Below are 54433 nucleotides of genomic sequence, written 5' to 3'. Positions count from 1 at the left end.
GGCAGCCTCTTCCAGGAAAAGGCGCAACTCTTCGGGCTTGGATTCGATGATCCGGCTGATCGTGCCCTGCCCGATGATGGCGTAGGCGCGTGGTCCCAGGCCGGTGCCCAGGAACACGTCCTGCACGTCGCGGCGGCGCACCGGCTGGTTGTTGATGAAGTAGCTGGAGTTGCCGTCCCGGGTCAGCACGCGCTTGACGGCGATTTCGGCAAACTGGTTCCACTGTCCACCCGCGCGGGCGTCCTCGTTGCTGAACACCAGCTCCACGCTGGAGCGGCTGGCCGGCTTGCGGTTGCCCGAGCCGTTGAAGATCACGTCCTGCATGGACTCGCCACGCAGCTCCGACGCCTTGGATTCACCCAGCACCCAGCGCACGGCGTCCATGATGTTGGACTTGCCGCAGCCGTTCGGCCCCACCACCCCCACGAGTTGCCCGGGCAGTTGAAAGTGGGTCGGTTCAGCGAATGACTTGAAGCCAGACAGCTTGATCGAGTTCAGGCGCATGCTCGGAAGGCGTCCACAGGGCAAAGGTAGACGGCTAAGTCCTTGATTTGCTTGGTAAAAGCCGTTTCGTTACGGGTAAAGACTAATCAAAGATGATACCATCGGCGTTTTGCCGGCAATCCATTCACAGCAGAGTTGTTCACCATGGCCAAGAAAGCCCCCGCCTCCACCGCCAAGACCACCCCAGCCAAGGGCACGGCCCTCGAGGTGGGTGAACGCGCCAAGCCGGCCACGCCGCCGTCGGTGCCTTCCCGTCACCTGGACGTCTTCCCCAACCCCGCGCCCCAGCGCGACTACGTGATCCAGTTCCAGGTGCCCGAGTTCACCTGCTTCTGCCCGCTCACCGGTCAGCCCGACTTCGCCCACTTCACCATCGACTGCATCGCCGACGAGCTGTGCATCGAACTAAAGAGTCTGAAGATGTACATGTGGAGCTACCGCAATGACGGGGCATTCCACGAAAAAGTCACCAACTCCATCCTCGACGACATGGTCAAGGCCATCCAGCCGCGATACCTGCGCATCACGGCCAAGTGGTACGTGCGCGGCGGCATCTACACCAACGTCGTCGTCGAGCACCGCAAGAAGGGCTGGAAGCCGGCCCCCAAGGTCGACCTGCCCCAGCACAACGCCGAAACCGGCCTGCTGGGCTGAGCCTCAGCATCCAATCTCAGACAGCCTCCGGGCTGTCTTTTTTCTCTGCACACCTCTGCTGACACGCAGGACACACCATGAACTGGGTGCCGCCCGCCGGATTCGAGACGGCCGTGATGCTGGGCGTGCTGGCCGTGGCCTTGTTGTTCAAGCCCTGGCTGCCACTGGCTCACCGCCCCCTGCAAAGCCCCTGGTTGGGTTGCGTGGCGCTCCTGCCCTTCGTCTGGTGGACCGAGCACCTGTTGCCCAACGGCATGGCCCTGCACGTGACTGGCGCCTGCCTGCTGGTGTTGATGTTTGGCTGGCCGCTGGCCATGTGGACCTTGCTGCCCATTGCCGCGGGCGCCAGCTACATCCATCGCCCCATGTGGCCCGAGCTCGACACCTTGGCCATACACGTGGTCTGGATGGGCATGCTGCCCGCCACCCTGGCTTTGGGCATTGGCTTGTTGATTCGGCGCTGGCTGCCTCACCACCTCTTTGTCTACATCCTGGGTCGGGGCTTCTTCACCACGGCCCTGTCCGTGACCCTCAGCGGCGCCCTGGCGCTGGCCGTCGGGCACAAGCCCGACACCCTGCGCGCGGACGAGTGGATGCTGGCCTACTGGCTGCTCGGTTGGGGTGAAGCCGTCAGTACGGGCATGTTGACCGCCATTTTTGTGGCATTTTTGCCTGATTGGCTGCTGACTTACTCTGATGGCAGGTACTTACCCGGCGCGTCAAGGAAGGGTAGATGATGTACCTTTCAGTACGTTGACAGGGCGCCTTGTGATGCGGCCCGTCGGAGATCACGCAGCCGCATGAAAGCATTGAACTGGTTACACGCCCTCTCGGCCCCTCTTCTGGGTCAAGAGCCACGCGTGCGCCGCCACACGCTGCTGGTTCTGGCGTCCTTGCCTACCTACCTGGCCAGCATGGCCATGATCTGGCATCTGGTTCACCTGCACGAGCTGGCCACGCCCATCGCCTGGGCCATCACCCTGGCCAGCATCGCCACCTTCCTGGCTTTCTGGCTGCCCGTTCGCACCGGCCTCACGCAGCGCATGAAAGACCCGGTGCTCACCTTTCCCCACTCCGTGGCCTCTTTGTGCCTGTGCGTGGCCGCCTACATGGTGCTGGACGAGCACCGTGTCAACGTACTGGTGCTGATGGCCCAGGTCATCGTGGTGGCCATGCTGCGCCTGCGCCCCAGGCAGGTGCTGGGGCTGGGCATGGTGGCCACACTGATGCTGGGCGGCGCGTTCGCCTGGGTGGACTGGCGCGACACCGCCGTGGGCATGCTCACCAAGGGGGCGACGCACCTGATGGTCGGTGGAGCCAGCCTGCTGCTGCTCTCCCTGGTCGGCAAGTGGGTGAGCGACATCCGCACCGAAATCAGCGAGCAAGCCAAGGAGCTGCGCAAGACCGTGCTGACCGTGCGGCAGATGGCCACCCTCGACCAGTTGACCGGGCTGCTGAACCGCCGCGTCATGCTAGAAACCCTGGAAGCCGAGCGCCAACTCGCCGAGCGCCACGGCACGCAGTGGTGTGTGGCCTTGATCGACCTTGATCATTTCAAGCAGGTCAATGACCGCTACGGCCATCCCACCGGCGACGCGGTGCTGCAAGGGTTTGCGGATCTGGCGCGCCAGCACCTGCGGGCCGTCGATCAGGTTGGCCGCTGGGGTGGCGAGGAGTTTCTGGTGATGTTCCCGCAGACGCGCCTGAACGAGGCCCATGCCTCGCTGGAGCGCCTGCGCAAGGCTCTCAACGCCTGGCGCCTACCTGAGCACCCCGGCTTGCAGATGAGCTTTTCTGCCGGCCTGGTGCAGGCCGAACCCGACGACACGCTCGATCAACTGGTGGAGCGCGCCGACAAGACCATGTACCAGGCCAAGGCCTCCGGTCGAAACCGCTCGGTCTGGGCCCCGTTGCTGACCCCTGACCTGTTCGGTAACCCCGTGCCGCCACCGGCCTTCCCCGCCTGAGGAGCGCAGATGACCGAGTTGACCGTCGCCGAAGCCGGCCCCGACCGCCTGATGGACGCCCTGCAGCGCAGCGCCCTGGCCATCCTGGGTCCGGACCGGCACACCCGCGGGCACACCAGCATCATCTTGCTGTGCGCTGTCATGTACGCCATCTGCTGCGCTGCGGCCGCCCATGCCGCCACGGTCGGCATGATGCTGCCTATCGGCCCCCAGCTCCTGATCGCAGTGACGTTCCCGGCTCACCTGGTCTTCTACCTGCTGGTGCGCAGCGGCGTCACCCGGCATTGGCGCGACCCCGGGCTGATGATGCTGCAGAACCTGTACGCCCAGTTGGCCATCGCCTTTGCCTACGTCACGCTGGACCCGTCCGAGCGGGGCATGGTGCTGGTGCTCATCGCCCTGGTGATTGTGTTCGGCATGTACACCCACACGCCACGCCTGTCCGTGATGAATGGGATTTTGGCCATGGTCCTGCTGGGCGCTGCCATGGGGGTGCTGTCCAGTCTGGACCCGGCCTACTATCCCCCCCAACTGGAACTGCTGCGTTTCGGTGTGATGCTGGGCAGTCTGCCCGTCCTGATCTTCACCGGTTACCTGATTTCCAGCTGGCGCAAGCGCCTGTCCACACAGCGCAAAGAGCTGCAGCAGGCCCTGGACCAGGTCCAGCAACTGGCAACCCGTGATTCCTTGACCGGCCTCTACAACCGCCGCTACATGCAGGAAAAGCTGGCCTATGCCGCACAGCGCTACCAGCGCTATGGCGAGCGCTTCACGGTGGCCTTGATCGACCTGGACCACTTCAAGCGCATCAATGACGAGCACGGTCATCTGGTGGGCGACCAGGCACTGATGGCCTTTGCCTCGGCCGCATCGATGGTGCTGCGCGACACCGACACCCTCGCCCGCTGGGGCGGCGAGGAGTTCCTGTTCCTCATGCCCAACACCAGCCCGCAAAAGGCGGCCATTGCGCTCGACCGTGTGCGCGATGCCTTGGCCAGCGTCACCGTCTCGGAGTCCGCCCCTCAGTTGCGCCTGCGCTTTTCGGCGGGCTTGGCGCTGTATCAGGGCGACGAGGGTACCGATGGCACCCTGGAGCGCGCCGATCAGGCCCTGTACCAGGCCAAGAGCGACGGTCGCCACCGCTCGGTCGTGGCCACGGTCCCTGAGCAGGACGGCTGAGGGGAATGTCCGTGCGGCACCGATCTGCCTCCTGGGGCTGGGATAATGCCTGCCCATGAATCCCCTGCTGAACAAACTCCAGCCCTATCCCTTCGAGCGCCTGCGACGCCTGACCGCTGGCGTGACGCCGAACGCAGCGTATCGCCCCATCAGTCTGGGCATTGGCGAGCCCAAGCACGCCACCCCTGAGTTCATCAAGGACGCACTGGTGGCGGGCCTGGAAGGCCTGGCCAACTACCCTGCCACCGCAGGTGATCCGGCCTTGCGTGCCGCCTGTGCCGACTGGATGCAGCGCCGCTACGGCCTGAAGATCGACCCGGCCACGCAACTGCTGCCCGTCAACGGCTCGCGTGAAGCGCTGTTCGCGCTGGCGCAAACCGTGATCGACCCCAACCAGCACCGCGATGCGGGTGGTCCGGCCGTGGTCAGCCCCAACCCCTTCTATCAAATCTACGAAGGGGCCGCCCTGCTGTCCGGTGCCCGCGTGGTGTTTGCCAATTCCGACCCGGCACGCAACTTTGCGGCCGACTGGTCCAGCCTCTCGGAGGACACCTGGGCCACCACCCAGTTGCTGTTCGTGTGCTCCCCAGGCAACCCGACCGGTGCCGTGATGCCGCTGGCCGAGTGGGAGCGCCTGTTTGCGCTGAGCGACCGCTACGGCTTCGTGATTGCCTCGGACGAGTGCTATTCCGAGATCTACTTCCGCGAAGGCGCCGATGCCGCCCCGCTGGGGGGGCTGGAAGCCGCCGCCAAGCTGGGCCGCCACGACTTCAAGAACCTGATCATGCTCACCAGCCTGTCCAAGCGCTCCAATGTGCCTGGCCTGCGCTCTGGCTTTGTGGCCGGTGATGCGTCCATCATCAAGTCCTTCCTGCTCTACCGCACCTACCATGGCAGCGCCATGGGCCCGGCCGTGCAGCGCGCCAGCATCGCCGCCTGGAACGACGAAGCCCACGTGGTCGAAAACCGCGCCCTGTATCGCCAGAAGTTCGAGCGTGTCACGCCCATCCTGGCCTCGGTCATGAACGTGGCCCTGCCAGACGCTGGCTTTTACCTGTGGGCCGAGGTGCCCCAGCACATTTGTGGCGGCAGCGACGAAGCGTTCACCTGCGAGCTGCTGGCTCAATACAATGTGGCCGTTCTGCCCGGCAGCTATCTGGCCCGTGAGGCCAACGGCATCAACCCGGGCGCTGGCCGTGTCCGCATGGCGTTGGTGGCCGGTGTCGACGAGTGCGTCGAAGCCGCCGAGCGCATCCAGGCCTTCATCCAATCCCAATCTGTCTGATTTCCCGAAAGAACCACATGTCTCAAGCTCTGCAAACCGTCATCGACAACGCCTGGGAACAGCGCACCACCCTGTCGGCTGCCGCCGCTCCCGCCGAAGTGCGTGATGCCGTCAACCACATCATCGACCAGCTCGACAGCGGCAAGCTGCGTGTGGCCGAGAAGATCAACGGCCAGTGGGAAACCCACCAGTGGGTCAAGAAGGCCGTGCTGCTGAGCTTCCGTCTGAACGACAACGTGCCCATGGGCCAGGGCGACCTGCAGTTCTACGACAAGGTCCCCACCAAGTACACCGGCTGGAGCGCCGAGCAACTGGCTGCTTCCGGCGTGCGCGTGGTGCCCCCCGCTGTGGCCCGTCGCGGCAGCTTTCAGGCCAAGAACGTGATCCTGATGCCGTCCTACGTCAACATCGGCGCCTACGTCGATGAAGGCACCATGGTCGACACCTGGGCCACCGTCGGTTCGTGCGCCCAGATCGGCAAGAACGTCCACCTCTCGGGCGGCGTCGGCATCGGTGGCGTGCTCGAGCCCCTGCAAGCCAACCCCACCATCATCGAAGACAACTGCTTCATCGGCGCCCGCTCGGAGGTGGTCGAAGGCGTGATCGTGGAAGAGAACTCGGTGATCTCCATGGGCGTGTACATCGGCCAGTCCACCAAGATCTACGACCGCACGACCGGCGAAGTCACCTACGGTCGCATCCCCGCCGGTTCGGTGGTCGTGTCCGGCAACTTGCCCTCGGCCGATGGCAAGTACTCGCTGTACTGCGCCGTCATCGTCAAGCGCGTCGATGCCCAGACCCGCTCCAAGACCAGCATCAACGACCTGCTGCGCGGCGCCTGATCGGCCCCTGCACTCTGCGTCGGTCCATTGACAACCCATCACGGGAGAGCATTTGATGAGCGGTGGCAATCTTGAAAAGATCCTGCGCCTGATGACCGAGAAAAAGGCATCGGACGTCTTCCTGTCTGCCAAGACACCCATCCTCATCAAGATCAATGGACAGATCTTGCAACTCACGGACCAGATCCTGACGCCCTCGCAACCGCGTCAGCTTCTGTCCGAGTTGATCACCCCGCAACAGCTCGAAGAGCTGGACGAAACGGGTGAGCTCAACCTCGGGATCACGATCCCGAACGTGGGCATCTACCGTTTGAGCGCGTTCAAGCAGCGTGGCTCGGTCGCGGCCGTGTTCCGCTACATCCCCAGCGACATCCCGCCGCTGGAGTCCCTGAACGTGCCGATGTCGCTGGCCGATCTGGTGCTGGAAAAGCGGGGCCTGATCATGGTGGTGGGCGCCACCGGCGCGGGCAAGAGCACGACCCTGGCGTCGATGCTGGAGTACCGTAACCAGCGCATGACGGGGCACATCCTCACGATTGAAGACCCGCTGGAATTCCTGTTCACTAACAAGAAGTCGGTGGTGAACCAGCGGGAGGTGGGGCGTGACACCCAGTCGCTGCAGGTGGGGTTGAAGAACGCCCTGCGTCAGGCGCCTGACTGCATCCTGATCGGCGAAATCCGCGACCGCGAAACCATGACTGCGGCGCTGTCGTATGCGCTGTCCGGTCACTTGGTGCTGTCCACCCTGCACGCCAACAACAGCTATCACGCGCTGGGCCGTATCCTGTCCTTCTACACGCCGGAAGCCCGTCCCGCTCTGTTGAGCGACTTGGCCTCTGGCCTGAAGGCCATCGTTTCGCAGCGTCTGCTGCAAAACACCTCCGGCGGGCGTGTGCCTGCCGTGGAGGTGCTGCTCAACACCCAACTGGTGTCCGAGATGATCACCCGCGGTGACTTCAACGAGGTCAAGGAAGCCCTGCAGAAGTCCATGTCTCAAGGCTCGCAAACCTTCGAGCAGGACATCGCCCGCCTCATCCGCGAAGGCCTGGTCACACGCGAAGAAGGCCTGCGCTACGCCGACTCGCCAACCGACCTGATGTGGCGTCTGCAAAACGACACCACCATTCCATCCAAAGCCGCTGCCAAGCCCGAAGAAAACGAAGACGGCCCGACGTTCACCGAAATCACCCTGGACGTGCACCCGGAAGAAGAGCCCCGGCCTCCCTTCCCCCTTCCCCGCTGAGATCCTGACATGACCGCCACCGTGCGCCTCACCGAGGCGCTGATCGCCCGTCCCTCCGTCACGCCCGTGGACGAGGGTTGCCAGACCCTGATGGCCGAGCGCCTGCAGGCCATTGGCTTCACCTGCCAGACGCTGGTGTTCGGGCCTGAAGAAGCACCCGTTACCAATCTGTGGGCCATCAAGCGCGGCCGTGGCCATGCCGAGGGCGCCCCCACCCTGGTGTTCGCCGGCCACACCGATGTCGTGCCCACCGGTCCGCTCGACCAGTGGACCAGCCCGCCATTCGTGCCCAGCTACCGCGACGGTTGCCTGTACGGACGTGGTGCCGCCGACATGAAGACCTCGCTTGCGGCCATGGTCGTGGCCAGCGAAGAGTTCGTGGCCAAACATCCTGACCACGCCGGCAGCATCGCCTTCCTGATCACCAGCGACGAGGAAGGCCCTTCGGTCGACGGCACCGTGAAGGTCTGCGAATGGCTGACCGCGCAAGGTGAACGCCTGGACGCCTGCATCGTGGGGGAGCCCACCTCGGTCAAGCAGGTCGGTGACATGATCAAGAACGGCCGACGCGGCTCGCTATCCGGCAAGCTGCGCATCCAGGGCATCCAGGGCCACATTGCCTACCCGCATCTTGCGCGCAACCCCATCCACCAGGCTGCGCCGGCGCTGGCCGAACTGGCCTCCATCGTCTGGGACCAGGGCAACGACCACTTCCCACCGACCAGCTGGCAGATGTCCAACATCCATGCGGGCACGGGCGCGAACAACGTCATCCCGGGCGAACTGGCCATCGACTTCAACTTCCGCTTCTCCACCGAATCCACGCCCGAAGGGCTACAAACCCGTCTGGAAGATGTGCTGCGCCAACACAGCCTGGAGTTCCACATCGACTGGACCCTGGGTGGGCGTCCCTTCCTGACCCGTCGTGGCCCGTTGGTCGACGCGATGGCGGCTGCCATCAAGGACGTCACTGGCCTCGACACCGAGCTGTCTACCACCGGTGGCACCTCTGATGGTCGCTTCATCGCGCAGATCTGCCCGCAGGTGGTCGAGTTCGGCCCCGTGAACGCCAGCATCCACAAGATCGACGAGCACGTGGCCGTGGCCGACATCGAGCCCCTGAAGAACATCTACCGGCAGACGCTGGAAAGACTCCTGACGTGACCGTCATTGAACTGATTGAACAGGCCGCCGAGCGCCTGACCCAGGCCCAGGTGGCCTTTGGCCATGGCACCACCAACGCCTTCGACGAAGCTGCTTGGCTGGTCTTGTGGCGCCTGGGCCACCCGCTCGATGCCCTGGACGAGGTGGCCGACACCGCCGTCACCGATGCCCAGCGCGACGAAGCCCTGGCCCTGATCGACGAGCGCATCCGCACCCGCAAGCCCGCCGCCTACCTCACGCACCAGGCCTGGTTGCAAGGTGTGCCGTTCTATGTGGACGAGCGCGTGATCGTGCCGCGCTCCTTCATCGCTGAAGTTCTGGCTGACGGCAGCATTGACGCCTGGCTCAGCGACCAGACCCACCGCGTGCTCGACCTGTGCACCGGTAACGGCAGCCTCGCCGTGCTGGCCGCCATGGCCTACCCGGACGTGGTGGTCGATGCCGTGGACATCAGCGACGACGCGCTGGCCGTGGCCCGCATCAACGTCGATCAGCATGGCCTGGGCGACCGCATCACCCTGTTGCACAGCGATGGTCTGCAAGCCGCCCGCGGCCCCTACGACCTGATCCTGTGCAACCCGCCCTACGTCAACGCCGACTCCATGAAGAAGCTGCCGGCGGAGTACCAGGCCGAGCCCGAGCTGGCCCTGGCCTCGGGCGAAGATGGCATGGACTTCACCCGCGCCCTGTTCGCAGCCCTGCGTGCCGAGCCCGACCGCTACATGGGCCGCGACGCCGTGCTGGTGCTGGAAATCGGCAACGAGCGCCCGAACTTCGAGCGCGCCTTCCCTGACCTGCCTGTTACCTGGCTGGAAACCACCTCTGGCGCCGATCAGCTCCTGCTGATCACCCGCGACGCCCTGCTCCTCGAATCGGCCTGATCCCATGATTGTTCTCAAAAACGTCTCCTTGTTGCGAGGCGTCAAGCCTGTGCTGGAGCAGGCCAGTGCCACCCTCCATCCCGGTGAAAAGGTAGGCTTGATTGGCCGCAACGGCGCCGGCAAATCGTCCCTGTTCTCGCTGCTGGCAGGCCGTCTGGCTCCCGATGCCGGCGACGTCGAGATTCCCCCCTCGTGGCTGCAGCCCGGCGGCATGGCCGAAGTGGCGCAGAACATGCCGGAAACCGATGAGCCGGCCACCGAGTTCGTGCTGCAAGGCGACGGCCGCCTGATGAAGGCCCGCCAGGACCTGATCGACGCCGAAGCTGCCGACGATGGCCACGCGATGGCCGAAGCCCACATGGCCCTGGCCGAAGCCGGTCAGTTTGATGCGCAGGCCCGTGCGCAAGCGTTGTTGCTGGGCCTGGGCTTCAAGCTGGAGCAAACGCAGGCGCCGGTCAACAGCTTTTCTGGCGGCTGGCGGATGCGTCTGCAACTGGCGCGCGCACTGATGTGCCCGGCCAAGCTGCTGCTGCTCGACGAACCGACCAACCACTTGGACCTGGATGCCTTGGTCTGGCTGGAAAGCTGGCTGCAGCGCTACGAAGGCACCCTGGTTGTCATCAGCCACGACCGCGAGTTTCTGGATGCCATCACCAAGGTCACCCTGCATCTCGAAGACGGCAAGCTCACCCGCTACACCGGTGGCTACTCCGCTTTCGAGGCCATGCGCGCCGAGCGTCTGAGCCAGCAACAGGCCGCCTTCGCCAAACAGCAAGACAAGATCGCGCACCTCTCCAAGTTCATCGCGCGCTTCAAAGCCAAAGCCAGCAAGGCCAAGCAAGCGCAAAGCCGCGTCAAGGCGCTGGAGCGCATGGAGAAGATCGCCCCTGTGCTCACGGCCAGTGACTTCCAGTTTTCCTTCCCCGAGCCGGATTGCCTGCCCAACCCGATGATGGCCTTGAAGGACCTCGCCTGCGGCTACCACCTGGCCAACGATGAGACCCTGACCATCGTCTCGGGCATCAACCGCTCGGTCTTGCCGGGGCAGCGCATTGGCATCCTGGGCGCCAACGGGCAAGGCAAGTCCACGGTCGTCAAGACCCTGGCCCACATGAACCGCCCGATCAGCGGCGAGATCACCGAAGGCAAGGGGCTGAGCATTGGCTACTTCGCACAGCAAGAGCTGGACGTGCTGCGCCCCGACGAAGGCCCGCTGCAGCACATGATCCGGCTGGCGCGGGATGTGGGCCCGCAGGCCCGCGAGCAGGAGCTGCGCGACTTCCTCGGCCGCTTCCAGTTCACCGGCGACATGGTCAACCAGGCGGTCGGCCAGTTCAGCGGCGGGGAAAAAGCCCGCCTGGTGCTGGCCCTGGTCGTTTGGCAACGCCCCAACCTGCTGCTGCTCGACGAACCGACCAACCACCTCGACCTCACCACCCGCGAGGCGCTCTCGATGGCGCTCAACGAGTTCGAAGGCACGGTGATGCTGGTCAGCCACGACCGGGCGCTGCTGCGCGAGGTGTGCGACGAGTTCTGGCTGGTCGCCAAGGGCGAACTCAGCACCTTCGACGGAGATCTGGACGACTATCAGCGCTGGCTGCAAGACCAGGCGCGTGAGGTGGCGCAAGCGGCCAAGGCCGCCCGTGATGCCGAGCGCGCCGTGCCGGCCCGCGGCGCCACGGCCCAGAGTCAGCCCGAAGTGGCCCCGATCTCGAGCCGAGAAGACCGCAAGGCCCAGGCGCAGGCGCGTCAGAAGCTGGCCGAACAAGCCAAGCCACTCAAGGCCGAACTCAAGAAGGTCGATGAACGCCTGTCCAAGGCCCACGCCGAGCAGGCCGCCTTGACCGAGTCCCTGGCCAGCCCGGGCCTGTCCGCCGCCGATCGCGCCGAGCAAGGCAAGCGCCTCAAATCCCTGGCTGAAGAAGTGGAGGCGCTCGAGTCACGGTGGCTTGAACTCACCGAAGAGATCGAGCAACTGGGCGCCTGAAGCGAAAGCCTCAGATCAGGCCCGCCCGTCAGTGACCCGGGTGGCGTTCAGCTGCTTCCTGGCAGTCAATGCAGTGGCTGGCTTCGGGCACGACGCTCAAGCGCGCCTCCCCGATGGGAGCGCCGCATTCGGTGCACAGGCCGTACTCCCCTGCCGTGATCCGGTCCAGCGCCGCCAGAATGTCGCCCATTTCCTGGCGCTCATGCTGGATCTGCGTGATCACCTCCAGATTGCTCTCCACGCTCAAGGCACTTTCGGCGCCATCGACGACCGCGTGCTCGGTTGCGACCTCGTCGCTGGCCAGTTTCTGGCGCAGGTCGTGGTCTTCAGCGGAGAGATCCTTGAGGGCCGCCTGCAGACGCGACTGAAAGCCGCGCACCAGCGTTTCATTCAGGCCCGACTCCGGCGCGACCACCAACTTGTTGTCACTCTGGGATGCCGACATGTGTGTCTCCTTGTCATGTGATCCAGCGGCGTGCTGGCTTCAGCATATGCGAAAGAAAGCCCCTGCAGAATTGCGACACATCAAGACGGTGCGCCTGCGCCTGACTCAGGCCAAGGTTCGCATGGTGCAATGCATGCAGATTTGCCGATAAATTCACATACTGGCCATGGCACAGGACGAAAAGCCCAGGTTTCTCCGTATGCCATCGGCTTGACGCATCCGTCAGGCCGCATTACATTCGTCCCCATGTTTTCTCTCGACCGACACCCAGGTCGCATCCAATGCAGTTGAGCGATCAAGCTTGCCGGAACCACGCACGCGCAGCCTCTTCAGGCACCGTACGCACCCTGCTGGCCATTGGCGTCTTGAGCGTCGGGCTATGGGGCCCTGTTCGGGCGCAGAACGTTCAAAGCGGTCCCAGCCCGCTCCCTGCCGCTTCGGTCGATGCCGAGGACCCCGTGAGCCGCTTCCTGGCCGAGAAAGGTCTGATGCCGTCGACCAAGCCTGTGGTCGAGATGGCGCAGCAGGTGCGCTCGAAAGCCTCGGACATGGCTTCCAGCCTGGTGACCTCCGCCATGGACTTCCTGGGCGTGCCCTACAAGTTGGGTGGCACCAGTCGCGAAACCGGATTTGACTGCAGCGGCTTCACCCGCCATGTGTTCGAAAACAGCGTGGGCCTTGTGCTGCCCCGCCGCTCGGCCGAACAGGCCAACTCCCCCGACCTCGTTCCGGTCGCGCAAAGCGAACTCAAGCCGGGTGACCTGGTGTTCTTCAACACCCTGCGTCGCACCTTCTCGCACGTTGGCATCTACATCGGTGACAACAAGTTCATCCATTCGCCACGCACTGGCGCCTCGGTGCGCGTCGAAGACATCCGCGTCGGCTACTGGCAAAAGCGTTTTGACGGTGCACGTCGCGCCCCGGCCATCAACGGTGCTGCCGTGCAGACCACCGCCACGGGCGAACGCTGACGCCCGCCCCTCGGGCTCGGTCTCTGAGCTCTCCATGAACGCCCCATGACCTTCCCCTCCCTGCCACAGGTCACGGGCTGCCTGCTTGCGGGTGGCGAGGGGCGACGCATGGGCGGACGCGACAAAGGCCTGGTTCCCTACGCAGATCGCCCGCTGGCCGCCTGGGTGCTCGACCGACTGGTGGCGCAAACCGGTGAGCAGTTCGCCATTGCCAACCGCAACCGGCCCGACTACGCCACGTTACTGCACCAGGCGCATGCCAGTTTGCCCCGCGGGGTGCCTGCTGTCATGCCCGACGCGCCTGACCTTCCTCCTGCCAGCGGCCCCGTGGCCGGCATCGTCACCGCCCTGAGGTACGCCGCCACGCCCTGGCTCATGGTGACACCCTGCGACACCCCTCGCCTGCCCCCTGACCTGGTGACCCGCTTGCTCACAGAAGGGGAGCGCAGCGGGGCCGAGGCTGTGGTCCCTGTGACGACCGATCCGGATGGCCAGGCGCGCCACCATTGGGTCTGCGTGTTGTTGCGCCGGAGTGTTTCCGCGAAGCTCGAAGCCATGTTCGCGCAAGATGAACGTAAACTAAGGGTTTGTATCCAGGCGCTGAACTGGACGAGCGTATCCTTCCCGGATGCAAGTGGATTTGACAACATCAACAGCCTGGAGACACTGAATGGTCGAGACTGACACATCCGTGCGCATTGCGCGGATCGCTGCGGCTGACTTGAGTGCCTACAAGAACCTGCGTGACGAAGCGCTGCGCCTCTATCCGGATGCCTTCGATGCGGACCTCGAGAGCGAGCGTGCACGCCCTCCAGAGAGCTATTTGGGGCGACTGGGTCTGGGCGAAACGCTCGGTGGCAGCTTCCTCATGGGGGCCTGGGTTGGCAAGGAGCTGGTCGGCATGATCGGCCTGGAGCGCCAGTCGCAACAAAAGCTGCGTCACAGCGCCGAGCTCAACAGCATGATGGTCCATCCCCGGCACACCGGCAAAGGCATCGGCATCCGCCTGGTGGAGTCCGCCATTGCGCAGGCCCGTCAGGCCATCGGACTCGAGCAGATCGTTCTGAGGGTCACGGCGTCCAGCGAGTCGGCCATCCGCCTGTACGAGCGAGCCGGTTTTCAGGGCTGCGGCGTGGTCCCGCACGCGATCAAGCTGGTGGACGGCCCCGGTCAGGTGCGCTATTTCGACAAGCTGACCATGGTCCTCATCCTCTGAGGATCTGCGGGTCTAAAAACACAAGGGGCCCTTGATGGGCCCCTTCCAGCTTCAGCGGGCTTCGGCCGCACCGCGATTGGCCAGGCCATCGGCCCGTTCGTTGCCCGGGTCGCCCGCATGGCCGCGCACCCAGCGCCAATCCACTTCATGCTGGGCGGCCATGGTTTCCAGTGTGCGCCACAGGTCGTCGTTCTTGACGGGCTTGTTGTCAGCCGTTTTCCAGCCTCGGCGCTTCCAGCCTCCGATCCACTCGGTGATGCCTTTGCGCACGTACTCGCTGTCGGTGTAGATCACCACCTTGCAGCGGCGTTTGAGCACCTTCAGTGCCTCGATCACCGCGGTCAGCTCCATGCGGTTGTTCGTGGTTTGCATCTCGCCGCCCCACATCTCGCGCTCGTGCGGGCCGCTGACCATCCACACGCCCCACCCACCCCTGCCGGGGTTGCCTTTGCACGCACCGTCGGTGTACATCACCACGGTTGGCATTGCCGAATCACTCATCCATTCACATCCTGTTGAACGTGGCCGCCACGCTGGTGACGTTGTGCCACAACCGCCGGGGCCGCCGCAGGGGCGGCCCGGTTCATTTTCACTTTGCCCACCAGGCGCATCCCCCGCGCCCGCTTCACCGCCACCACAAAGTAGACCGCGCCCAGCACCGGCCACCAGCGGTCACCGGCATGCTCCATCCAGCGCAGGCGCTCCCAGGAGCGTGCATGGTGGCTCATCGGGCGGTAGCACCCAAAACCCCCGGCCTCCACCTCCAGGCCGAGCAGGCGCAACCAGTCGCGCAGCCGCCAGTAGGCGATGAACTCGCCCTGCGGCAAGACCAGTGCCGAATCAATCCCCCACAGCCCAAGGCGTTGGGACACGCCCCACAGACTGGCCGGATTGAAGCCCGCGATCACCACCCGCCCATCGGGCACCAGCACGCGCTCCACCTCACGCAAGGTGGCATGCGGGTCGTGGGCCATCTCCAGGGCGTGGGGCAGCACCACCAGGTCCAGGCTGCTGCTGGCCACCGGCAGGGCCTCGAACTCGCAACGCACCCCCAGCGGAGCACCGTGCATCAGCCCTTCGGGCAGCACCAGTGGCTCGTGGATCAAGGGGGCCCGGTCGGCCGGCGGCTGCCAGGTGGCGTAACGGCTGTCGAGCGCCAGCCATTTGTGCGGCATGCGGTTACAGCGCAGCCCGTCCAGTTCAGGCAGCCCCAATTGCAGAGCATGAAAGCCAAACACGTCGGCCACCAGGCGGTCCATTTGCGCCTGTTCCCAGTCAAGTAAAGCCTGCCCGGATGGCAGGGCCAGCCAGGGATGCAACTCTATAATGGGACTGACTTTGCTCATGAATCTACTCGCCCTACCCGCCTTTGCTGACAACTACATCTGGATGATCCACAACGGCGCTGAAGCCATGGTGGTTGATCCAGGGGATGCTGCGCCGGTGAGCGACGCACTCAAGCGATACGGGCTCAAGCTGACCGCCATTCTAGTGACCCATCACCATGGTGATCACGTCGGCGGTCTCGCAGCCTTGCAAAGAGATGATCTGCCGGTCTATGGGCCGGCGGCCGAGGCCATTGGCGGTGTGACTCAGCCAGTGGCAGATGGCGATATCGTGATTTGGCAGGGCCTGCGTTTTGTCGTTCATGACGTCGCTGGCCACACGCGAGGCCACATCGCCTATTTCGCCCCCGATGGCTTGGGCGCAACCGACGCCGCGCCGCTGGCTTTCGTCGGCGACACCCTGTTCAGCGGCGGCTGCGGACGCGTGTTTGAGGGCACGATGGACCAGATGCACCGCAGCCTGAACCGGATCGCCCAATGGCCTGTCAGCACCCGACTGTGCGCGGCCCACGAGTACACCTTGAGCAACCTGCGCTTTGCGCAGGCCGTCGAGCCTGGCAATGCCGCTCTGGCGCAGCATGTGGCGCACTGTGAAGCGCTGCGCGCCGCCGGCCTGCCGACTTTGCCCACCACGCTGGCCACCGAGTTGGCCATCAACCCATTTTTGCGCTGTACCGAAGCGGCCGTGCAGTCGGCTGCCCGTGCGCACGATGCTGCTGACACCGCCCCTGCGTCGGTCTTTGCGGCGCTTCGCCTCTGGAAGAACACGTTTTGAACACGACCCATCGCCCCAGCTTGCCTCGCCCACTGCTCCTCGGTGCTGCAGCCCTGTTCACCCTGCTGTTGTCCGCTTGTGGCACCGTGACGCCTCCCGCCAACACCGCAGGCACCGACATGGACCGCCTGCTGAAAAGCCAGCCTGGGCGTCCCTCCGCCGTCACCAAGTCCATCGCGCGCCGCGAGATCCGTGAAGACCCCAGCTCGGGTCTGCGTGTGGACCTTGGGCCGGCAGCCATCCTCGCGGCTGAGGACGAGGAGCGTGCCGCAGCCAACAACCGTGAAGCCCGCATGGCCGCGGGCAGCCCGACGGACCCCTTGCGCCCGGATGCGACCCTGAACCTCGACGACAGCGATGCGTCCAAGGACCTGTGGGCGCGTGTGCGCCAGGGCTTTCAGCTGCCGCCGCTTGAAGACGAACTGGTGGGACAGCACGAACGCTATTACGCCAGCCGCCCCGAGTATGTGCAGCGCATGACGTCGCGCGCCAACCGCTACCTCTACCATGTGGTCGAAGAGATCGAGCGTCGTGGCATGCCTGCCGAGCTGGCCCTGCTGCCCTTCATCGAAAGCGCCTTCAACCCGCAGGCCACGTCGTCGGCCCGGGCCTCGGGCATCTGGCAGTTCATGCCGGCCACCGGCAAGCACTTCGACCTCACGCAGAACATCTTCCGCGATGAGCGTCGCGACGTGCTGGCGTCCACCCGTGCGGCGCTGGACTACCTGCAGCGCCTGCACCGCATGTTCGGCGACTGGCACCTGGCCCTGGCGGCCTACAACTGGGGCGAAGGCAATGTGCAGCGTGCCATCAAGCGCAACCTGAGCCAGGGTCTGCCCACCGACTACGCCAGCCTGAATATGCCGGCGGAGACCCGCCACTACGTGCCCAAGCTGCACGCCGTGCGCAACATCGTCGCCCAGCCGGAAGCCTACAACCTCGCGCTGACACCGATCGAGAACCACCCCTACTTCGTCAGCGTGCCCATCCAGCGTGACATGGACGTGGCCCTGGCAGCCCGCCTGGCAGCGCTGCCGGTGGACGAGTTCAAGGCCCTGAACCCTTCACAGAACAAGCCCGTGATCCTGGCCGCCGGCACCCCGCAGGTGCTGCTGCCTTACGACAACGCCCACTTGTTCGTCCGCAACCTGACCAAGCACAAGGGGCCGCTGGCCACCTGGACGGCCTGGCAGGTGCCCAAGACCATGCGACCGGCTGATGTGGCCAAGCAATTGGGCATGCCGGAGTCCACCCTGCGCGAGGTGAACCGCATTCCGCCCAAGATGCTGGTCAAGGCCGGCTCGACCCTGCTGGTGCATCGCTCCGAGCAACGTGAGCGCGATGTGTCCGAGGCCCTGGCCGACAACGCCATGATGGCCCTGGCCCCCGACGTGCCGCCCCTGCGCCGCATGACGCTGAAGGCGGGCAAGCGCGACACCGTGCGCACGGTGGCCAAACGCTATGGCGTGAGCGTGGCGCAGGTGGCGTCGTGGAACAATGTGGGCGCTTCCGCCCGCTTCAAGCGTGGCGAGCAGATCGTGGTCTACGTGCCCAACAAGGGCAAGGCGCAGGCCTCACGCTCGCTGGCCTCTGCCAAGAAGGGGCGTGTGACCCGCGAGGCCAAGCTGGAGAGCAAGGTCAAGGGCCGCAAGGGCAAGACCGTGGTCGCAGTGGCCAAGAAGGGCAATGCGAAGGCTCGCGCAGGGGCCTCGAGTCGCAATGCCAAGGTCCGCGTGGCCAGCGCACGCTGACACTGTGTCGCTTGCTGGGGCTGAGCCTGGTGCTCAGCCCGCCACGCAGTCGCTCGCTCAGCCTGCCAGCGACATGATGTAGATGCACACGGCCACGCCTGCCATCCAGATCAGGCTGCGCAAGGCGGCCTTGTCCATCAGATAGCTTGCGATGTAGGCCAGGCGGATGCCGATGAACGCCAGTGCCCACTGGTCGATCACGCCCTGATCAGCTTGCGCCTGCTGGGCCATCAGCACCGCCGCGATGAACAGCGGCAGCGCCTCGAAGCCATTGGCCTGGGCCGCGTTGGCCCGCTGTTGCCAGCCCGTCAGGCCTGCTTCCCATTGGCGCGGGTTGTGGTTGTCATAGCCGCCTTTGCGGGGCGATTTCATGCCCACGCTGGCCTTGGCGGCACCCACCGTGACCACCGGCAGCAGGCAGGCTGCCAACACACACCAATTTGCAATGCTCATGCTTGTCTCCGTGGCCTGAGTCGGCCTGTCTAAAAACGTTCAGCGTCGGTCCATGAAGGCATGGGCAATGGTGCCCAGATCGACGTACTCCAGTTCGCTGCCCACGGGCACGCCCCGGGCCAGGCGCGTGACCTTCAGTCCTCGTGCCTTGAGTTGTTCACCCAGCACGTGGGCCGTGGCCTCGCCTTCGGCATTGAAGTTGGTGGCGAGGATCACCTCGCGCACCTGCCCATCGGTGGCGCGCTCGATCAGGGCCGACAGCCCGATGTCGCGCGCGCCCAGGCCGTCGAGCGGGCTCAGGCGCCCCAGCAGCACAAAGTACTGACCTTTGTAGCTGCCCGTGCGCTCCAGCGCCGCCTGGTCGGCCGGTGTTTCGACCACGCACAGCAGGTGCGGGTCACGGGTGCTGTCCAGGCAGACATCGCACACCTCGGCACGGCTGAAGGTGTGGCAACGCCGGCAGTGCCCGATCTCGGAGACGGCCGTATCCAGCGCCCTCGCGAGCTTCACGGCACCCGGGCGGTCGTGCTGCAGCAGGTGAAAGGCCATGCGCTGAGCCGACTTCTGGCCCACGCCGGGCAGGCAGCGCAGCGCGTCGATCAGCGCGTCGAGCGCGGGGTCCGCCATGACGCGCAGCCGATCAGAAGGGGAACTTCATGCCGGGAGGCATGGGCATGCCGGCGGTCAGCTTGCCCATCTTCTCGGCGCTGGTGGCTTCTGCACGGCGCACAGCATCGTTGAACGCGGCGGCCACGAGGTCTTCCAGCATGTCCTTGTCATCGGCCAGCAGGCTGGGGTCGATGGTCACGCGCTTGACGTCGTTCTTGCAGGTCATGACGACCTTCACCAGGCCGGCGCCCGATTGGCCTTCCACCTCGACGTTGGCCAGTTCTTCCTGCGCCTTCTTGAGGTTGTCCTGCATTTGCTGGGCTTGTTTCATCAAGCCTGCGAGTTGTCCTTTGAGCATGGCTCATCCTTTCGTGTGCAAAGCGTGATTGTGACCGGATCAGGCACCGGTCTCATCCGCCAGGGGGTGAATGGAGCCTGGCACCAGTCGGGCGCCAGGGTATTGCTTCATGAGTTGCTGGACCAGCGGGTCGCCGCTGATCAGCTGTTCTGCCCGCTGTTGGCGCAGTTCGCGTGCCACCTGGTCGCGTTGGGCCGGGGTGTTGAAGGCTGCGCCACGCTCGAGCTCCAGCTTGGCCTCGTGCCCCAGCAGTTCGGACAGGGCTTGAGCCAGACGGTCGCGCAGGTTGTCGCTGCGCAGGCTTTCGCGCTCGACGCGCAAGCGCCACAGGCTGTGCGTGCCTCCCTCCTCGTGGGCGATGCACTGGGCCTGGATGGCCAGCTCGCGCACCAGGGCGGCGATCAGCCCACGGGTTTGCAGTTGCCCCACGATCTCGGCCCAGCGGTCCGACAGCGGATCTGTGCCCGGCGGCGGCAGGTTCAAGGAAGGCACCGTGGCGGTGGGCCGCGTCGGAGCCGCAGGGCGAGAGGGGGCTTCTCGTGCCGCGGGCAGCTCAGGTCGGTCGAAATCGGGCGGCGGGGTGAAGTCGTCCTCACGCTCGGCCAGCGAGGGTGCGTCGGCGTCAGACAGCGAGGGGTCGGCCTCGGGCGGCAGCTCGTCCCAAGGCGCCACGCCTTGGCTGGCGCCAGCCGGTTCCACAGGCCTTGGCGCCGGTGCGGTGGCCGGTGCCGGGGCCGCAGTGCGTGGCTCAGCCGGCGCGGACTGCGGCGTGGGCACTGTGGCGGCGGGCACTGTGGCGGCGGGCATCTCCGGCGCCGCAGTCGAAGCTGCCTCGCGCGGTGCAGGCGATGCCGGAGGAGACGACGCGGGCGCAACTGCGGCAGGCGCCGGCCGAGACACGGGCGCCTGAGATGTCACGCTGGCGGGAGAAGCTGCGACCGTGCTGGCCGGCGAAGCGCTGGCCGAGACTGGCTGCGCCAGGGACTGCGTGGCTGGCTCGGTTGGCGCCGTGCGCGCCACCGAGCCCTCAGCTTTTGGGGACGGTGGGCTCCCCGCTGTACCGAAGCTGTGCCCGGGCTTGAAAGCCAGCAGACGCAACAGCAGCATCAACAAACCGTTGTACTCGTCCGGCGCCAGAGCCAGCTCGGCACGGCCCTGCAGGCACAGGCTGTAGAACAGCTGGGTCTCATCGGGGGCCAGCAAGGGGGCCAGCCGGTGCCAGGTGGCCTCATCCGGGTCATCCGAGGCGAGCGCCTGCGGCACGGCCTGGCACACGGCCATGCGCTGCAGGGCGGTGGCCAGCTCTTCCAGCGTGCCGGCGGCCGACAGGCCCAGTTCACGCAAGGTGTCCACGGCGGCCACCAGGCCTGCGCCGTCTCCGGCGGCAACGGCTTCGATGATGCGTTGCACATGCTGGCGATCGACCGCGCCCAGCATCTGCCGCACGGCGCCCTCTTCCAGCTTGCCGCTGCCAAAGGCAATGGCCTGATCGGTCAGCGACATCGCATCACGCATGGAGCCACGTGCGGCACGTGCCAGCAGGCGCAAGGAGCCCGCATCGAAGCCGATCTGCTCGATGTCGAGCACATGGGCCAGGTGCTCCTGCATGGTCTGCACGGCCATCGGGCGCAGGTTGAACTGCAGACAGCGCGACAGCACCGTGACGGGCACCTTTTGCGGATCGGTGGTCGCCAGCACGAACTTCAGGTAGTCCGGCGGCTCCTCCAGCGTCTTCAGCATGGCATTGAAAGCCGTGGTCGAGAGCATGTGCACTTCGTCGATCATGTAGACCTTGAAGCGCCCCAGTACCGGCTTGTAGACCGCCTGCTCCAGCAGCTGCGAGATCTCGTCCACGCCGCGGTTGGAGGCGGCATCGAGTTCAACGTAGTCGACGAAACGACCGGCGTCGATGTCGCGGCACGGCTGGCACTGCCCACAGGGGGAGGCCGTGATGGTTCCCTGCCCGTCCGGCCCAACGCAGTTGAGCGACTTGGCCAGAATGCGCGACACCGTGGTCTTGCCCACGCCCCGCGTCCCGGTGAACAGGTAGGCATGGTGCAGGCGCTGCTGGGTGAGCGCGTTGCCCAGGGCCTGGACCACGTGCCCCTGGCCAACCATGCTGTCAAAGCCTTTGGGACGGTATTTGCGGGCGAGAACCATTGAATTCATGCGCAGATTCTAGGTGCTCCCGACCCCAAAGTTCGGCCTCACGGGGTATCATGAAGGCCAGGTCTGGAAACGACGGACAACAGGGCCACTCCCTCCACCCGTTCCGCTCGTGTTCTGCCATGCATCGCGCTGGCTCCAACCTGCATCTGCCGGCTTGCGGTGGTTCTGTCCCCGCACCGCGGCGTTTGACTCATTCCACCCCCGCATCGCCAATTGGTTGACTCGCCGCGTCCTGGCCCGGACCACGCGAGTGCAGTCGCCTTGTTACCCTTTTAAGGGCAAAGATCTCATGTCGTTTGAAAGTCTGGGGCTCAGCGAGCCTCTGTTGAAAGCCGTTGCTGAAACCGGTTACACCACCCCCACCCCCATTCAGGCCCAGGCCATCCCCGCGGTTATCGCTGGCGGCGACCTGCTGGCTGGCGCCCAGACCGGCACGGGCAAGACCGCCGGTTTCACCCTGCCCCTGCTGCACAAGCTGAGCACCACGCCGGCTCCGGCCACCCAGGGCAAGCGCGCCATCCGTGCGCTCATCCTCACCCCCACGCGTGAACTGGCCGCCCAGGTCGAAGAAAGCGTGCGCGTCTACGGCAAGTACCTGCCCATCAAGTCCATGGTGATGTTCGGTGGCGTGGGCATGGGCCCGCAGCTGTCGGGCCTGCGCAGCGGCATCGATGTGCTGGTGGCCACGCCCGGCCGTCTGCTGGACCACCACCAGCAAGGCAACCTGGACCTGAGCAAGGTCGAGTTCTTCGTGCTGGACGAAGCCGACCGCATGCTGGACATGGGCTTCGTGCACGACATCAAGAAGGTGCTGGCGATCTTGCCGGCCAAAAAGCAGAGCCTGCTGTTCTCGGCGACCTTCTCTGACGACATCAAGGCCCTGGCCGAACGTCTGTTGAACTCGCCCAAGGTGATCGAAGTGGCCCGCCGCAACACCACAGCCGAAACCATCGCGCAGAAGGTGCATCCGGTCGGCCGCGAGAAGAAGAAGGACCTGCTTGCGCACCTGATCAAGGAGAACAACTGGCACCAGGTGCTGGTGTTCACGCGCATGAAGCATGGCGCCAACCGCCTGGTCGAGTTCCTGGAAAAGCAAGGCATCACCGCCATGGCCATCCACGGCAACAAGAGCCAGAGCGCCCGCACACGTGCGCTGAGCGAGTTCAAGTCTGGTGACCTGCAGGTGCTGGTGGCCACCGACATCGCAGCCCGCGGTATCGACATCGACCAGTTGCCCCACGTGGTGAACTACGAGCTGCCCAATGTGCCCGAAGACTATGTGCACCGCATTGGCCGCACGGGTCGTGCCGGCGCCGAGGGCGAAGCCGTCTCCCTGGTTTGCGTGGACGAGAACAGCTTTCTGGCCGACATCGAGAAGCTGATCAAGCGCAGCATCCCACGTGAAGTGGTGCCAGGCTTCGAGCCGGACCCCAATGAGCGTCCCGAGCCGATCCTGTTGGGTCGTCGCACCATTGGCGGCGCGCCCGGCGCCCGTTCGGGTGGCGGCGGTGGTCGTTCGGGGGGCTCGGGCCGTCCGGGTGGCGGCGGTGGCCAGCGCTCGGCAGGCCGTGGCGGCCAAGGTGGGGGCCAGGGTTCTGGCCAGCGCAGTGGCGGTGGCGGCAACGGTGGTGGTGCCGGTGGCCGTTCTGGCGGCCCCTCGCGTCCGCGCAGCCGCTGAACCTGGGGCGCACAGCGCGCCCACTGCATGAAAAATCGGCCCCTCGGGGCCGATTTGCTTTTGGGGTGAAGAGCGGCAAGCCGCCCTTGCCTCATCCTGGCTCTTTACGCCTCTAGCCGACGGCGGAACACCAGCCGATCAGGCTCGGACACCGCAGCGTCGTAGGCATAGCCTTCCAGATCGAATCCAAGCAGGTCTGCGGGCGTCTTGGCGCGGTGCGTGATCGCGTAGCGGGCCATCAGGCCGCGGGCGCGCTTGGCGTGAAAGCTGATGATCTTCCACTTGCCGCCCTTCCAGTCTTCGAACACGCATTCGACGACACGGGCCTTGAGCGCCTTGCGCTTGACCGACTTGAAATACTCCTGGGAGGCGAGGTTGACGATCACGTTGTCGCCCTGCTCAGCCAGCTGCCGGTTCAGGTGCTCCGCCAGCGTGTCGCCCCACCAGGCGTACAGGTCTTTGCCACGCGGGTTGGGCAACTTGGTGCCCATCTCCAGGCGGTAGGGCTGCATCCAGTCCAGCGGACGCAGGATGCCGTACAGGCCACTGAGGATGCCCACATGGGTCTGAGCCCAGTCCAGGTCCGTCTGCGAGAGGCTGCTCGCGTCCAGGCCTTCGTACACGTCGCCATTGAAAGCCAGCACCGCCTGCTTGCTGTTGTCGGCGGAGAAGGTGGGGCTCCAGGCGCCATAGCGCGCCACGTTCAGTGAGGCCAGTGCGTCGCTCAGGTCCATCAAAGATGCGATCTGAGCGGGGGTATAAGGTTGCAGCACCTCGATCAACGCGGCAGACTCATCGATGAACTGCGGCAAGGTGTGGCGCTTCGTGGTGGCCGGGGTGTCGTAATCGAGGCTCTTGGCCGGGGACAGCAGGAACAGCATCTTGGCAAAAATGGGTCAATGGGTGGCAAGCCGTTGTCACTATGACACAAACGCTTCGGGTCGGTCAGCCGTGGGGCCAGCCTGCGCGCCGGCCCCTTGAGTTGCCGGCCAGCGTCCGGCAAAAGGCCGCAGGCAGCACAAAAAACGCCAAGCCTCTTAAAATTCAGATTTTCCACTGCCGACGGGCGGGCCTGGGCGCCCGGAATCAAGATGGCCATTTATCGGATCAAGGACAAGGCACCGCAGATTCACCCCAGCGCCTACGTGGCCGAATCGGCGGATGTGATCGGTGAGGTGTTCCTGGCCGAAGGCACCAGCGTGTGGTCGCATGTGACGCTGCGCGGTGACAACGAGCCCATCGTGGTGGGCACGAACTCCAATGTGCAGGAGTCCTCCGTGCTGCACACCGATTTCGGCTTTCCGCTCACCATTGGCGCCAACGTGACCGTGGGCCATCAAGCCATGCTGCATGGCTGCACCATCGGCGATGGCTCGTTGATCGGCATCCAGGCCGTGGTGCTCAACGGCGCGGTCATCGGCAGGAACTGCCTGGTGGCCGCTGGCGCCCTGGTGACCGAAGGCAAGGTGTTCGAAGACGGCATGCTGATCATGGGCTCACCTGCCAAGGCCGTGCGCCCCCTGAGCGAAGCCGACATCACGCGCATGCAGATGGGCACGGCCTTGTATGTGAGCAAATCGGCCCAATATCGGACCGACATGGTGCGAATCGACGCACCGAAAGAATGAGTTTTCATGAGTGAATTGCACAAGTTTCTGTTCGAAGGCCTGCCGGTGCGCGGCATGCTGGTACGCCTGACCGACGGGTGGCAAGAGTTGCTGCGTCGGCGCGAAACCGCCGGGCCGTTCGAAGCACCGCTGCGCCGCCTGCTGGGCGAGATGAGCGCGGCCGGTGTGCTGCTGCAATCCAACATCAAGTTCAACGGTGCGGTGGTGATGCAGATTTTTGGCGAAGGCCCCGTCAAACTGGCTGTCACCGAGGTGCAGCCCGACTTGGCCTTTCGCACCACCGCCAAGCTGGTCGGCGAGTTGCCGGCCACCGACACTGGTCGCCTGCCCCTGGAGGTGATGGTCAATGTGAACGGTCATGGGCGTTGCGCGATCACGCTCGACCCGAAAGACCGCCTGCCAGGCCAGACCCCGTACCAGGGCGTGGTGCCGCTCAACGACGAGCGCAATCACCCTTTGCACAGCCTCAGCGAGGTGCTGGAGCACTACATGCGCCAGTCCGAGCAACTGGACGCCAAACTGGTGCTGGCAGCCAACGATGAAGTGGCGGCCGGACTGCTGATTCAGCGCCTGCCGGTCGAAGGCGAAGCCAATCTGGCCCAAGGCTCACGTGGCGCCGAAGATCTGGAACTGGACGACGCCTTCAACCGCATCGCCCACCTGGCTGCCACGCTCAAGCAGGAAGAGCTGCTGACACTGGACGCCGATACGATCTTGCGTCGTCTGTTCTGGGAAGAGGACGTCCGCCGTTTCGAGCCCCACCAGGGCGCGACAGGCCCGCGCTTTGCCTGCACCTGCTCGCGTGAGCGCGTGGCCAACATGCTGCGCAGCCTGGGCCAGGAAGAGGTCGAGTCCATCATCGCAGAGCAAGGTCAGGTCGAGATTGGCTGCGACTTCTGTGGCGAACACTACCACTTTGACCCGATCGACGCCGGTGAGGTGTTCACCGAGGGCGTTGCCACACCGTCGGGCTCTTCGCGACTGCAGTGAGCGCTCAGGACGCGTCGGTGACATGCGAGGCCGGCGCATCCCATTGCCAGAGCCAGGCTTGCTGCAATCGACACCAGTCGGCATTGAGCGACGGATCGCGCCAGTCCGACCCGATATCCACACGCTGACCTGAGAACGGGTGCACGAAAGCCAGGCGGCTGGCGTGCAACCACAAGCGTTGCTGCCCCAGTTGCTCGGCCCACCAGCGGTTGTGGGAGCCTTTGCCGTGGGTGGCATCCCCGATGATCGGATGGGCCAGATGCTTGAGGTGGCGGCGAATCTGATGGCGCCGCCCGGTTTCCGGCTGCGCCTGCACGAGGGCCACGCGGGTGGTCGGGTAGCGGTCCACGGGCACGTCCAACTGCAAGGTGGCCAGGCGCTGAAACTGCGTCACCGCATCTTGGGGCAAGGCGTCTGCCGGGGCATCGTCGGGCTTGAGAGCATGGTCCACCCTCACCTCGGGCGCTGGCCAGCCTCGCACCAGGGCCACATAGTCCTTGGTGGTCTGGCGGGTTTCGAACAGGGCCGTCGTGGCACGCGCCGCGTCCGGGTCCAGCGCCATGAGCAACACCCCCGAGGTCCCCTTGTCCAGTCGGTGCACCGGGTAGACATGGCGACCTAACTGGTCCCGCAGGGTCTGCATCACAAAGCGGGTTTCGTGGGCATCCAGCCAGGTGCGGTGCACCAGCCAACCCGCCGGCTTGTGCACGGCCACCAGGCGCTCGTCCCGCCACAGCACCTGCAGCGGGCTGGCCGACGAGACCTGACCGGTGGCCTCAGCTTCGGCCATCACCCAGCCCGTGCTGCTCACACTCTCCGTCGTCACAGTGATCACAGTACCAGCGCCAACGGGGGCTGCTGGCGGCGCGCAACTGGCGTTGGGGCGCATCCATCAGGTGCTCGATGGCCGACAGCGCATGCTGCACCCGGGACACGCCCCGCCCTGCCACCACGTTGTAGGGCAGTTGGTGATGCTGCAAGGCCTGGCGGATGAGCTGATCCACCGGCTCGCGCACATGCGGGCCGTCGCGCTGCAGGCCGTCTGCCGTCCAGGCCAGATCCAGGGAAGTCAGCAAGGTCAGGTCGGTTTGCGCATGGTCGCGCAGCGCCATCTCGTACAAGCTGCGATCGTCAAAGATGAACTCGCTGTAGATGGCGGTCATCAGCGCCGTCGTATCGGCCAGCACGACACTGTGCCCCTGCGCCGCCTCATGGATGCGGCGAGTCTGCTCGGCGGCAATGGCGATCTGTTCGTGCTGCAAGGGCGTCCGGTCGTGCTGAATGCAGAAGTCGCGCAAGGCTTCGGGCACCATCACAGCATCAACCCCTCGCCCGGCCAGCACGCGGGCCAGCTCGCGCGCTAGCGTGGTCTTGCCGGTGCTCTCGGCGCCCACCAGGGCAATCACATGGCTGCTCATGCGCGGGCCTTGCCCTGTGCGGCCAGGCTGAGCCATTGACGCCAGCCTATGGCCGACAGCACAGCAAAGATGCCATACAGGATGACGGTCAGCCACAGTTCCTTGTACGCAAACAGCCCCATGCTGACGACGTTGACGGCCAGCCAGCACGGCCAGTTGTCCACCCATTTGCGCCCCAGCAGCCACTGCCCGATCAGGCTGCCGGCGGTTGGCAAGGCGTCCCAGTAGGGCACGGTGGAGTCGGTGATGTGGTCGAGCAGCCAGCCCAGCACCGGCCACAACGCCAGCAATGCCAACAAGCTGAGGCCACGCCCCCGCGGGCTCAAGACACGAACGATGAGCGCCTGCTGCTGCGCATCGACGCCACGCAGCCACTGCCACCATCCCCACAAGGACATGCCCACGAACACCAACTGCAGTCCGGCTTCACCATAGAGACCGTAACGCGCGAACAAGATGCCGTACAGCAGCGAACTGGCAATCGCCAGGGGCCAGCCCAAGGGATTGACGCGCAGGTTGCAGGCGACCATCCACAGCGAAAGCACGAAAGCCAGGGCTTCGAGGTAGCTGACCGGCACGCCCCAGGCCGTCCACCATGGTGCCAGCAAAGGCTGCGCCCAGGCCAGCCACCCGCTGAGGATCTCGGAGGTGAGCATCAGGGTTGGGAGGCGACCGGTGCCGGCGAAATCTGGGGCAACTGGCTGGTCATCTGGACGTAGATTTCGTCGGGCTTGACCATGCCCAGCTCGGTGCGGGCCTTTTCTTCGACCATTTCCAGGCCCTCCTGCAGGTCACGCACCTCGGCGGCCAACTGCTGGTTGCGCGCCTGGGCCGTCGCGTTGGCTTTTTGCTGCGCTTCCAGCTCGGTGCGCAGCGTCATGACGCGCGGCACGCTGCCCTTGCCGAACCACAGTTCGGCATGCACCACGGCCAACAGGGCCAGCAAGATCAGGGTCGCGACACGCATCCCACCATTATCCATGGAGCGCCCATGAAAAACGGGGCCCGAAGGCCCCGTGTGTCGAGGATGCCCCAATGAGAGGGCATCGCCTGCCGCTGAAAAGATCAGCGCAGGTTGTAGAAGGCGCTGCGGCCCGGATACACGGCCACGTCGCCCAGATCTTCTTCGATGCGCAGCAGCTGGTTGTACTTGCTCATGCGGTCGGAGCGGCTCATCGAACCGGTCTTGATCTGGCCGGCGTTCAGGCCCACGGCGATGTCGGAGATCGTGTTGTCTTCGGTTTCGCCCGAGCGGTGCGAGATCACGGCGGTGTAGCCGGCGCGCTTGGCCATTTCGATGGCGGCAAACGTTTCGGTCAGGGTGCCGATCTGGTTGATCTTGATGAGGATCGAGTTGGCGATGTCCTTCTCGATGCCTTCCTTCAGGATCTTGGTGTTGGTCACGAACAGGTCGTCACCCACCAGCTGGACCTTCTTGCCAAGACGCTCGGTCAGGTGCTTCCAGCCATCCCAGTCGCCTTCGGCCATGGCGTCTTCGATCGAGATGATGGGGTACTTGTCGACCCAGGTGGCCAGCATGTCGGTCCACTGTTCGGCGGTCAGGGTCAGGCCCTCGCCTTCCAGGTGGTACTTGCCGTCCTTGTAGAACTCGGAAGCAGCGCAGTCCAGGCCCAGGGCGATCTGTTCGCCAGCGGTGTAGCCAGCGGCTTCGATGGCTTGCAGGATCAGCTGGATGGCTTCTTCGTGGCTGGCCACGGAAGGAGCGAAACCGCCTTCGTCGCCCACAGCGGTGCTGATGTGCTTGTCGTGCAGGATCTTCTTGAGGGCGTGGAAGACTTCGGCGCCGTAACGCAGGGCTTCACGGAACGTGGGGGCACCCACCGGCAGGATCATGAATTCCTGCAGGTCGAGGTTGTTGTTGGCGTGCGCGCCACCGTTGATGACGTTCATCATCGGCACGGGCAGTTGCACGGCGCCCATGCCACCGAAGTAGCGGTACAGGGGCAGGCCAGCTTCTTCAGCGGCGGCACGGGCCACGGCCATCGATACGGCCAGCATGGCGTTGGCGCCCAGGCGACCCTTGTTTTCGGTGCCGTCGAGGTCGATCAGGGTCTTGTCCAGGAAAGCTTGCTCGGAAGCGTCCAGGCCCAGCACGGCTTCGGCGATTTCGGTGTTGATGTGCTCAACGGCCTTCAGCACGCCCTTGCCCAGGTAGCGGCTCTTGTCACCATCACGCAGCTCGATCGCTTCGCGCGAACCGGTGGAGGCGCCCGACGGCACGGCCGCACGGCCCATGACGCCGCTTTCCAGCAGGACGTCGCATTCGACGGTGGGGTTACCGCGGCTGTCAATCACTTCGCGGCCGATGATGTCAACGATGGCGCTCATCTGGGGTTCCTCAAAAGATAGATAGTTTGAAAAGCGAAAAGGCGGCTCGCTTTTGCAGGCCGCCGATTGTATGGGGTCAGTTGAAGTGGTTTTCCAGGAAACCGTTCTTCTTGGTGATGCGGTCCAGCTCGACCAGGGTGGAGAGCAGCGCCTTCATGTGCTTGAGCGGCACGGCGTTGGGACCGTCCGACAGGGCGCAGGCCGGATCCGGGTGCGTTTCCATGAACAGGCCGGCCACACCGACGGCCACACCAGCACGGGCCAGCACCGGCACGAACTCGCGTTGACCGCCTGAGGAGGTGCCCTGCCCGCCCGGCAATTGCACCGAGTGGGTCACGTCGAACACCACGGGGGCGTTGGTCTCGCGCATGATGGCCAGCGAGCGCATGTCGGACACCAGGTTGTTGTAGCCAAAGCTGGCGCCACGCTCGCAGGCCATGAAGTTGTCGTCGTTCAGACCGGCAGCGCGCGCGGCGGCACGGGCCTTGTCGATGACGTTCTTCATGTCGCCTGGGGCCAGGAACTGGCCCTTCTTGATGTTCACCGGCTTGCCGCACTGGGCGACAGCGTGGATGAAATCGGTCTGGCGGCACAGGAAGGCCGGCGTCTGCAGCACATCGACCACTGCGGCCACGGCCGGGATTTCGGCTTCGCTGTGCACGTCGGTCAGGATGGGCACATTCAGCTCGCACTTGACCTTGGCCAGGATCTCCAGGCCCTTTTCCATGCCCGGGCCACGGAAGGACGTGCCGCTAGAGCGGTTGGCCTTGTCGTAGCTCGACTTGAAGATGAACGGGATGCCCAGCTCGGAAGTGATTTCCTTGAGCGTGCCGGCGGTGTCCATCTGCAACTGTTCGGACTCGACCACGCAGGGGCCGGCGATCAGGAAGAAGGGATGGTTCAGGCCAACGTCAAAGCCGCAGAGTTTCATGGTCGGGTTCCTTCAGCAGTGCGGGCCGATCAGGCCTTCTGGGCGGCAGCCTGGTGGTCCAGGGCAGCCTTGATGTAGGCGATGAACAGCGGGTGGCCGTCCCACGGGGTCGACTTGAACTCGGGGTGGAACTGCACGCCCACGTACCACGGGTGCACCGTCTTCGGCAGTTCGATCATCTCGGTCAGCTTCTCACGCTGGGTGATGGCCGAAATGACCAGACCCGCTTCGCGCAGCTTGTCGAGGTAACGCTCGTTGGCCTCAAAACGGTGACGATGACGCTCGCTCACCACGGGTCCATAGATCTCGTGAGCGATGGTGCCAGGTGCCACGTCGGAGGCCTGTGCGCCCAGGCGCATGGTGCCGCCCAGGTCGGACGAAGCATCGCGCTTTTGCACGGTGCCGTCGGCGTCCAGCCACTCGTCGATCAGGGCGATGACGGGGTGCGGGGTGTTGGGCTCGAACTCGGTGGAGTTGGCATCGGTCAGGCCGGCCTCGTGGCGGGCGTACTCGATGGTGGCCACCTGCATGCCCAGGCAGATGCCCAGGTAAGGGATGCCATTTTCACGCGCAAACTGGGCCGCGCAGATTTTGCCTTCCACACCACGCTTGCCGAAGCCGCCGGGCACCAGGATGGCGTCGTACTGTGCCAGGGCGCTGACGGTGTCGGGGTTGAGCGTTTCCGAATCGACGTATTCGATCTGGACGCGCACGTGGTTGTGGATGCCAGCGTGACGCAGGGCCTCGTTGAGCGACTTGTACGAGTCCGACAGGTCGGTGTACTTGCCGCACATGGCGATGGTGACGGTGCCTTGCGGGTGCTCAACCTCGTGCACCAGCTTGTCCCAACGGGACAGGTCGGCCGGCTTGGTCTGCAGTTGCAGCTTGGCGCAGATCAGGTTGTCCAGGCCCTGCTCGTGCAGCATGCGCGGCACCTTGTAGATGGTGTCGGCGTCCCACACCGAGATCACGCCGGACTCTGGCACGTTGGTGAACAGCGAGATCTTCTCGCGTTCATCGGCCGGGATGGCGCGGTCAGCACGGCACAGCAGCGCATCGGGCTGGATGCCGATTTCACGCATCTTCTGCACGGTGTGCTGGGTAGGCTTGGTCTTGAGCTCGCCTGCGGCCGCGATGAACGGCACGTAGGTCAGGTGCACGAAGGCGGCGTTGCTCGGGCCCACCTTCAGGCTCAGCTGACGGGCTGCTTCCATGAAGGGCAGCGATTCGATGTCGCCCACGGTGCCACCGATTTCGACGATGGCCACGTCGACCGCATCGGGCGTGCCGACGCCAGCGCCGCGGCGGACGTAGTCCTGGATCTCGTTGGTGATGTGGGGGATGACCTGCACGGTCTTGCCCAGGTAATCACCACGGCGTTCTTTTTCAAGAACGCTCATGTAGATCTGGCCGGTGGTGAAGTTATTGGCCTTCTTCATCCGCGTGGTGATGAAGCGCTCGTAGTGGCCCAGATCGAGGTCGGTTTCCGCGCCGTCTTCGGTCACGAAAACTTCGCCGTGTTGGAACGGCGACATCGTGCCCGGATCGACGTTGATGTACGGATCCAGCTTGATCAGGGTGACTTTGAGGCCACGAGATTCGAGGATGGCGGCCAGTGACGCAGCGGCGATGCCCTTACCGAGTGAGGACACCACACCGCCGGTGACGAAGACAAACTTGGTCATGTGCGCATAAGCGTTCGTCTTGACGAGGAACGCTGCGGTGGTAAAGCGGCATTATAGGTGTTTTGGGCCCTCGTCCGACGTGGATTGGTGCACAGAATCTGTGCACAGCCGTGGTGCGGGACGGCGCATAATCGCCGCGATTCGCAGGGGCCGCAGGGCCCCAGACAGGAGTTCGGGTGTTGTTTTTCTTGCGCATGTTGTTGTTGGCGGTGCACTTTGTCATCGCCAGCGTGGTGGGCTTGCTCATTGGCCTGTGTCGCCCCTTCAACCCGGACAACAGCCGGCTGTGTGCCCGGGTCTACGCGGTTCCCGCCATGTGGATTCTGGGGCTGCGGGTGAAGCTGGAAGATGACACGGTGCGGCAGCACCAGCGTTCGGCGGTGATCGTCTCCAACCACATCTCGAACTATGACCTGATGGTGTTCGGCCTGACGGTGCCCGAGCGCACGGCGAGCCTGGGTAAAAAGAGCCTGAAGTGGATCCCGCTGTTTGGCCAGCTCTACTGGCTGGCCGGCAATGTGCTGGTGGACCGGGGCAACGCCATCCAGGCCAAGAAGGCCATGCTGACCACCACCGACACCTTGCAGCACAAGGACATGTCGCTGTGGGTGTTTGCCGAAGGCACCCGCGGCCACGGCAAGGGACTGCAGCCTTTCAAGAAAGGCGCTTTCCTGATGGCCATCAACGCGGGCGTGCCCATCATCCCGATCTGCAGCAACAACTATGTGCGGGGCATGCGTCTGAACCGTTGGCACAGCGGCCACGTCATCATCCGTTCGCTGGCGCCCATTCCCACTGCAGGCAAGACCGCAGCCGACCTGCCCGCGCTGATGGCCGACTGCCATGCACGCATGGCCGCCTGCATCGACGAACTCGACCGCGAGGCCGGGACCGCCTTGCCTCGCTGAAGGCTGGCGGCACACTGACGCCGCTCAGGCGTCGGGGCCGGCAATCTTGTTGAGCGGGTTCATCGCCTGAGACTGCTGTGCGCCTTTGTGGGCCTGCACGCTGCTGGCTGCCTGATCCCAGCTCGGGTCAGGAATCGAGTCAAACACATCACGCAGACGCTGGCCCCAGCTGGCGCGGATCATGCGGAAATAGGCATTGGACTCGTCGATGTTGATGAGCTGCGTGGCCTGAAACGAGTCGGCCTCGTACACCAGCAGGTCCAGCGGCAGCCCCACCGACAGGTTGGACTTGAGGGTCGAGTCCATCGAGATCAGCGCGCATTTGGCCGCTTCCTGCAGCGGCGTGTCAGGCGTGACGACGCGGTCGATCACCGGTTTGCCGTACTTGGACTCGCCGATCTGGAAGTAGCAGACCCCGTCGATGCCGGCTTCGACGAAGTTGCCGGCCGCGTAGACGTTGAACAGGCGCATGGTCTCGCCCTGGATCTGGCCGCCAATGATCAGGCTGCAGTTGAACTCGATGCCGTGCTTTTTGAGCGCGTCCGCGTCCCTGGCATGCACCTTTCGCACGGCACTGCCCACGATGCGCGCGACGTCGAACATGGTTTTCGCCGTCCAGATCGTGATGGGCTGGCCCTCGCCGCCGTCGATCGTCTCGCTGCTGAGCACCTGCTTGACCGCCTGGGTGATGGCCAGGTTACCCGCCGACAACATGACCAGCACGCGGTCGCCTTCGCGCTCGTAAATGGTCATCTTGCGGAAGGTGCTGATCTGATCGAGCCCCGCATTGGTGCGCGAATCGGACAGGAACACGAGTCCGGCATTGAGCCGCATGGCCACGCAGTAGGTCATGACGAAATCACCGATTTGAGTTTGTAGAGCGCATCCAGCGCTTCACGTGGAGTCAAGGCATCCGGGTCGATGCCCGCCAGCAGGGACAAGGTCTGCGCCTCGGCCGGGGTCATCGCCTCCCCCGCGTTGTCAGCAAGGAGCGGGCCACCTTGGGCCGCCAGCGCATCCAGATCGAGGCCCGGCGCCTCCACCTGGGCGAACAGGTCGATCTGGTCGTCGGACTGGCGTTGATGCGCCTCCAGCGATTCCAGCGTGGAGCGTGCCTGACGGATCACCGAATGGGGCATGCCAGCGAGGCGGGCTACTTGAACCCCATAGCTACGGCTGGCCGGGCCATGTTGCAGTTCGTGCAGGAAGATGATGTCGTCGCCGGACTCGGCCACCCCCACGTGCATGTTGAGCGCGCGGGGCAGCTTTTCGGGCAAGGTGGTCAGCTCGAAATAGTGCGTGGCGAACAGCGTGAAGGACTTGTTCTTGTCATGCAGGTGGCTGGCGATGGCGCCGGCCAGGGACAGGCCATCGAAGGTGGAGGTGCCCCGCCCCACTTCGTCCATCAGCACCAGGGACTGCTCGGTGGCCGCGTGCACGATGGCCGCAGCTTCGGTCATCTCCACCATGAAGGTGGATTGGGCGTTGGCCAGGTCGTCGGCGGCGCCGATGCGGGTGTGGATGGCGTCGATGGGGCCGAGGCGACACGACGCTGCCGGCACATAGGAGCCCACGGCGGCCAGCAGCACGATCAAGGCGACCTGGCGCATGAAAGTCGATTTGCCGCCCATGTTCGGGCCGGTCACGATCATCATCCGGCGGTTGACGTCGAAGCGGCAGTCGTTGGGGATGAAGGCGGCGCCGCCGGTTTCCATCAGGCGGGCCTCGACCACCGGATGGCGGCCCTTTTCGATCTCGATGCCGGGATGGATGCTGAACTCGGGGCGGGTCCAGCCCAGGGTGGCGGCACGTTCGGCCAAGGCGGCCAGAGCGTCCAGCGATGACAGGGCACGGCCCAGGGCGCCCAGCGCGCCGATGTGGGCCTGCAGGAAGTCGATCAGCTGCTCGAACAGGAACTTCTCGCGTGCCAGTGCGCGCTCTTGCGCCGACAAGGCCTTGTCTTCGAAGGCCTTGAGCTCCGGGGTGATGAAGCGCTCGGCATTCTTGAGCGTCTGGCGGCGTTGGTAGTCCAACGGCACCTTGTCGACCTGGCCTTGTGTGACCTCGATGTAGAAACCATGCACCTTGTTGAACTGCACGCGCAGGTTCGGGATGCCGGTGCGGGTGCGTTCGCGGGTTTCCAATTCCAGCAGGAAGGCGTCACAGTTTTCGGAGATGGCGCGCAACTCGTCCAAGTCCGGGTCGAAGCCGGTGGCGATGACGCCGCCGTCGCGCACCAGCACCGCCGGGGTCTCCATGAGCATGGCTTGCAGCCGCTCGGCAATGGCGGCGTCGGGCTGCAAGGCCGTGTGAAGCTGGGCGAGCAAGGGGGCACCATCGGGCACGCGCTCGCGCAGCACGGGCAGGCCCAGCAGTGTGTCGCGCAGGCCGGCCAGTTCGCGCGGGCGCACCTGACGCAGGGCGATGCGGGCGGTGATGCGCTCCACGTCGCTCATCTGGCGCAGCGCTTCGCGCAGCGCGTCGTAGCCTTGATCGTGCTGTGCCGGCGCCAGCAGGCAGGCAATGGCGTCATGCCGGGCCGTGGCCGTGGCGCGCTCGCGCTGCGGTTGGGTCAGCCACTGGCGCAAGGCGCGGCTGCCCATGCCGGTGCGGCAGGTGTCCAGCAGGGACAGCAAGGTGGGCGAGTCTTCGCCACGCAGGGTCTGGGTCAGCTCCAGGTTGCGCAAGGTGGCGGGCGGCAGGTCGAGCAGCTCGGAACTGCGGGGCACCTCCAGCGAGCTGACATGGGACAGCGCCCTGCCCTGTGTGTGCTCGGCATAGCTCAGCAGGGCCGCCGCCGCCGCGTGAGCCAGGGTGAGGTCTTGCGCGCCATAGCCTTGCAAGGTGCTGACTTGCAGTTGCTCGCACAGCTTGCGCAGGCCCAGGCCGCTGTCGAACTGCCAGGTGGGCCGGCTCGTCATGGCCACGCTGCGTGTGCTTTGGGTCAGCAGGGGCTGGAGTGTGGCGGGCACACGCTCGCGGTCGAACAGGATTTCAGCGGGCTGCAGGCGCGCCAGCCAGCTGGCGAGTTCACGTTCGGTGCATTCGGTGGCGCCGAGCTTGCCGCTGGACAAACCCAGCCAGGCTAGGCCGCAGGGCACGGCGTGCTCGGCATGGCGACCGCGCTTGCTCATGACCACGGCCAGCAAGAGCGCATCGGCACGCTCGCTGAGCAACTCGGTGTCGGTGAGCGTGCCGGGCGTGACGACCCGCACCACTTTGCGCTCGACCGGACCTTTGCTGGCGCCCACCTCGCCCACTTGCTCGGCAATCGCCACCGATTCGCCCAGCTTGATCAGCTTGGACAGGTAGGTGTCGAGCGCGTGGAAAGGCACCCCCGCCATCACGATGGGTTCTCCGGCTGACTGGCCGCGCACCGTCAGCGTGATGTCGATCAGGCGGTTGACCTTGCGGGCATCGTCGTAGAACAGCTCGTAAAAGTCACCCATGCGGTAGAACACCAGGGTGTCCGGGTATTCCGCCTTAATGCGTAAATATTGGGCCATCATCGGCGTATGGCCGGAGAAGTCCTGCGCGGGAGAAACGGTGCGTGCTTGGTCCATGGGGCGATCAAAGGCGCGCCAATGCGCCTGGGCCGAAAGTGTATGTCAGTGCCGTCACCCGGCGATGGGCAAGAAAAAAGGGCCTTGCGGCCCTTGGTGACGACGGTGGTCGTTGTGCTCAGAAAGGCGCGGCGTCCTTGTCGCCACGGTCTTCGGCGGCCTTGGCCGCAGCCGTGATGCGGGTGCGCTTGGGCTTGTCTTCACCGTTGGCAGCCAACTTGGCGGCCTGGGCCGCGTCTTCGGCTTCCTGCAGCGAGGCGATCAGGGCGTCGTCTTCCGGATCACTTTCGCCCTCTTCCTCGCCAGCGCCGTCCAGCGGGCTGACTTCTTCAGGGATGACGCGGGTGTACTGTGCCAGGGTCTTGACCAGCTGGCCATAGATGCGCGGCGTGCCCGCCACGATCTCGCGCTGGTACATGAAGTCGGGCTCGCCGGTGAAGTTGCCGACCAGACCACCGGCTTCGGTGATGATCAGCGAGCCTGCAGCGATGTCCCAGGGGCTCAGACCAGTTTCGAAGAAACCGTCGTAGTAGCCGGCGGCGACGTAGCAGAGGTCCAGCGAGGCCGCGCCGGGGCGACGCAGACCGGCGCACTGCACCATGACGTCCTCGAACATCTTCATGTAGCGCTGGAAGTTGTCACCCTTGCGGAAGGGGAAGCCGGTGCCAATCAGGGCTTCGAGCATGCGGGTGCGCTTCGACACGCGGATGCGGCGGTCGTTCAGGTAAGCGCCCTTGCCACGCGAGGCGTAGAACAGGTCGTTGCGGCTGGGGTCGTACACGACGGCTTGCTGCACCTGGCCACGGAAGGCCAAGGCGATGGACACCGCGTAAACCGGCAGGCCGTGGATGAAGTTGGTGGTGCCGTCGAGCGGATCGATGATCCAGACGAAGTCGCTGTCTTTGGCGCCATGGGCGCGCCCCGATTCTTCAGCCAGGATGCCGTGGCCCGGATAGGCCTCGAGCAAGGTGGCGATGATCACGTCTTCTGCAGCCTTGTCCACCTCGGTCACGAAGTCGTTGTGCGACTTGGCCACCACTTGGAGGCGCTCGATGTCGAGCGATGCCCGGTTGATGATCGCCCCGGCTGCACGTGCAGCTTTGATGGCGATGTTGAGCATGGGATGCAGGGTTTGCGACATGGTTTGACCTTGGAAACCGGGCCGACAAACGGACCGGGTAAGCAGTTGACCACCGCGCACAGACAAGCTGTTCGCAGGCGGGAAGGGGCGCAGCGGTGATCAAAGAGCGAGGGGAAACGATAATTCTATAGAAGCCTCGTATTTTTTGCATCCCCTTTTTCACGGACTCTCCCTGCGTCATGACCGAATCCGCCACAGACTCGCCCGCACGCGCCGCCAGCGACCCCACCCGTTTCATCCTGATCGGCACCAGCCATCCGGGCAATGTGGGGGCCACCGCACGGGCCATGAAGGTGATGGGTTTTTCTGACCTGGTGCTGGTGCGGCCTCGCTTTGCCGATGTGCTGATTCAGGAGGAGACCGTGGCCATGGCCAGCGGCGCGGCCGACATCCTGGTGCGGGCGCGCATCGTTGACACCCTGGCCGAGGCGCTGGACGGCGTGACGTATGCGATTGGCACGGCGATGACGCCGCGCGACTTCGGCCCCCCTACCCTCACCCCTCGCGAAGGGTTGGCGGCGCTGGCCAAACAGGAGCCGGTGCAGCGCGTGGGCTTCGTGTTTGGCAGCGAGCGCTACGGCATGGCCAATGAGGACGTATACCGCTGCCATGCGGTGTTGAGCATTCCCACCAACCCGAACTACGGCTCCTTGAACCTGTCGCAGGCCGTGCAGCTGCTGTCCTACGAGTGGCGCCAAGCTCTGGGCGGCTTTCCGGTGCAGGCGCGCACACCCAGTCCGGCGCTGGCCGACGGTCAAGCCGTTCAAGGCGCCCTGCAGCATTGGGAACAAGCCCTGGTCGCTTTGGAGTTTCTCGACCCGAAGGCGCCTAAGAAGCTCATGCCGCGCTTGAACCAATTGCTCAACCGGGCGGAGCTGCGACAGGAAGAGATCCACGTGCTGCGGGGCATGGCCAAGGCCATTCTCGACCGCTGCAAGCCCTGAGGGGCGGGGCCGTGCGCTCCGGACGCCCGTTCGCCATGCGGGTTTTCTGCCGCCCGCTACACTGGCAGATCCTGATACGAAAAACAAATAAGCCACCCCATGCTCTTCGCCAGACTGCGAGAAGACGTCGCCTGCATCCTGGAACGTGACCCTGCGGCACGCACCGCTTGGGAGGTGCTGACCTGCTACCCCGGCTTGCACGCCCTCACCTTCCACCGTGGCGCGCACTGGTGCTGGACCCATGGACTGAAGTGGCTCGGACGCTGGATCTCGCACTGGTGCCGCTTTTTCACGGGCATCGAGATCCACCCCGGCGCACAGATCGGCCGCCGCGTGTTCATCGACCACGGCATGGGTGTGGTCGTGGGTGAAACAGCCATCGTCGGTGACGACTGCACCATCTACCAGGGCGTGACCCTGGGTGGCACGTCCTTGAGCAAAGGCACGAAGCGCCACCCCACCTTGGGCAAAGGTGTGATCGTGGGCGCCAATGCACAGGTGCTGGGCGGCTTCACCGTGGGCGATGGTGCGCGCGTGGGCTCCAATGCCGTGGTCACCAAAGAAGTGCCCCCAGGGGCTACCGCCGTGGGCAATCCCGCCCGCATCATCGTCAAGCAGGCCGTGGTGGACGCCAAGCAGGCCGAGCGCGAGGCGGTGGCGGCACGCATGGGCTTTTCGGCCTACGGCATGACCGGCGGTGACGACCCCTTGTCGCAAGCGCTGCGAGGCTTGATCGACCATGCCGCTGGGCACGAGCACCAGATCACCCAGCTGTGGCGGGCCATCGAGAAGCTGGCTGACTGCGCCCAGACCCAGGCCGGGCGCGACTGTATGCCCGACGATGCGCAAAAGACCGAGCGCTTTGACGCCGACGGGCTCAACAAACTGGTGTGAAGCGCGGCTCGGCTGAGGCCTGCTGCCGAACGACAACGGGGTCCATCAGGACCCCGTTTTGTTTGGCGCCGCGATGCGGCTGCAGGCTGTGTGGCGCGCCGATCAGGCCAGCAGATAACCGCCGTCCACGTTCAGGCAGGTGCCCGTGGTGTAGCTGGCCGCATCCGATGCCAGGTACAGCGCGGCGCCGGCCATCTCGGACGGATCTGCCACGCGGTTCATCGGCGTGTGCGCCATCACCATCTTCAAGATCGCATCATTGGTGGTCAAGGCCGACGCGAACTTGGTGTCGGTCGCGCCCGGCAGGATGGCGTTCACGCGCACCTTCATCGGCGCACACTCCTTGGCGAAGGCGTGCGTCATCGAAATCACGGCAGCCTTGGTGATGGAGTAGATGCCCTGGGCCATGCCCGGAATCACACCGTTGACCGAGGCGATGTTGATGATCGAGCCACCACCGTTCTTGTGCATGAGCTTGGCGCCGGCCGAGCACATGAAGAAATAGCCGCGGATGTTCACGTCGACCGTCTTCTGGAACGCGCCCAGGTCGGTGTCGGTGATGTGGCCGAAGTAAGGGTTGGTGGCCGCGTTGTTGACCAGGATGTCGAGGCGGCCGAACTGCTGCTCGATGGCTTTGAAGGTGGCGTCGATCTGCTCCATCTCGCCCACGTGGCAGGCCAGCACCGAGGCCTTGCCACCGGCTTCGCGGATGGAGGCGGCAACGGCCTCACAAGGCTCGGGCTTGCGGCTGGAAATGATGACGTGCGCGCCGTGGGCGGCCAGCAGGCGGGCGATGGCCTCGCCAATGCCGCGGCTGGAGCCAGTGACCAAGGCGATCTTGCCGGACAGATCAAACGTGTTGGGGATGCTCATGTGGGGAATCTCAGGATGCGATGAAATGGCAAGACGCAGGGCTCACAGGGCCGATTTGGCAATGATGCCCAGGCAGCGTTGTTCCAGGTACTTCACGAAGGGGCCGAAGGTGGCAAACACCGGGTTGCGGGCATTGCCTTCCTTGAAGCGCTTGTAGATCTGCTGGGCGATGCCCGCCAGGCGGAACAGTCCGTACACCGTGTAGAAATCGAAGTTCGCGACGCTGAAACCGGTCTTCTCACCGTAGTAGCGGATCACTTCCTCGCGAGTCAGCATGCCGGGCGCATTGGTCGGCTGGCGACGTGAGCCCTGCATGAACTTGTCGTCATCGGCCTGCACCCAGTACGCCAGCGAACTGCCCAGGTCCATCAGCGGATCGCCCAGGGTGGCCATTTCCCAGTCCAGCACGCCAATCACCTTGAGCGGGTCGTTCACGTCCAGCACGACGTTGTCGAAGCGGAAGTCGTTGTGGATCAGGCTGATCGCCACTTCCTGCTGGGGCTGCTTGTCATGCAGCCATTGCATGACCACTTCAAAATCACCGACGTCGTCGGTGCGAGCCGCACGGTAACGCTTGCTCCAGCCTTCGACCTGACGCGCGACATAGCCCTCGCCTTTGCCCAGGCTGTCCAAGCCCGCGGCCTTGGGATCGAGCTTGTGCAGGTCGATCAGGGTGTCGAGCACGTTCAGGCACAGCTGGCGGGTCTTGGCCTCATCCAGCCCCAGCTCGGGCTGCAGGTTCTGGCGAGGAATGACGCCCACCAGGCGCTCCATCACATAGAACGGGGCGCCGATGACGTCCGTGTCTTCGCAGATGGCATAGATCTCGGGCACCTTGGGATACACGGGCTTGAGCTGGCGCATGATGACCGCCTCACGCACCACATCGTGGGCCGATTTGGCAATGTGGCCAAACGGCGGGCGGCGCAGAATGAGGTCCTGGTTGGCGTAGCGCACCAGGTAGGTCAGGTTGGACGCGCCGCCGGGGAACTGTTGCAGCTCGGGCTCGCCCTGCAGGTTCAGGCCCTGCCCTTTCAGGTAGGCGGTGACCTTGGCAAGGTCCACCTCTTCACCGGCGCGCACCTGGCCGGCATGGTCGATCAGTGTCTCGTTCTTGACTTCGCTCATGGGCGGGTGTCTCCTCTTTGGATCAAGGAGTGTAGGAAGCCGCCCTCAATGAATCAAATGAATTATCTGAATCTGCACTCATTTCTGGGGTGCATGACCTGAAGGCCGAATCGCCGACTTGGGGCGAAACGCCGCGCACACCTCAGCACGGCTCTCGATGTACGGCCCGCCGATGAGGTCGATGCAATACGGCACAGCGGCAAAGATGCCGGGCACCAGTGTCTGCCCATCCTGGCCCTTCAGCCCTTCCAGCGTTTCGGCAATCGACTTGGGCTGACCCGGCAGGTTCAGGATCAAGGCCTGCTTGCGGATCACTGCGGTCTGGCGCGACAGGATGGCGGTGGGCACAAAGCGCAGGCTGATCTGGCGCATCTGTTCGCCAAAACCAGGCATTTCCTTGTCGGCCACGTCCAGGGTCGCTTCGGGCGTCACATCACGTGGCGAGGGACCGGTGCCGCCAGTGGTCAGCACCAGATGGCAGCCGGCGTTGTCCACCAGGTCACGCAAGGTGTCGGCGATGAGCTCGCGCTCGTCAGCGATCAGTCGCGGCACCCATTCGATCGGGTTGCACACCGCGCGCCCCAACCAGTCCTTCAAGGCTGGCAGGCCCTTGTCTTCGTAGACGCCACTGCTCGCGCGGTCGCTGATGGAGACGACGCCGATGCGAACCGCATCGAGCTCAGGCAAGGGCATGGCACTCATGCGGTCTCACCCTGATCCGGTTCTGCGCCCTTCTCTTGCGCTTCCATGGCGCGTTTGATGAACTGGAACAGCTCACGGAACGCGCGACCATTGCGCTTTTCTGGATCCAGCGAGGCATCCTTGCGGGCATTGCGGATCAGGGTGCGCAACTGCTGCACGTCGGTGTCGGGAAAGTCGGCCACCCAGCGGGTGACGGCATCCTTGTCGTCGGCGATCAGCTCGGCGCGCCAGCGCTCGGCCTGGTGCAGGGCCAGCGCGTTGTGGGCATGCCCCAGCTGGTACTGGGCCACGGCTTCGCGCAAAGGCTCGGCGTCGACCTCGCGCATCACCTTGCCGATGAACTGCAGCTGGCGGCGTTTGCCTTCGAAGGAGCGGGTCTTCTTGTAATCGGCCAGGGCGTCGCGCAGGCGCTCGGGCATGTCGATCTCGACCAGGCGGCTCTCGGGCATGTCCAGCAACTGCTGGCCGAGCGCTTGCAGCGCCTGGCTGGCTCGTTTGAGCATGCTGCGGCTGGGCGGACGGTCGTCCAGATCGTCCTCGGGATCGTACCCGTCGTGGGAAGGGGAATGTTTCGAATTCATGTCCTCGCTATGATACGGGTGCTCTCATTCACAAACCACAACATGGCCGTCAAATCCAGCAAGTCCTCCGAAAAGCCCAATGGCTTCGCCTACAGCCGCGAACAATTCCAGCAACTGATTGAAGATTCGCTGGGTTTGGCCAAGAAACTGGGTGCGTCCGACGCGGCTGCCGAAGTGTCGGAAGGCATGGGCCTGTCGGTGTCCGTGCGCAAGGGCAAGCTGGAGAACGTCGAGCGCAACCGTGACAAGACCATTGGCGTGACGGTGTACCTGGGCCAGCGGCGCGGCAACGCCAGCACGTCCGACTTCTCGCCGCAGGCGCTGGAGCAAACGGTGCGTGCGGCCTACGACATTGCGCGCTACACCGCCGAGGACCCGGCTGCCGGCCTGCCCGAGGTGGAAGACCTGGCCACCCCACGCCAGGCCAAGCGTGACCTCGACCTGTTCCATCCCTGGGCGATCGACGCCGAGGGCGCCGCCGAACTTTCGCGCCGTTGTGAAGAGGCGGCTCTGTCGGTGGACCCGCGCATCACCAATTCCGAAGGCGCCGGCGTGTCGGCGCAGCAGTCGCATTTCTGGGCAGGCAACAGCCGTGGCTTCCGTGGTGGCTACGCCAGTTCGCGCCATTCGCTGTCGGTTTCGCCGATTGCTGGGCGCGGCAACGACATGCAGCGCGACTTCTGGTACACGTCGGAGCGTGATGCCCGCGACATGGCCAAGCCCGAGGCTGTGGGCCGCTATGCCGCCGAGCGCGCCCTGTCGCGTCTGAAGTCCTGCAAGATTGCGACCTGCGAGGTGCCGGTGCTGTTCGAGAACACGCTGGCCGCCGGGCTGTTGGGCGGTTTTGTGCAGGCCGTGAGCGGCGGCGCGCTGTACCGCAAGGCCACCTTCCTGGTCGACAGCCTGGGCAAGCCCATCTTCCCCAAGCACATCGACATCCTCGAAGATCCGCACATCCTCAAGGGCAAGGGCAGCGCTCCCTTTGACGATGAAGGCGTGCTGACCCGCAAGCGCAAGGTGGTGAAGAACGGGGTCGTGCAGGGCTACTTCCTGTCGAGCTACTCGGCACGCAAGCTGGGTATGCGCACCACCGGCCACGCCGGCGGCTCGCAGAATCTGGTCATGAGCAGCAAGCTGACCGACCCGAAGGACAACCTCAAGGCCATGCTGAAGAAGCTGGGCACCGGCCTGTTCGTGACCGAGCTGATGGGCCAGGGCGTGAACTACGTGACCGGCGACTATTCGCGCGGGGCAGCCGGCTACTGGGTGGAGAACGGCAAGATCGCTTACCCGGTGCATGAAATCACCATCGCCGGTCACCTGGGCGAGATGTTCCAGCAGATCGTGGCGGTGGGGGCAGATGCCTACACCTACGGCAGCAAGACGGTGGGCTCGGTCTTGATCGAGAAAATGAAGATCGCCGGCCATTGAGCCGCGCGCGGCACGTCATTGATCGTGCAAATCACGCAGATAGGGCCGATGAGGCCCTATTTTGCTTTTCAAGCCCGCGCAAGCAGATGACAATGGGATGACAACGGATCACAGCGATCCGCGCGGGAGGTCCGTTCATGATTCAGCGCCCCTTGCACAGCATGCCGTCCGATGGCGGTCATGGCATTCGCCCCCTGTCGAGTCCGCTCGCACAGTCAGACTGGGGCGAACGCGCCCTGCAACGCACCTGGCGTTCGGTGGGCGGACTGTGTGTGCTGATCGGGCTGGTCAACGCCTTTGTGCCGGTGCTGCCAACCACGGTGTTCCTGCTGATCGGCGCCTGGGCCTATGGCAAAGGGGATCCGGCCTTGCGTGAGCGCCTCTTGAACCACCCTCGCTTCGGGCGCAGCCTGCGCCTGTGGGTCGACCAACGGCAGATCACTCGACGTGGCAAGGTGGCCGCGATTGCAGGGATTTCGGTGAGTGGCGCCATCACGGCAGCCACACTGGGGTCCCGCCCCTTGAGTTGGGGCATCGGCGCGGGCCTGCTGGGCCTGTGTGCCTACTTGGCCACGCGCGCCGAACCGGGCCCTTCACACTGAAGTCCGCCGCAACGGCATGGCGGGGCGCGTTCATGCGCCCCTTTTCGCTTCAGTCTTCGAGCGAAATCGCCTGCTGGTACAGCTTGGTCGAGCGTGCGCCGCTGCGGCAGAACATCAGCAGCGGACGCGGCAAGGTCTTGAGCAAAGCTGCGCATTGCGCGATCTCTTCGGGCGACTGGTAGCCGCCTTGCACGGGCAGGTGGGCATACACCAGGCCGACGGCCTGTGCGGCCGCCTCGATCTCCGCGCTGGTGGGCTGGTCTGGCCCCCCTTCAAAGTCAGGCCGGTTGTTCAACACCGCCTTGAACCCCGCTTCGGCCGCCGACGCCATGGCTTCGGGGGTCAGTTGGGGGGCGGTGTACACATCTTCGGCAATGGCTTGCAGGGGCACGGAGTCGCTCATGGTCAGGCTTTCATACGGTGAGAGACCTCATTGTGCCTTTGATCCGCCCCGGCACGGACGGTGTGGTCAACCTGCCAACGCAGCCTTGACAGCTGCCGACACGATACCCATGTCAGCCTGACCGGACAGACGCTGCTTGACGACGCCCATGACCTTACCCATGTCGCCAGGGCCGGAAGCGCCCAGCTCGGCCACGATGGCCTTGACGGCGGCGGCGACTTCATCGGCGCTCAAACGCTGAGGCAGGTAGGCTTCGAGCACGACGATCTCGCTCTTTTCCTTGTCGGCCAGATCCTGGCGGGCGCCCGCTTCATATTGCTGCGCGGCATCCTTGCGCTGCTTGATCAGCTTGTCGACGATGGCGACGATCATGGCGTCGTCCAGTTCCACGCGCTCGTCCACTTCCTTTTGCTTCATGGCGGCGAGCAGCATGCGGATGGTGTTCAGACGCTCGGCTTCCTTGGCGCGCATGGCGGCCTTCATGTCGTCGGTGATGCGTTGCTTGAGGCTCATGGTGAAGTCCTGTGTCAAAAATCCGTGTCAGAAAAAGCGAAAGCCCGCATGGGCGTCCCCGCGCGGGCTTTGGTCTTGACCTGCATGCCTGTTGCGCTGAGCAAGAGGCGAAAGTCAGACTAGCAAGAAGCGATCAGTACAGCTTCTTGGGCAGCTGCATGCTGCGCACGCGCTTGTAGTGGCGCTTGACGGCGGCAGCCTTCTTGCGCTTGCGCTCAGCCGTGGGCTTCTCATAGAACTCGCGGGCGCGCAGGTCGGTCAGCAGACCCAGCTTTTCGATGGTGCGCTTGAAGCGACGCAGGGCAACGTCAAACGGCTCGTTTTCTTTGACACGGATGGTCGTCATTACAAAATCACTTTCAGGATGAATGCATTCAACAGGGCCAGTACATGGCCACCAGCCTCGCTCATTCAGTACGCCACACAAGATCTGTTGGGATCTGCATCATGCTGCCACCAGGGTCTTGGCCCGATCCCGTGTTCCACGTCCGGAATTCGCGGATGGATACGGGCTGACCTGTCTCGGTGTGCACAGCGTTGCTGAACTTGCTCATCTGGCGGACTTCTTTGCAAACATGCAACAAGCCCCACCAACAAAGCCTGAGATTCTACTCTGTATTCGATGGCTATTCCAGGGTTTTGGCAAATTGCAGCCCTTCAACCCCGAAAAAAACCGATCAGAGACGCTCGTTCAGGCGAGCGATGCCTTGATCGCGCGCCAGTGTGGCGCGTTCGGCAGCATCTGGCAAGGGCGGCAACGGAGCGGACGCCTCGGGGGGCAGCGTGGCCAGCGCCTCCAGCAGAGGCTCCAACACAAAGGCGCGCCCCGTCATGCGGGGGTGAGGCACGGTGACGAAGGGGGTGCTCCGCTGGGCATCGCCATGGCAGAGCAGGTCCAGGTCCAGGGTGCGCGGGGCGTTCACGTAGGGGCGCTCGCGGTCACGGTTGGCTTCAAGGGCGTGCAAGGCGCCGAGCAACTCGCGCGGCCCCAATGCGGTTTGCAGCACCGCCACGGCGTTCAGGTAGTCGGGGCCCGTGGCATCGACGGGCCGGGTCTGGTAAAGCGAGGACACGCCTTCGAGCGTGGTGCCCGGCAGCGTGCTCAGCCCCGACAGGGCCGCGCGCAAATGCGCACGCACGTCACCGAGGTTGCCTCCCATGCCGATGCACGCGCGAAAGCGTGGCACGGCCGACAAGGCGGACTCATGGACGTCAAGGGCGACCGAGGTCACCGGTGGCAAGGCTGCCCCGGCGGCAGTCACTCGGCGGCTCCACCGCCAGCCGACCCACCGCCCTCCCCAGCCGGCTTGCGGCGGCGACGGCGGCGCTTCTTGGCGGGGGCGGCATCATCCAGCATCACTTCGACCTCACCCGAGGCGGGGGCGCGGCGTGGAGCGGCAGGAGCCGAAGCGCGGGCTTGGCGCTTGCCTGCCTCTTGCTTGCGGGCGGCGTCGAGCAGGTCCTTGCGCTCGTCTTGGTCGGCCAGCGAGAAGGCCTCCCACCAGCGTGCCAGTTCGGCGTCGGCTTCGCCCGCCTGGGCACGCAGACGCAGGAAGTCGAACCCAGCGCGGAAACGCGGCTGCTCGATCAAGGTGAAGGGCCCGTTGCCCACACGACGCTCAAAGCGCGGCTGCATGGTCCAGATTTCGCGCATGTCGGCGGCGAGCTTGCCGCGGCCGGAGATGTCGCCAATGCGGGCGTTGAAGACCGCGTCGGTGGCCGATTGCAGCGCCGGGAACGCCGGCTCACCCTGGGCCTGGTTGCGCTTCCAGTGCTCCAGCACGTCGTGCCACAACAGGCAGGCGAGCAGGAAGCTGGGGGCCACGGACTTGCCTTCGCTCACGCGGCGGTCGGTGTCGTCCAGGGCGAGTTTCACGAACTGGTCGCGGCCGGGGTGGCGGCGCACCTCGTCGAACACCGCATCCAGGATCGGGAACACGCCCTTGTCGAGACCTTGCTTGCGCAACTGGTCGAGCGAGGCCGATGCGTGCCCGGTCTGCAGCAGCTTGAGCATTTCGTCGAACAGGCGGGACTGCGGCACATTGCTCAGCAGCTCGGCCATGTCGCGCAGCGGTTCGCGGGTCTTGGGCTCGATCTCGAAGCCCAGCTTGGCGGCAAAGCGCACGACGCGGACGATGCGAACCGGGTCTTCGCGGTAGCGGGTTTCGGGGTCGCCGATCATGCGCAGCACGCGCTTTTTGGCGTCCTTGATGCCACCGTGGTAGTCGACCACGACGCCGGTGTGCGGGTCGTAGTACATGGCGTTGACGGTGAAATCGCGGCGGGCGGCGTCCTGGTCTTGCGGGCCCCAGACGTTGTCACGCAGCACGCGCCCGCTGGCGTCCACGACGTGGGTCTTGTCGGCCAACTCCTTGCGCGAGGTCTTCTCGTTGCCGGTGACCTGCTCTGCCGCGGTGGCGTCGAGGTAAGCCCGGAAGGTGGAGACCTCGATGACCTCGTTCTCGCGCCCACGGCCGTAGACCACGTGCACGATGCGGAAGCGCCGGCCGATGATGAAGGCGCGGCGGAACAGGCTTTTGACCTGCTCGGGCGTGGCGTTGGTGGCGACGTCGAAGTCCTTGGGACGGTGGCCCAGGATCAGGTCACGGACGGCGCCGCCGACGATGTAGGCCTCGTAACCGGCGTTCTGCAGGGTTTCGACGACGCGGCGCGCGCGGTCATCGACCAAGCTGGGGTCGATGCCATGCTCACTTTGCGGGACGTCCACACGCTTGCCGACCGGGATGCGGGGCGCCTTGGCAGCGCGGCCGCCCGATGCGGGGCTGCGCTTTTTGGCCGGGTCTTTGCCCAGGATCTTGTCTATGAAGCTCTTGATCATGCAAACAGTCTAAGGATGCGCCAGCCGCGTTCGCGGGCCACTTCTTCCAGCGCCGGGCTGGGATTGGTGGCCACCGGATCGTTGGCACGCTCCAGCAGGGGCAGGTCGTTGGGGGAGTCGCTGTAGAAGCTGACGCGATCGAAATCGCTCAGCTGCCGGCCCATGCCGGACAGCCATTGTTCCACACGCGTGATTTTGCCTTCTCTGAAGGACGGCACACCATCGATTTCACCAGTGACACGCCCTGCCCCATCGCGCACCAGGCGCACAGCGATCAGGTCGCTGACGTTGAAGGCGTCGGCGATCGGGCGGGTGACGAACTCGTTGGTGGCGGTGACGATGGAAATCAGGTCGCCCTGAGCACGGTGCTGCTCGACCAGCTCCAGCGCCTGGGGTTGCATGGCCGGGTAGATCACCTGCTCCATGAAGGCCTGCTGCAGCGCCTGCTGGGCGGCTTCGTCCATCTGGCGCCACACGCTGGTGGTGAAGCGGATGTAGTCGGCCAGCACCAGGGTGCCTTCGCAGTACTGCTGGTAAAAGCCGTCGTTGGTCTGGCGGTAGGCGTCGCCGTCGGCCAGGCCCTCGCGGATCAGGAACTCACCGAACTCGTGGTCGGAGTCGAGCGGCAACAGGGTGTGGTCAAGGTCGAACAGGCACAGGTTCATGGGGTCTCCGCGGCCAGCATTTGTTTCAGCAAGGGAACCGTCAACACGCGATGCTCGGCCAGGGCATAGCGGTCCAGACGGTCCAGCAGGTTCATGAGGAAAGCCAGGTCGCGGCTGTAACGGGTGAGCAGGTAGGAGACGAGATCGTCGCCCAGGGCCATGCCGCGGCGTTTGGCCTCGCGTTGCAGGGCTGCGCGCAGGCCGTCTTCGTCCAGCGGGGACAGGGCAAAGGTCAGGCCCCAGCCCAGGCGGGTGCGCAGGTCGTCGCGCACAGGCAGGTCTACAGCAGGCACGGCACCTGCGGCCAGGATATAGAGCGGGCCGGTGGCGTCTTCATCGGGCGCGGCTTCGGGCAGCAGCGAAGTTTGCTCAGGCGCTTGTGAGCGGGCAGCCTGAGCTGCCTGTGAAGCGGCGGATTCGATGAAGAGGTTGAAGGCCAGGTGCTGGTGGTTGGCGTCCAGCGCCTCGCACTCGTCGATCAGGGCCAGGGTGGGCAAGGCGGGCGTGGCGGCATCCCACATCTGGCAGGTGTGGGCATTGAGCCAGATGACGCCCCAGCCGCGGGCCAGGGTGGGCTCGATCATGGCGCGCAGCAGATGGGTCTTGCCCGAACCCGGACCGCCCCAGAAGTAGGCGGGCGAGCGCAGCCCTCCCACCTCGGGCCAGGAGCGCAGCCAGCTCAGGGCCTCGGCATTGCGGCCTTGCACGAACTCATCGAGCCCCATGACGCTGGTGGGCCCCAGATCCAGCGGGATCTGGCGCATGGGGGCGGCGCTGCCCCCCACACCGGCTTCGTCGGGCCCGGACACGCTCGAATACAACATCATTCGGTCAGAAAGAAAGCGCCGTTGCGGTAGGCGTTCAGAAGGTGGCGGCACAGGACCGTGGCCAGGGCGGCACAGGGCAAGGCGATGAGCAGGCCCAAGAGGCCCAGCCACTGCCCGAACAGCATCAAGGCCAGGATGACGCCCAGCGGATGCAGGCCGATGCGCTCACCGACCAGGCGAGGGGTAAGGTAAAAACTCTCGAGCACCTGACCGGCGCCGTAAACGACGGCGACACCGATGAGGGGCAGCCAGAGGCCTTCGCCGGCGGCCGTGAATTGCAGGACACCGGCCAGCACGGCCAGCACCATGCCCAGACCAAAACCCAGGTAAGGGATGCACACGGCCAGGCCGGTGAACACGCCAATCGGCAAAGCCAGCTCAAAGCCGAACAGCATCAGGCCCAGGCTGTAGTAAGCCGCAAGGATCAGCATCACCCACAGTTGGCCGCGCAGATACTGGCCCATGAGCGAGTCGGCCTCGTCCATGAAGTGCGTGAAGCCGGCGCGCCAGCGCAGGGGAATCAGCTCGCGCAGGGGCGGCATCATCCGGTCCCAGTCGATCAGCCAGTAGAAGGCCAGCATCGGGATCAGCAAAGCCAAACCCACGAGGTTCATCAGGTTGCCGCCCCCAATGACCAGGGACTGCCACAGCGTGGCGCCCCACTCTGCTCCGTGGTTGTGGAGCAGGTCCATCAATTGGGCTTTGACTTCCGCCAGGCTCACCGGCACGGGCAGGCCGAGCTTGGCCAGGGGTGGCGCCAACTGCAGCCACCAGCCCACCAGCAGGTCGGGCAACTGCGCTCTCAGCATGGGGGCCAGTTGGGAAACGATGGGCACCAGCAGCACGAACACCACCACGCCAGCCAGCATGACGGCCAGCAGGCAGCCCAGCGCCGCGAGCGCACGCGGAACGCGGCGCCTGGCCAGCGCATCGACCGCAGGACGCAGCACGTAGGCCAGGATGAGGCTGACGGCGAAGGGCAGCACGATGGCGGCGTGCCACCAGATCAGGCCGGCCCCGACCGCGGCCAGCAGGCCCCACAGCCAGCGAGAGGGAGAAGATCGAATTGGATTCATCTGGCGGGGATTCTATCGACCTCCCCTGCCGAAAGCGTTCCGCGCGTGTTCCGGATGAAAAATGAGACGTGCCGCGCTCAGTTCGCGGGTGCGTAGACCGCTCGGCGGGCCTCTTCCAGGGCCGCCTCCAGCTGGGCCGGGTTGCGCTGCGCTTCGGGGCGACTCTGAAAGTCGGCGACGATGGCGGCTTCGCGGCGTTTGTATTCGTTGCGGCGCGCTTCGTCCTGGGCCTGCTGGGCGGTGTCGGCGGGCGGCATGGCCTGCGCCAGGTCGGCCTGGACGAGGGCCAGCCGTTGCTGGCGCTCCGCTTCATCGGGCACCAGGTCGACGAGCAGGGCCTGTTGCAGCAACGTCACCTCGCCAGCGCCCATTTCGCCCTGGCGCACGCGCTCGGGTAATTGGGAGAGCAGCTGTTCGGCCAGGCGGTGTCGTCCCGCGATGTCGGGCGAATTTTGCAGGGCTTGCCATTGGGCAAAGCCCTTTTGGAAGCGCAGATAGCTGACCAGGCGAGCGAGTTCGCGTTGAGGATGTGGGGCGTCGGCGGTGGCTGAAAGGAGCGTGGTCCACTCCTGTGCGCTGAAGTCGGGTGGACGGGTGCCGTCATTTGGCATGGGGGCGGACACCAGGGGGGCAGAGGCTGGCACACCGATGTCGCCGCGCACGACCGAGTTGGGTGTGCCGGGTGCCGACGCCTGAGGGGCCGTGTCGCCGTCGGCCGTCCACCACGCCGTCACGATGAGCCCCAGGGCGCCCAGCGCCAGGGCCATCACCCAGGGGCGTTGCCAGAATTTGGGTTGCGCGTAGGAGATCATGGGCCGCGATTGTCCCCAGCCCTCCCCTTGCACGGCATGGGAAAAACCCGCCACGCATCCGGGGGCGGGGCGGTCCGGGTGGCGCACCCACTACACTGGCGGGTTGTGGTGACCTTTGTCTTTCAAGCATGAATCTGTCCAGCTTTGACCCCCTGTTGCTGAGCGTCCTCGCGGCGGTTGTCGGGTACCTGATCGGCTCTCTCTCGTTTGCGGTGATCGTGAGCCGCCTGTTCGGGCTGGCGGACCCCCGCAGTTACGGGTCGGGCAACCCCGGCGCGACCAATGTGCTGCGCTCAGGCAACAAGGGCGCGGCCATCCTGACCCTGGTGTTCGATGCCTTGAAGGGCTATGTGCCGGTGCTGCTGGCCCTGCAGTGGGGCCTGAGTGAGACCGTGGTGACGCTGGTGGGCCTGGGCGCCTTCATTGGCCACCTCTGGCCGGTGTTCTTCAAGTTTGAAGGCGGCAAGGGCGTGGCCACGGCAGCCGGTGTGCTGCTCGGCTTTTCCGCAGCCCTGGGCGGTGTGGTGTTGCTGGTGTGGCTGGCGGTGGCGGTGGTGTTCCGCTATTCCTCGCTGGCATCTTTGGCTGCGGCCGTGGCGGCGCCTCTCGTGCAGATCGTGGGCTGGGGCTTTGGCCCCTTGAGCATTGGCGTGATCGTGATGAGCCTGCTGCTGATCTGGCGCCATGAGGCCAACATCCGCAAGCTGCTGGCTGGCCAGGAAAGCAAGCTGGGCCAGAAGGCCAAGCCGGCAGCTCCCGCCGAGCCGCAATGACGCAGCCGGCCAGCGCACCCGCCCGCTCTTCGCTGTGGGGGCTGGCGGTGGTGTTGCTGCTGGTGTTTGGCGCCATGCAGGCCTGGACATGGTGGCGCCACGAGCGCCAGGGTGAGGCCGTGAAGGCGCTGGCGCAGCCTGGCCAGATCACCATGTACACGACCACCACCTGCCCTTACTGCGCCAAGGCCAAGGTGTGGCTGAACGGGCATGACATTCCCTGGCGCGAGTGCAACATCGACCGCAATGCCAGTTGCCGGGCGACATTTGAGGCGCAAGGCGCACCGGGCGTGCCGCTGCTGCACGTGCGGGGGCACTGGCAACTGGGCTTTGATCCGCAGTGGCTGACGCGTGCCCTGCAGAGCAAGGCGCCTCAGCCCAAGCCCAGTACCGACAGGTCGCCGCGTCCCTGACGCACCACTTCGGGCTCGCCGCCCTTGCTGAGGTCGATCACGGTGGTCGGCGTCATGGCGCAGGCCCCGGCGTCCACGATGGCCTGGATGCGCTTGTCGAGCGCCTCGCGGATCTCGTCGGCGTCATTGAGCGGGTCATCGTGATCCGGCAGGATCAGTGTGGTGGCCAGCAGCGGCTCACCCATCTGCTCCAACAGGCCCTGGCAGACGGGGTGCTCGGGCACGCGCAGGCCGATGGTGCGACGCGAGGGGTGTGAGACCCGACGGGGCACCTCTTTGGTGGCTTCGAGGATGAAGGTGAACGGCCCCGGGGTGCCGAGCTTCAAGAGGCGGTACTGCTGGTTGTCGACGCGGGCGTAATTGGCCAGCTCGGACAAGTCACGACACAGCAGCGTGAGCAGGTGGCGGTCATCCACGCCCCGCACGCGGCGCAGGGCGTCCACCGCAGATTTGTCGTCGAGGCGACAGACCAGGGCGTAGCTGGAATCGGTGGGGATGGCCGCGATGCCGCCCTTGGCCAAAATGTCGGCGGCCTGCTTGAGCAAGCGGATCTGGGGCTGGACCGGGTGTACTTCGAAGTATTGAGCCATAGCCTGTGAGCCTACAACTTTCCGGCTCCGATGGCGAGTGCCGCAGGCGGCGGCGCGCCACTCAGGCGTGCTGGATGCGGTGCGCCAGCGCCTCCCATACCGGGGTCACGCGCTTGGGCAGGGCGGGCAAGGTGCCCAGGTCGGTGTGGCTCTCATTGGGATCGTGGAAGTCAGAACCGCGCGAGGCCAGCAGGTCAAGATCACAGGCCAGGTCGGCGTACTTCTGATACTCGGGCACCGTGTGGCTCCCAGTGACCACCTCCACGCCGAGTCCGCC

At 65.0% G+C, this 54433-nt stretch carries 58 protein-coding genes and 1 pseudogene (1 of these 59 cut by a window edge); 25 read left to right on the top strand and 34 right to left on the bottom strand.

What is annotated here, in order from left to right; genetic code table 11:
* Positions 1–504 carry the 5' end (the start) of a chromosome segregation protein SMC gene (smc, locus tag RBT42_RS00295; protein ID WP_320361549.1) on the bottom strand. The gene continues 3012 nt to the left of window position 1, outside the view, so 504 of the gene's 3516 nt are visible here — the first part of the coding sequence; its start codon is at positions 502–504; the stop codon falls past the left edge of the window.
* A 144-nt stretch (positions 505–648) separates the two neighbouring features.
* Between smc and queF the strand changes: the two genes are divergently transcribed.
* The 10 genes from queF (at position 649) to RBT42_RS00245 (ending at position 11706) form a co-directional block, all read left to right on the top strand.
* Positions 649–1158, top strand: coding sequence for a preQ(1) synthase (gene queF / locus RBT42_RS00290; protein WP_320361547.1), 510 nt, complete (start codon positions 649–651; stop codon positions 1156–1158).
* Positions 1159–1235: 77 nt separating this feature from the next.
* The gene (locus tag RBT42_RS00285) at positions 1236–1895 is read left to right on the top strand and encodes an energy-coupling factor ABC transporter permease (RefSeq protein WP_320361545.1); all 660 of its coding nucleotides are present in this window, start codon (positions 1236–1238) and stop codon (positions 1893–1895) included.
* A gap of 63 nt (positions 1896–1958) precedes the next feature.
* The gene (locus RBT42_RS00280) at positions 1959–3125 is read left to right on the top strand and encodes a GGDEF domain-containing protein (protein ID WP_320361543.1); all 1167 of its coding nucleotides are present in this window, start codon (positions 1959–1961) and stop codon (positions 3123–3125) included.
* A 9-nt stretch (positions 3126–3134) separates the two neighbouring features.
* Positions 3135–4304, top strand: coding sequence for a GGDEF domain-containing protein (locus RBT42_RS00275; protein WP_320361541.1), 1170 nt, complete (start codon positions 3135–3137; stop codon positions 4302–4304).
* Between the two features lie 55 nt (positions 4305–4359).
* Positions 4360–5589 carry a succinyldiaminopimelate transaminase gene (gene dapC, locus RBT42_RS00270; RefSeq protein WP_320361539.1) on the top strand — a complete coding sequence of 410 codons (1230 nt, stop codon included), beginning with the start codon at positions 4360–4362 and terminating at the stop codon, positions 5587–5589.
* Between the two features lie 17 nt (positions 5590–5606).
* The gene (dapD, locus tag RBT42_RS00265) at positions 5607–6431 is read left to right on the top strand and encodes a 2,3,4,5-tetrahydropyridine-2,6-dicarboxylate N-succinyltransferase (protein WP_320361538.1); all 825 of its coding nucleotides are present in this window, start codon (positions 5607–5609) and stop codon (positions 6429–6431) included.
* Between the two features lie 55 nt (positions 6432–6486).
* Positions 6487–7674: a PilT/PilU family type 4a pilus ATPase gene (locus RBT42_RS00260; RefSeq protein ID WP_320361536.1), complete on the top strand. Its 1188-nt coding sequence runs from the start codon at positions 6487–6489 to the stop codon at positions 7672–7674.
* Between the two features lie 9 nt (positions 7675–7683).
* The gene (gene dapE, locus RBT42_RS00255; RefSeq protein WP_320361534.1) at positions 7684–8838 is read left to right on the top strand and encodes a succinyl-diaminopimelate desuccinylase; all 1155 of its coding nucleotides are present in this window, start codon (positions 7684–7686) and stop codon (positions 8836–8838) included.
* Positions 8835–9719 (top strand): 50S ribosomal protein L3 N(5)-glutamine methyltransferase, encoded by an 885-nt coding sequence (gene prmB / locus RBT42_RS00250; RefSeq protein WP_320361532.1) that lies wholly within the window; start codon positions 8835–8837, stop codon positions 9717–9719. Before dapE ends, prmB begins: the two co-directional genes overlap by 4 nt.
* Before the next feature lie 4 nt (positions 9720–9723).
* Positions 9724–11706 carry an ABC-F family ATP-binding cassette domain-containing protein gene (locus RBT42_RS00245; RefSeq protein WP_320361530.1) on the top strand — a complete coding sequence of 661 codons (1983 nt, stop codon included), beginning with the start codon at positions 9724–9726 and terminating at the stop codon, positions 11704–11706.
* Positions 11707–11734: 28 nt separating this feature from the next.
* On the opposite strand, the gene RBT42_RS00240 is transcribed toward RBT42_RS00245, so the two are convergent.
* A complete protein-coding gene (locus RBT42_RS00240) occupies positions 11735–12151 on the bottom strand; it encodes a TraR/DksA family transcriptional regulator (protein ID WP_320361529.1) in 417 nt (138 codons plus the stop codon).
* Positions 12152–12609: 458 nt separating this feature from the next.
* Here RBT42_RS00240 and RBT42_RS00235 point away from each other — a divergent pair, with 458 nt between their 5' ends.
* Genes RBT42_RS00235 through RBT42_RS00225 form a run of 3 tightly spaced genes read left to right on the top strand, consistent with a single transcriptional unit; the run spans position 12610 to position 14338 of the window.
* Positions 12610–13122: a C40 family peptidase gene (locus RBT42_RS00235; protein WP_413785821.1), complete on the top strand. Its 513-nt coding sequence runs from the start codon at positions 12610–12612 to the stop codon at positions 13120–13122.
* A 45-nt stretch (positions 13123–13167) separates the two neighbouring features.
* Positions 13168–13806 carry a molybdenum cofactor guanylyltransferase gene (locus RBT42_RS00230; RefSeq protein WP_320361525.1) on the top strand — a complete coding sequence of 213 codons (639 nt, stop codon included), beginning with the start codon at positions 13168–13170 and terminating at the stop codon, positions 13804–13806.
* On the top strand, positions 13793–14338 hold the full coding sequence (locus tag RBT42_RS00225; RefSeq protein ID WP_320361523.1) for a GNAT family N-acetyltransferase: 546 nt from the start codon (positions 13793–13795) through the stop codon (positions 14336–14338). Before RBT42_RS00230 ends, RBT42_RS00225 begins: the two co-directional genes overlap by 14 nt.
* 51 nt (positions 14339–14389) lie before the next feature.
* Here the strand turns inward: RBT42_RS00225 and rnhA are convergent, their stop codons facing one another.
* Positions 14390–14824, bottom strand: coding sequence for a ribonuclease HI (rnhA, locus tag RBT42_RS00220; RefSeq protein WP_320361880.1), 435 nt, complete (start codon positions 14822–14824; stop codon positions 14390–14392).
* Positions 14825–14835: 11 nt separating this feature from the next.
* Positions 14836–15684 (bottom strand): class I SAM-dependent methyltransferase, encoded by an 849-nt coding sequence (locus tag RBT42_RS00215; protein WP_320361520.1) that lies wholly within the window; start codon positions 15682–15684, stop codon positions 14836–14838.
* Between RBT42_RS00215 and gloB the strand changes: the two genes are divergently transcribed.
* Together gloB and RBT42_RS00205 are read left to right on the top strand one after the other, a co-directional pair.
* Positions 15683–16459: a hydroxyacylglutathione hydrolase gene (gene gloB / locus RBT42_RS00210; RefSeq protein WP_320361518.1), complete on the top strand. Its 777-nt coding sequence runs from the start codon at positions 15683–15685 to the stop codon at positions 16457–16459. The genes RBT42_RS00215 and gloB overlap by 2 nt on opposite strands.
* A complete protein-coding gene (locus RBT42_RS00205) occupies positions 16456–18210 on the top strand; it encodes a transglycosylase SLT domain-containing protein (RefSeq protein WP_320361516.1) in 1755 nt (584 codons plus the stop codon). The genes gloB and RBT42_RS00205 overlap by 4 nt, the downstream gene beginning before the upstream one ends.
* A 57-nt stretch (positions 18211–18267) precedes the next feature.
* Here RBT42_RS00205 and RBT42_RS00200 read toward each other — a convergent pair whose 3' ends face one another.
* Genes RBT42_RS00200 through dnaX form a run of 4 tightly spaced genes read right to left on the bottom strand, consistent with a single transcriptional unit; the run spans position 18268 to position 21799 of the window.
* Positions 18268–18663, bottom strand: a complete 396-nt coding sequence (locus tag RBT42_RS00200; RefSeq protein ID WP_300158596.1) for an MAPEG family protein — start codon at positions 18661–18663, stop codon at positions 18268–18270.
* A gap of 39 nt (positions 18664–18702) precedes the next feature.
* On the bottom strand, positions 18703–19290 hold the full coding sequence (gene recR / locus RBT42_RS00195) for a recombination mediator RecR (protein WP_320361513.1): 588 nt from the start codon (positions 19288–19290) through the stop codon (positions 18703–18705).
* A 13-nt stretch (positions 19291–19303) separates the two neighbouring features.
* On the bottom strand, positions 19304–19630 hold the full coding sequence (locus RBT42_RS00190; RefSeq protein ID WP_320361512.1) for a YbaB/EbfC family nucleoid-associated protein: 327 nt from the start codon (positions 19628–19630) through the stop codon (positions 19304–19306).
* A 39-nt stretch (positions 19631–19669) separates the two neighbouring features.
* Entirely contained in the window at positions 19670–21799 is a 2130-nt protein-coding gene (gene dnaX, locus RBT42_RS00185) for a DNA polymerase III subunit gamma/tau (RefSeq protein WP_320361510.1), read from the bottom strand.
* A 289-nt stretch (positions 21800–22088) separates the two neighbouring features.
* Between dnaX and RBT42_RS00180 the strand changes: the two genes are divergently transcribed.
* Positions 22089–23477 carry a DEAD/DEAH box helicase gene (locus RBT42_RS00180; RefSeq protein ID WP_320361508.1) on the top strand — a complete coding sequence of 463 codons (1389 nt, stop codon included), beginning with the start codon at positions 22089–22091 and terminating at the stop codon, positions 23475–23477.
* Between the two features lie 104 nt (positions 23478–23581).
* Here the strand turns inward: RBT42_RS00180 and yaaA are convergent, their stop codons facing one another.
* A complete protein-coding gene (gene yaaA, locus RBT42_RS00175; protein WP_320361506.1) occupies positions 23582–24358 on the bottom strand; it encodes a peroxide stress protein YaaA in 777 nt (258 codons plus the stop codon).
* A gap of 210 nt (positions 24359–24568) precedes the next feature.
* Here yaaA and RBT42_RS00170 point away from each other — a divergent pair, with 210 nt between their 5' ends.
* A complete protein-coding gene (locus RBT42_RS00170) occupies positions 24569–25105 on the top strand; it encodes a gamma carbonic anhydrase family protein (protein ID WP_320361504.1) in 537 nt (178 codons plus the stop codon).
* Between the two features lie 6 nt (positions 25106–25111).
* Positions 25112–26095, top strand: a complete 984-nt coding sequence (locus RBT42_RS00165) for an Hsp33 family molecular chaperone HslO (RefSeq protein ID WP_320361502.1) — start codon at positions 25112–25114, stop codon at positions 26093–26095.
* A 4-nt stretch (positions 26096–26099) separates the two neighbouring features.
* Here RBT42_RS00165 and RBT42_RS00160 read toward each other — a convergent pair whose 3' ends face one another.
* From RBT42_RS00160 to RBT42_RS00130, 7 genes are all read right to left on the bottom strand, one after another.
* Positions 26100–26885, bottom strand: coding sequence for a pseudouridine synthase (locus tag RBT42_RS00160; RefSeq protein ID WP_320361879.1), 786 nt, complete (start codon positions 26883–26885; stop codon positions 26100–26102).
* On the bottom strand, positions 26872–27513 hold the full coding sequence (locus tag RBT42_RS00155; protein WP_320361500.1) for an ATP-binding protein: 642 nt from the start codon (positions 27511–27513) through the stop codon (positions 26872–26874). The genes RBT42_RS00160 and RBT42_RS00155 overlap by 14 nt, the downstream gene beginning before the upstream one ends.
* Positions 27510–28169: a nicotinamide riboside transporter PnuC gene (gene pnuC / locus RBT42_RS00150; protein WP_320361499.1), complete on the bottom strand. Its 660-nt coding sequence runs from the start codon at positions 28167–28169 to the stop codon at positions 27510–27512. Before pnuC ends, RBT42_RS00155 begins: the two co-directional genes overlap by 4 nt.
* Entirely contained in the window at positions 28169–28480 is a 312-nt protein-coding gene (ftsB, locus tag RBT42_RS00145; protein ID WP_320361496.1) for a cell division protein FtsB, read from the bottom strand. The genes pnuC and ftsB overlap by 1 nt, the downstream gene beginning before the upstream one ends.
* A gap of 98 nt (positions 28481–28578) precedes the next feature.
* The gene (eno, locus tag RBT42_RS00140; RefSeq protein ID WP_320361494.1) at positions 28579–29862 is read right to left on the bottom strand and encodes a phosphopyruvate hydratase; all 1284 of its coding nucleotides are present in this window, start codon (positions 29860–29862) and stop codon (positions 28579–28581) included.
* 76 nt (positions 29863–29938) lie between these two features.
* Entirely contained in the window at positions 29939–30793 is an 855-nt protein-coding gene (gene kdsA, locus RBT42_RS00135) for a 3-deoxy-8-phosphooctulonate synthase (protein WP_320361492.1), read from the bottom strand.
* Positions 30794–30822: 29 nt separating this feature from the next.
* On the bottom strand, positions 30823–32478 hold the full coding sequence (locus RBT42_RS00130; RefSeq protein WP_320361491.1) for a CTP synthase: 1656 nt from the start codon (positions 32476–32478) through the stop codon (positions 30823–30825).
* A gap of 176 nt (positions 32479–32654) precedes the next feature.
* On the opposite strand from RBT42_RS00130, the gene RBT42_RS00125 reads away from it, so the two are divergent.
* Positions 32655–33386, top strand: a complete 732-nt coding sequence (locus RBT42_RS00125) for a 1-acylglycerol-3-phosphate O-acyltransferase (protein WP_320361489.1) — start codon at positions 32655–32657, stop codon at positions 33384–33386.
* 24 nt (positions 33387–33410) lie between these two features.
* Here the strand turns inward: RBT42_RS00125 and RBT42_RS00120 are convergent, their stop codons facing one another.
* The 3 genes from RBT42_RS00120 to RBT42_RS00110 all read right to left on the bottom strand — a co-directional run bounded on the left by RBT42_RS00120 (position 33411) and on the right by RBT42_RS00110 (position 38090).
* Positions 33411–34238, bottom strand: coding sequence for a proteasome-type protease (locus RBT42_RS00120; RefSeq protein ID WP_320361487.1), 828 nt, complete (start codon positions 34236–34238; stop codon positions 33411–33413).
* Complete coding sequence (gene mutS / locus RBT42_RS00115) at positions 34235–36949, bottom strand: DNA mismatch repair protein MutS (protein WP_320361485.1); 2715 nt, start codon at positions 36947–36949, stop codon at positions 34235–34237. The genes RBT42_RS00120 and mutS overlap by 4 nt, the downstream gene beginning before the upstream one ends.
* Positions 36950–37067: 118 nt before the next feature.
* Entirely contained in the window at positions 37068–38090 is a 1023-nt protein-coding gene (locus tag RBT42_RS00110; protein ID WP_320361483.1) for an inositol monophosphatase family protein, read from the bottom strand.
* Between the two features lie 179 nt (positions 38091–38269).
* On the opposite strand from RBT42_RS00110, the gene RBT42_RS00105 reads away from it, so the two are divergent.
* Entirely contained in the window at positions 38270–39034 is a 765-nt protein-coding gene (locus RBT42_RS00105) for an RNA methyltransferase (protein ID WP_320361481.1), read from the top strand.
* A 99-nt stretch (positions 39035–39133) separates the two neighbouring features.
* The gene (cysE, locus tag RBT42_RS00100; RefSeq protein WP_320361480.1) at positions 39134–39928 is read left to right on the top strand and encodes a serine O-acetyltransferase; all 795 of its coding nucleotides are present in this window, start codon (positions 39134–39136) and stop codon (positions 39926–39928) included.
* Between the two features lie 102 nt (positions 39929–40030).
* Here cysE and RBT42_RS00095 read toward each other — a convergent pair whose 3' ends face one another.
* The 4 genes from RBT42_RS00095 to yjgA form a co-directional block, all read right to left on the bottom strand.
* Positions 40031–40801 carry an SDR family oxidoreductase gene (locus RBT42_RS00095; protein ID WP_320361479.1) on the bottom strand — a complete coding sequence of 257 codons (771 nt, stop codon included), beginning with the start codon at positions 40799–40801 and terminating at the stop codon, positions 40031–40033.
* 42 nt (positions 40802–40843) lie between these two features.
* Positions 40844–41929 (bottom strand): phosphotransferase family protein, encoded by a 1086-nt coding sequence (locus RBT42_RS00090; RefSeq protein ID WP_320361477.1) that lies wholly within the window; start codon positions 41927–41929, stop codon positions 40844–40846.
* A gap of 78 nt (positions 41930–42007) precedes the next feature.
* On the bottom strand, positions 42008–42631 hold the full coding sequence (gene mog / locus RBT42_RS00085; RefSeq protein ID WP_320361475.1) for a molybdopterin adenylyltransferase: 624 nt from the start codon (positions 42629–42631) through the stop codon (positions 42008–42010).
* Complete coding sequence (gene yjgA, locus RBT42_RS00080) at positions 42628–43212, bottom strand: ribosome biogenesis factor YjgA (RefSeq protein WP_320361473.1); 585 nt, start codon at positions 43210–43212, stop codon at positions 42628–42630. The genes mog and yjgA overlap by 4 nt, the downstream gene beginning before the upstream one ends.
* A gap of 42 nt (positions 43213–43254) precedes the next feature.
* On the opposite strand from yjgA, the gene pmbA reads away from it, so the two are divergent.
* Positions 43255–44643 carry a metalloprotease PmbA gene (pmbA, locus tag RBT42_RS00075; protein WP_320361471.1) on the top strand — a complete coding sequence of 463 codons (1389 nt, stop codon included), beginning with the start codon at positions 43255–43257 and terminating at the stop codon, positions 44641–44643.
* Between the two features lie 137 nt (positions 44644–44780).
* Positions 44781–45245 (top strand): YbaN family protein, encoded by a 465-nt coding sequence (locus RBT42_RS00070; RefSeq protein WP_320361470.1) that lies wholly within the window; start codon positions 44781–44783, stop codon positions 45243–45245.
* A 49-nt stretch (positions 45246–45294) separates the two neighbouring features.
* Here the strand turns inward: RBT42_RS00070 and RBT42_RS00065 are convergent, their stop codons facing one another.
* The 9 genes from RBT42_RS00065 to RBT42_RS00025 form a co-directional block, all read right to left on the bottom strand.
* A complete protein-coding gene (locus tag RBT42_RS00065; protein ID WP_320361468.1) occupies positions 45295–45648 on the bottom strand; it encodes a TIGR01244 family sulfur transferase in 354 nt (117 codons plus the stop codon).
* 66 nt (positions 45649–45714) lie between these two features.
* Complete coding sequence (locus RBT42_RS00060; RefSeq protein WP_320361465.1) at positions 45715–46161, bottom strand: GatB/YqeY domain-containing protein; 447 nt, start codon at positions 46159–46161, stop codon at positions 45715–45717.
* A 133-nt stretch (positions 46162–46294) separates the two neighbouring features.
* Entirely contained in the window at positions 46295–46507 is a 213-nt protein-coding gene (gene rpsU, locus RBT42_RS00055; protein WP_007833691.1) for a 30S ribosomal protein S21, read from the bottom strand.
* A 331-nt stretch (positions 46508–46838) separates the two neighbouring features.
* Complete coding sequence (folK, locus tag RBT42_RS00050) at positions 46839–47423, bottom strand: 2-amino-4-hydroxy-6-hydroxymethyldihydropteridine diphosphokinase (RefSeq protein ID WP_320361463.1); 585 nt, start codon at positions 47421–47423, stop codon at positions 46839–46841.
* Entirely contained in the window at positions 47420–49000 is a 1581-nt protein-coding gene (gene pcnB, locus RBT42_RS00045; RefSeq protein WP_320361461.1) for a polynucleotide adenylyltransferase PcnB, read from the bottom strand. Before pcnB ends, folK begins: the two co-directional genes overlap by 4 nt.
* On the bottom strand, positions 48997–49665 hold the full coding sequence (locus RBT42_RS00040) for an HAD-IB family hydrolase (RefSeq protein WP_320361459.1): 669 nt from the start codon (positions 49663–49665) through the stop codon (positions 48997–48999). The genes pcnB and RBT42_RS00040 overlap by 4 nt, the downstream gene beginning before the upstream one ends.
* Positions 49662–50492 (bottom strand): HdaA/DnaA family protein, encoded by an 831-nt coding sequence (locus RBT42_RS00035; RefSeq protein WP_320361457.1) that lies wholly within the window; start codon positions 50490–50492, stop codon positions 49662–49664. Before RBT42_RS00035 ends, RBT42_RS00040 begins: the two co-directional genes overlap by 4 nt.
* Positions 50489–51568 (bottom strand): AI-2E family transporter, encoded by a 1080-nt coding sequence (locus tag RBT42_RS00030; RefSeq protein WP_320361455.1) that lies wholly within the window; start codon positions 51566–51568, stop codon positions 50489–50491. Before RBT42_RS00030 ends, RBT42_RS00035 begins: the two co-directional genes overlap by 4 nt.
* Before the next feature lie 77 nt (positions 51569–51645).
* On the bottom strand, positions 51646–52380 hold the full coding sequence (locus RBT42_RS00025; protein WP_320361453.1) for a hypothetical protein: 735 nt from the start codon (positions 52378–52380) through the stop codon (positions 51646–51648).
* A gap of 128 nt (positions 52381–52508) precedes the next feature.
* On the opposite strand from RBT42_RS00025, the gene plsY reads away from it, so the two are divergent.
* Complete coding sequence (gene plsY, locus RBT42_RS00020) at positions 52509–53153, top strand: glycerol-3-phosphate 1-O-acyltransferase PlsY (protein ID WP_320361451.1); 645 nt, start codon at positions 52509–52511, stop codon at positions 53151–53153.
* Positions 53150–53566: a glutaredoxin family protein gene (locus RBT42_RS00015; protein ID WP_320361449.1), complete on the top strand. Its 417-nt coding sequence runs from the start codon at positions 53150–53152 to the stop codon at positions 53564–53566. Before plsY ends, RBT42_RS00015 begins: the two co-directional genes overlap by 4 nt.
* On the opposite strand, the gene RBT42_RS00010 is transcribed toward RBT42_RS00015, so the two are convergent.
* Entirely contained in the window at positions 53527–54156 is a 630-nt protein-coding gene (locus tag RBT42_RS00010) for an L-threonylcarbamoyladenylate synthase (RefSeq protein WP_320361447.1), read from the bottom strand. The genes RBT42_RS00015 and RBT42_RS00010 overlap by 40 nt on opposite strands.
* A gap of 61 nt (positions 54157–54217) precedes the next feature.
* Positions 54218–54433: pseudogene (locus RBT42_RS00005) on the bottom strand (phosphatase); the annotation flags it as partial.

Source organism: Aquabacterium sp., from assembly GCF_034003525.1.
GTDB lineage: Bacteria > Pseudomonadota > Gammaproteobacteria > Burkholderiales > Burkholderiaceae_C > Aquabacterium.
This window is presented reverse-complemented; position numbering and strand designations above follow the sequence as displayed.

Excerpts from the sequence above, each read along its gene's own strand:
- kdsA (WP_320361492.1), bottom strand. The coding sequence starts at position 30,793 with ATGAAACTCTGCGGCTTTGACGTTGGCCTGAACCATCCCTTCTTCCTG.
- RBT42_RS00190 (WP_320361512.1), bottom strand. The coding sequence starts at position 19,630 with ATGCTCAAAGGACAACTCGCAGGCTTGATGAAACAAGCCCAGCAAATG.
- RBT42_RS00090 (WP_320361477.1), bottom strand. The coding sequence starts at position 41,929 with ATGAGCGAAGTCAAGAACGAGACACTGATCGACCATGCCGGCCAGGTG.
- dapC (WP_320361539.1), top strand. The coding sequence starts at position 4,360 with ATGAATCCCCTGCTGAACAAACTCCAGCCCTATCCCTTCGAGCGCCTG.
- mog (WP_320361475.1), bottom strand. The coding sequence starts at position 42,631 with ATGAGTGCCATGCCCTTGCCTGAGCTCGATGCGGTTCGCATCGGCGTC.
- rnhA (WP_320361880.1), bottom strand. The coding sequence starts at position 14,824 with ATGCCAACCGTGGTGATGTACACCGACGGTGCGTGCAAAGGCAACCCC.
- RBT42_RS00010 (WP_320361447.1), bottom strand. The coding sequence starts at position 54,156 with ATGGCTCAATACTTCGAAGTACACCCGGTCCAGCCCCAGATCCGCTTG.
- pnuC (WP_320361499.1), bottom strand. The coding sequence starts at position 28,169 with ATGCTCACCTCCGAGATCCTCAGCGGGTGGCTGGCCTGGGCGCAGCCT.
- RBT42_RS00180 (WP_320361508.1), top strand. The coding sequence starts at position 22,089 with ATGTCGTTTGAAAGTCTGGGGCTCAGCGAGCCTCTGTTGAAAGCCGTT.
- RBT42_RS00025 (WP_320361453.1), bottom strand. The coding sequence starts at position 52,380 with ATGATCTCCTACGCGCAACCCAAATTCTGGCAACGCCCCTGGGTGATG.
- RBT42_RS00245 (WP_320361530.1), top strand. The coding sequence starts at position 9,724 with ATGATTGTTCTCAAAAACGTCTCCTTGTTGCGAGGCGTCAAGCCTGTG.
- plsY (WP_320361451.1), top strand. The coding sequence starts at position 52,509 with ATGAATCTGTCCAGCTTTGACCCCCTGTTGCTGAGCGTCCTCGCGGCG.
- pmbA (WP_320361471.1), top strand. The coding sequence starts at position 43,255 with ATGGCCGTCAAATCCAGCAAGTCCTCCGAAAAGCCCAATGGCTTCGCC.
- RBT42_RS00060 (WP_320361465.1), bottom strand. The coding sequence starts at position 46,161 with ATGAGCCTCAAGCAACGCATCACCGACGACATGAAGGCCGCCATGCGC.
- RBT42_RS00030 (WP_320361455.1), bottom strand. The coding sequence starts at position 51,568 with ATGAATCCAATTCGATCTTCTCCCTCTCGCTGGCTGTGGGGCCTGCTG.
- dnaX (WP_320361510.1), bottom strand. The coding sequence starts at position 21,799 with ATGAATTCAATGGTTCTCGCCCGCAAATACCGTCCCAAAGGCTTTGAC.
- RBT42_RS00035 (WP_320361457.1), bottom strand. The coding sequence starts at position 50,492 with ATGATGTTGTATTCGAGCGTGTCCGGGCCCGACGAAGCCGGTGTGGGG.
- RBT42_RS00070 (WP_320361470.1), top strand. The coding sequence starts at position 44,781 with ATGATTCAGCGCCCCTTGCACAGCATGCCGTCCGATGGCGGTCATGGC.
- ftsB (WP_320361496.1), bottom strand. The coding sequence starts at position 28,480 with ATGCGTGTCGCGACCCTGATCTTGCTGGCCCTGTTGGCCGTGGTGCAT.
- yaaA (WP_320361506.1), bottom strand. The coding sequence starts at position 24,358 with ATGCTGTTCCTGCTGTCCCCGGCCAAGAGCCTCGATTACGACACCCCG.
- RBT42_RS00120 (WP_320361487.1), bottom strand. The coding sequence starts at position 34,238 with ATGACCTACTGCGTGGCCATGCGGCTCAATGCCGGACTCGTGTTCCTG.
- queF (WP_320361547.1), top strand. The coding sequence starts at position 649 with ATGGCCAAGAAAGCCCCCGCCTCCACCGCCAAGACCACCCCAGCCAAG.
- RBT42_RS00280 (WP_320361543.1), top strand. The coding sequence starts at position 1,959 with ATGAAAGCATTGAACTGGTTACACGCCCTCTCGGCCCCTCTTCTGGGT.
- RBT42_RS00165 (WP_320361502.1), top strand. The coding sequence starts at position 25,112 with ATGAGTGAATTGCACAAGTTTCTGTTCGAAGGCCTGCCGGTGCGCGGC.
- mutS (WP_320361485.1), bottom strand. The coding sequence starts at position 36,949 with ATGGACCAAGCACGCACCGTTTCTCCCGCGCAGGACTTCTCCGGCCAT.
- RBT42_RS00110 (WP_320361483.1), bottom strand. The coding sequence starts at position 38,090 with ATGTCGCAAACCCTGCATCCCATGCTCAACATCGCCATCAAAGCTGCA.
- rpsU (WP_007833691.1), bottom strand. The coding sequence starts at position 46,507 with ATGACGACCATCCGTGTCAAAGAAAACGAGCCGTTTGACGTTGCCCTG.
- RBT42_RS00130 (WP_320361491.1), bottom strand. The coding sequence starts at position 32,478 with ATGACCAAGTTTGTCTTCGTCACCGGCGGTGTGGTGTCCTCACTCGGT.
- RBT42_RS00155 (WP_320361500.1), bottom strand. The coding sequence starts at position 27,513 with ATGAGCAGCCATGTGATTGCCCTGGTGGGCGCCGAGAGCACCGGCAAG.
- RBT42_RS00230 (WP_320361525.1), top strand. The coding sequence starts at position 13,168 with ATGACCTTCCCCTCCCTGCCACAGGTCACGGGCTGCCTGCTTGCGGGT.
- RBT42_RS00160 (WP_320361879.1), bottom strand. The coding sequence starts at position 26,885 with ATGGCCGAAGCTGAGGCCACCGGTCAGGTCTCGTCGGCCAGCCCGCTG.
- RBT42_RS00275 (WP_320361541.1), top strand. The coding sequence starts at position 3,135 with ATGACCGAGTTGACCGTCGCCGAAGCCGGCCCCGACCGCCTGATGGAC.
- RBT42_RS00015 (WP_320361449.1), top strand. The coding sequence starts at position 53,150 with ATGACGCAGCCGGCCAGCGCACCCGCCCGCTCTTCGCTGTGGGGGCTG.
- cysE (WP_320361480.1), top strand. The coding sequence starts at position 39,134 with ATGCTCTTCGCCAGACTGCGAGAAGACGTCGCCTGCATCCTGGAACGT.
- RBT42_RS00065 (WP_320361468.1), bottom strand. The coding sequence starts at position 45,648 with ATGAGCGACTCCGTGCCCCTGCAAGCCATTGCCGAAGATGTGTACACC.
- yjgA (WP_320361473.1), bottom strand. The coding sequence starts at position 43,212 with ATGAATTCGAAACATTCCCCTTCCCACGACGGGTACGATCCCGAGGAC.
- eno (WP_320361494.1), bottom strand. The coding sequence starts at position 29,862 with ATGAGCGCCATCGTTGACATCATCGGCCGCGAAGTGATTGACAGCCGC.
- RBT42_RS00095 (WP_320361479.1), bottom strand. The coding sequence starts at position 40,801 with ATGAGCATCCCCAACACGTTTGATCTGTCCGGCAAGATCGCCTTGGTC.
- RBT42_RS00170 (WP_320361504.1), top strand. The coding sequence starts at position 24,569 with ATGGCCATTTATCGGATCAAGGACAAGGCACCGCAGATTCACCCCAGC.
- dapE (WP_320361534.1), top strand. The coding sequence starts at position 7,684 with ATGACCGCCACCGTGCGCCTCACCGAGGCGCTGATCGCCCGTCCCTCC.
- RBT42_RS00040 (WP_320361459.1), bottom strand. The coding sequence starts at position 49,665 with ATGAACCTGTGCCTGTTCGACCTTGACCACACCCTGTTGCCGCTCGAC.
- dapD (WP_320361538.1), top strand. The coding sequence starts at position 5,607 with ATGTCTCAAGCTCTGCAAACCGTCATCGACAACGCCTGGGAACAGCGC.
- recR (WP_320361513.1), bottom strand. The coding sequence starts at position 19,290 with ATGGCGGACCCCGCGCTCGACGCGCTGATCGACGCGCTGCGCTGCCTG.
- gloB (WP_320361518.1), top strand. The coding sequence starts at position 15,683 with ATGAATCTACTCGCCCTACCCGCCTTTGCTGACAACTACATCTGGATG.
- pcnB (WP_320361461.1), bottom strand. The coding sequence starts at position 49,000 with ATGATCAAGAGCTTCATAGACAAGATCCTGGGCAAAGACCCGGCCAAA.
- RBT42_RS00200 (WP_300158596.1), bottom strand. The coding sequence starts at position 18,663 with ATGAGCATTGCAAATTGGTGTGTGTTGGCAGCCTGCCTGCTGCCGGTG.
- RBT42_RS00225 (WP_320361523.1), top strand. The coding sequence starts at position 13,793 with ATGGTCGAGACTGACACATCCGTGCGCATTGCGCGGATCGCTGCGGCT.
- RBT42_RS00240 (WP_320361529.1), bottom strand. The coding sequence starts at position 12,151 with ATGTCGGCATCCCAGAGTGACAACAAGTTGGTGGTCGCGCCGGAGTCG.
- RBT42_RS00285 (WP_320361545.1), top strand. The coding sequence starts at position 1,236 with ATGAACTGGGTGCCGCCCGCCGGATTCGAGACGGCCGTGATGCTGGGC.
- RBT42_RS00215 (WP_320361520.1), bottom strand. The coding sequence starts at position 15,684 with ATGAGCAAAGTCAGTCCCATTATAGAGTTGCATCCCTGGCTGGCCCTG.
- RBT42_RS00260 (WP_320361536.1), top strand. The coding sequence starts at position 6,487 with ATGAGCGGTGGCAATCTTGAAAAGATCCTGCGCCTGATGACCGAGAAA.
- RBT42_RS00105 (WP_320361481.1), top strand. The coding sequence starts at position 38,270 with ATGACCGAATCCGCCACAGACTCGCCCGCACGCGCCGCCAGCGACCCC.